Source organism: Bordetella sp. (genome assembly GCF_057362025.1).
Genome location: NZ_JBMQQZ010000093.1, coordinates 1 through 50,714, shown reverse-complemented (window position 1 = coordinate 50,714; position 50,714 = coordinate 1). Strand labels below are relative to the sequence as shown.

The 50,714-nt window shown below is 66.8% G+C and carries 46 protein-coding genes and 3 tRNA genes; 24 read left to right on the top strand and 25 right to left on the bottom strand.

The genetic code is table 11. From position 1 onward, the window contains the following. The 3 genes from ACO1P8_RS20815 to tkt form a co-directional block, all read right to left on the bottom strand. Positions 1–1,115: phosphoglycerate kinase (locus tag ACO1P8_RS20815; RefSeq protein ID WP_486297767.1), on the bottom strand; the 1,115-nt coding region annotated here is incomplete at its 3' end. 110 nt (positions 1,116–1,225) lie between these two features. After that, entirely contained in the window at positions 1,226–2,236 is a 1,011-nt protein-coding gene (gap, locus tag ACO1P8_RS20810; protein ID WP_094840283.1) for a type I glyceraldehyde-3-phosphate dehydrogenase, read from the bottom strand. A 14-nt stretch (positions 2,237–2,250) separates the two neighbouring features. Then, the gene (gene tkt / locus ACO1P8_RS20805; protein ID WP_486297766.1) at positions 2,251–4,296 is read right to left on the bottom strand and encodes a transketolase; all 2,046 of its coding nucleotides are present in this window, start codon (positions 4,294–4,296) and stop codon (positions 2,251–2,253) included. A gap of 195 nt (positions 4,297–4,491) precedes the next feature. Here tkt and ACO1P8_RS20800 point away from each other — a divergent pair, with 195 nt between their 5' ends. Continuing rightward, the gene (locus ACO1P8_RS20800; RefSeq protein WP_486297765.1) at positions 4,492–5,265 is read left to right on the top strand and encodes a 16S rRNA (uracil(1498)-N(3))-methyltransferase; all 774 of its coding nucleotides are present in this window, start codon (positions 4,492–4,494) and stop codon (positions 5,263–5,265) included. Here the strand turns inward: ACO1P8_RS20800 and ACO1P8_RS20795 are convergent. The 3 genes from ACO1P8_RS20795 to ACO1P8_RS20785 all read right to left on the bottom strand — a co-directional run bounded on the left by ACO1P8_RS20795 (position 5,247) and on the right by ACO1P8_RS20785 (position 9,614). Then, entirely contained in the window at positions 5,247–5,711 is a 465-nt protein-coding gene (locus tag ACO1P8_RS20795; RefSeq protein WP_486297764.1) for a barstar family protein, read from the bottom strand. The genes ACO1P8_RS20800 and ACO1P8_RS20795 overlap by 19 nt on opposite strands. 370 nt (positions 5,712–6,081) lie before the next feature. Further along, positions 6,082–8,370, bottom strand: coding sequence for an NADP-dependent malic enzyme (locus ACO1P8_RS20790; protein WP_486297763.1), 2,289 nt, complete (start codon positions 8,368–8,370; stop codon positions 6,082–6,084). A 299-nt stretch (positions 8,371–8,669) separates the two neighbouring features. Next, a complete protein-coding gene (locus tag ACO1P8_RS20785) occupies positions 8,670–9,614 on the bottom strand; it encodes an FAD-binding protein (protein WP_486297762.1) in 945 nt (314 codons plus the stop codon). A 44-nt stretch (positions 9,615–9,658) separates the two neighbouring features. Between ACO1P8_RS20785 and ACO1P8_RS20780 the strand changes: the two genes are divergently transcribed. After that, positions 9,659–10,822, top strand: a complete 1,164-nt coding sequence (locus ACO1P8_RS20780) for a pyridoxal phosphate-dependent aminotransferase (RefSeq protein ID WP_486297761.1) — start codon at positions 9,659–9,661, stop codon at positions 10,820–10,822. 7 nt (positions 10,823–10,829) lie between these two features. On the opposite strand, the gene ACO1P8_RS20775 is transcribed toward ACO1P8_RS20780, so the two are convergent. After that, positions 10,830–11,687, bottom strand: a complete 858-nt coding sequence (locus ACO1P8_RS20775; protein ID WP_486297760.1) for a transglycosylase SLT domain-containing protein — start codon at positions 11,685–11,687, stop codon at positions 10,830–10,832. 144 nt (positions 11,688–11,831) lie between these two features. On the opposite strand from ACO1P8_RS20775, the gene ubiD reads away from it, so the two are divergent. Then, positions 11,832–13,376: a 4-hydroxy-3-polyprenylbenzoate decarboxylase gene (gene ubiD, locus ACO1P8_RS20770; RefSeq protein ID WP_486297759.1), complete on the top strand. Its 1,545-nt coding sequence runs from the start codon at positions 11,832–11,834 to the stop codon at positions 13,374–13,376. Here ubiD and ACO1P8_RS20765 read toward each other — a convergent pair. The 4 genes from ACO1P8_RS20765 to ACO1P8_RS20750 all read right to left on the bottom strand — a co-directional run bounded on the left by ACO1P8_RS20765 (position 13,333) and on the right by ACO1P8_RS20750 (position 15,435). Beyond that, on the bottom strand, positions 13,333–13,731 hold the full coding sequence (locus ACO1P8_RS20765) for a hypothetical protein (protein WP_486297758.1): 399 nt from the start codon (positions 13,729–13,731) through the stop codon (positions 13,333–13,335). The two genes, ubiD and ACO1P8_RS20765, sit on opposite strands and share 44 nt — an antisense overlap. Further along, positions 13,728–14,183 (bottom strand): phage holin family protein, encoded by a 456-nt coding sequence (locus ACO1P8_RS20760; RefSeq protein WP_486297757.1) that lies wholly within the window; start codon positions 14,181–14,183, stop codon positions 13,728–13,730. The genes ACO1P8_RS20765 and ACO1P8_RS20760 overlap by 4 nt, the downstream gene beginning before the upstream one ends. Positions 14,184–14,285: 102 nt before the next feature. Further along, positions 14,286–14,600 carry an ElaB/YgaM/YqjD family protein gene (locus ACO1P8_RS20755; RefSeq protein ID WP_094840273.1) on the bottom strand — a complete coding sequence of 105 codons (315 nt, stop codon included), beginning with the start codon at positions 14,598–14,600 and terminating at the stop codon, positions 14,286–14,288. Between the two features lie 145 nt (positions 14,601–14,745). Then, positions 14,746–15,435, bottom strand: coding sequence for a hypothetical protein (locus tag ACO1P8_RS20750; protein WP_486297771.1), 690 nt, complete (start codon positions 15,433–15,435; stop codon positions 14,746–14,748). 441 nt (positions 15,436–15,876) lie between these two features. On the opposite strand from ACO1P8_RS20750, the gene cysG reads away from it, so the two are divergent. Then, positions 15,877–17,292, top strand: a complete 1,416-nt coding sequence (cysG, locus tag ACO1P8_RS20745; RefSeq protein ID WP_486297756.1) for a siroheme synthase CysG — start codon at positions 15,877–15,879, stop codon at positions 17,290–17,292. Between the two features lie 45 nt (positions 17,293–17,337). On the opposite strand, the gene upp is transcribed toward cysG, so the two are convergent. Together upp and dacB are read right to left on the bottom strand one after the other, a co-directional pair. Next, positions 17,338–17,976, bottom strand: a complete 639-nt coding sequence (gene upp / locus ACO1P8_RS20740) for a uracil phosphoribosyltransferase (protein ID WP_094840271.1) — start codon at positions 17,974–17,976, stop codon at positions 17,338–17,340. A 42-nt stretch (positions 17,977–18,018) separates the two neighbouring features. After that, the gene (gene dacB, locus ACO1P8_RS20735) at positions 18,019–19,425 is read right to left on the bottom strand and encodes a D-alanyl-D-alanine carboxypeptidase/D-alanyl-D-alanine endopeptidase (protein ID WP_486297770.1); all 1,407 of its coding nucleotides are present in this window, start codon (positions 19,423–19,425) and stop codon (positions 18,019–18,021) included. A gap of 193 nt (positions 19,426–19,618) precedes the next feature. Here dacB and queA point away from each other — a divergent pair, with 193 nt between their 5' ends. The 5 genes from queA to secF all read left to right on the top strand — a co-directional run bounded on the left by queA (position 19,619) and on the right by secF (position 25,407). Further along, positions 19,619–20,677, top strand: coding sequence for a tRNA preQ1(34) S-adenosylmethionine ribosyltransferase-isomerase QueA (gene queA / locus ACO1P8_RS20730; RefSeq protein WP_486297755.1), 1,059 nt, complete (start codon positions 19,619–19,621; stop codon positions 20,675–20,677). Further along, complete coding sequence (tgt, locus tag ACO1P8_RS20725) at positions 20,674–21,810, top strand: tRNA guanosine(34) transglycosylase Tgt (protein ID WP_486297754.1); 1,137 nt, start codon at positions 20,674–20,676, stop codon at positions 21,808–21,810. Before queA ends, tgt begins: the two co-directional genes overlap by 4 nt. Before the next feature lie 198 nt (positions 21,811–22,008). Further along, positions 22,009–22,350 carry a preprotein translocase subunit YajC gene (yajC, locus tag ACO1P8_RS20720; protein WP_486297753.1) on the top strand — a complete coding sequence of 114 codons (342 nt, stop codon included), beginning with the start codon at positions 22,009–22,011 and terminating at the stop codon, positions 22,348–22,350. A gap of 104 nt (positions 22,351–22,454) precedes the next feature. After that, positions 22,455–24,350: a protein translocase subunit SecD gene (gene secD / locus ACO1P8_RS20715; protein ID WP_486297752.1), complete on the top strand. Its 1,896-nt coding sequence runs from the start codon at positions 22,455–22,457 to the stop codon at positions 24,348–24,350. 127 nt (positions 24,351–24,477) lie between these two features. Continuing rightward, complete coding sequence (secF, locus tag ACO1P8_RS20710) at positions 24,478–25,407, top strand: protein translocase subunit SecF (RefSeq protein ID WP_486297751.1); 930 nt, start codon at positions 24,478–24,480, stop codon at positions 25,405–25,407. A 108-nt stretch (positions 25,408–25,515) separates the two neighbouring features. On the opposite strand, the gene bcaP is transcribed toward secF, so the two are convergent. Both bcaP and ACO1P8_RS20700 read right to left on the bottom strand, forming a co-directional pair. Then, positions 25,516–26,958 (bottom strand): branched-chain amino acid transporter BcaP, encoded by a 1,443-nt coding sequence (bcaP, locus tag ACO1P8_RS20705; protein WP_486297750.1) that lies wholly within the window; start codon positions 26,956–26,958, stop codon positions 25,516–25,518. 293 nt (positions 26,959–27,251) lie between these two features. After that, positions 27,252–27,980, bottom strand: a complete 729-nt coding sequence (locus ACO1P8_RS20700) for a haloacid dehalogenase type II (RefSeq protein WP_486297749.1) — start codon at positions 27,978–27,980, stop codon at positions 27,252–27,254. 113 nt (positions 27,981–28,093) lie between these two features. Here ACO1P8_RS20700 and ACO1P8_RS20695 point away from each other — a divergent pair, with 113 nt between their 5' ends. Further along, complete coding sequence (locus ACO1P8_RS20695; protein WP_486297748.1) at positions 28,094–28,570, top strand: OsmC family protein; 477 nt, start codon at positions 28,094–28,096, stop codon at positions 28,568–28,570. Between the two features lie 76 nt (positions 28,571–28,646). Here ACO1P8_RS20695 and ACO1P8_RS20690 read toward each other — a convergent pair whose 3' ends face one another. Both ACO1P8_RS20690 and ACO1P8_RS20685 read right to left on the bottom strand, forming a co-directional pair. Further along, complete coding sequence (locus ACO1P8_RS20690; RefSeq protein ID WP_486297747.1) at positions 28,647–29,030, bottom strand: RNA-binding S4 domain-containing protein; 384 nt, start codon at positions 29,028–29,030, stop codon at positions 28,647–28,649. Between the two features lie 77 nt (positions 29,031–29,107). After that, positions 29,108–29,995 (bottom strand): SMP-30/gluconolactonase/LRE family protein, encoded by an 888-nt coding sequence (locus ACO1P8_RS20685; RefSeq protein ID WP_486297746.1) that lies wholly within the window; start codon positions 29,993–29,995, stop codon positions 29,108–29,110. A 182-nt stretch (positions 29,996–30,177) separates the two neighbouring features. Here ACO1P8_RS20685 and ACO1P8_RS20680 point away from each other — a divergent pair, with 182 nt between their 5' ends. Together ACO1P8_RS20680 and ACO1P8_RS20675 are read left to right on the top strand one after the other, a co-directional pair. Continuing rightward, positions 30,178–30,972 (top strand): transporter substrate-binding domain-containing protein, encoded by a 795-nt coding sequence (locus ACO1P8_RS20680; protein ID WP_486297745.1) that lies wholly within the window; start codon positions 30,178–30,180, stop codon positions 30,970–30,972. Between the two features lie 22 nt (positions 30,973–30,994). Beyond that, complete coding sequence (locus tag ACO1P8_RS20675; protein ID WP_486297744.1) at positions 30,995–31,852, top strand: FRG domain-containing protein; 858 nt, start codon at positions 30,995–30,997, stop codon at positions 31,850–31,852. 4 nt (positions 31,853–31,856) lie between these two features. On the opposite strand, the gene ACO1P8_RS20670 is transcribed toward ACO1P8_RS20675, so the two are convergent. After that, positions 31,857–32,579, bottom strand: a complete 723-nt coding sequence (locus ACO1P8_RS20670) for a phosphatase PAP2 family protein (RefSeq protein WP_486297743.1) — start codon at positions 32,577–32,579, stop codon at positions 31,857–31,859. Positions 32,580–32,746: 167 nt separating this feature from the next. On the opposite strand from ACO1P8_RS20670, the gene miaB reads away from it, so the two are divergent. The 5 genes from miaB (at position 32,747) to lnt (ending at position 38,390) form a co-directional block, all read left to right on the top strand. After that, positions 32,747–34,159: a tRNA (N6-isopentenyl adenosine(37)-C2)-methylthiotransferase MiaB gene (gene miaB / locus ACO1P8_RS20665; protein ID WP_486297742.1), complete on the top strand. Its 1,413-nt coding sequence runs from the start codon at positions 32,747–32,749 to the stop codon at positions 34,157–34,159. After that, the gene (locus tag ACO1P8_RS20660) at positions 34,156–35,184 is read left to right on the top strand and encodes a PhoH family protein (RefSeq protein ID WP_486297741.1); all 1,029 of its coding nucleotides are present in this window, start codon (positions 34,156–34,158) and stop codon (positions 35,182–35,184) included. The genes miaB and ACO1P8_RS20660 overlap by 4 nt, the downstream gene beginning before the upstream one ends. A gap of 130 nt (positions 35,185–35,314) precedes the next feature. Then, positions 35,315–35,776, top strand: a complete 462-nt coding sequence (gene ybeY / locus ACO1P8_RS20655; RefSeq protein WP_486297769.1) for an rRNA maturation RNase YbeY — start codon at positions 35,315–35,317, stop codon at positions 35,774–35,776. 95 nt (positions 35,777–35,871) lie between these two features. Further along, positions 35,872–36,765 carry an HlyC/CorC family transporter gene (locus ACO1P8_RS20650; protein WP_486297740.1) on the top strand — a complete coding sequence of 298 codons (894 nt, stop codon included), beginning with the start codon at positions 35,872–35,874 and terminating at the stop codon, positions 36,763–36,765. Then, the gene (lnt, locus tag ACO1P8_RS20645; protein ID WP_486297739.1) at positions 36,762–38,390 is read left to right on the top strand and encodes an apolipoprotein N-acyltransferase; all 1,629 of its coding nucleotides are present in this window, start codon (positions 36,762–36,764) and stop codon (positions 38,388–38,390) included. Before ACO1P8_RS20650 ends, lnt begins: the two co-directional genes overlap by 4 nt. A 21-nt stretch (positions 38,391–38,411) precedes the next feature. On the opposite strand, the gene ACO1P8_RS20640 is transcribed toward lnt, so the two are convergent. Next, positions 38,412–39,419, bottom strand: coding sequence for an aldo/keto reductase (locus tag ACO1P8_RS20640; protein WP_486297768.1), 1,008 nt, complete (start codon positions 39,417–39,419; stop codon positions 38,412–38,414). A 307-nt stretch (positions 39,420–39,726) separates the two neighbouring features. Here ACO1P8_RS20640 and ACO1P8_RS20635 point away from each other — a divergent pair. The 3 genes from ACO1P8_RS20635 to ACO1P8_RS20625 all read left to right on the top strand — a co-directional run bounded on the left by ACO1P8_RS20635 (position 39,727) and on the right by ACO1P8_RS20625 (position 40,051). Next, a tRNA-Ala gene (locus ACO1P8_RS20635) sits at positions 39,727–39,802 on the top strand. A gap of 32 nt (positions 39,803–39,834) precedes the next feature. Next, positions 39,835–39,910, top strand: a tRNA-Glu gene (locus ACO1P8_RS20630). A gap of 64 nt (positions 39,911–39,974) precedes the next feature. Continuing rightward, positions 39,975–40,051: transfer RNA gene (locus ACO1P8_RS20625), tRNA-Asp, on the top strand. 367 nt (positions 40,052–40,418) lie between these two features. Here ACO1P8_RS20625 and ACO1P8_RS20620 read toward each other — a convergent pair. From ACO1P8_RS20620 to ACO1P8_RS20605, 4 genes are all read right to left on the bottom strand, one after another. After that, on the bottom strand, positions 40,419–40,721 hold the full coding sequence (locus tag ACO1P8_RS20620; protein ID WP_094840251.1) for a YciI family protein: 303 nt from the start codon (positions 40,719–40,721) through the stop codon (positions 40,419–40,421). Positions 40,722–40,878: 157 nt separating this feature from the next. Next, complete coding sequence (locus ACO1P8_RS20615) at positions 40,879–42,159, bottom strand: Rid family hydrolase (protein ID WP_486297738.1); 1,281 nt, start codon at positions 42,157–42,159, stop codon at positions 40,879–40,881. A 12-nt stretch (positions 42,160–42,171) separates the two neighbouring features. Further along, positions 42,172–43,197, bottom strand: a complete 1,026-nt coding sequence (locus ACO1P8_RS20610) for a Bug family tripartite tricarboxylate transporter substrate binding protein (RefSeq protein WP_486297737.1) — start codon at positions 43,195–43,197, stop codon at positions 42,172–42,174. Between the two features lie 171 nt (positions 43,198–43,368). Then, the gene (locus ACO1P8_RS20605; RefSeq protein WP_486297736.1) at positions 43,369–44,292 is read right to left on the bottom strand and encodes a LysR substrate-binding domain-containing protein; all 924 of its coding nucleotides are present in this window, start codon (positions 44,290–44,292) and stop codon (positions 43,369–43,371) included. A gap of 378 nt (positions 44,293–44,670) precedes the next feature. Between ACO1P8_RS20605 and bioB the strand changes: the two genes are divergently transcribed. The 4 genes from bioB to bioD all read left to right on the top strand — a co-directional run bounded on the left by bioB (position 44,671) and on the right by bioD (position 49,138). Then, positions 44,671–45,687, top strand: a complete 1,017-nt coding sequence (gene bioB / locus ACO1P8_RS20600; RefSeq protein WP_486297735.1) for a biotin synthase BioB — start codon at positions 44,671–44,673, stop codon at positions 45,685–45,687. Next, a complete protein-coding gene (gene bioA, locus ACO1P8_RS20595; RefSeq protein ID WP_486297734.1) occupies positions 45,675–47,054 on the top strand; it encodes an adenosylmethionine--8-amino-7-oxononanoate transaminase in 1,380 nt (459 codons plus the stop codon). Before bioB ends, bioA begins: the two co-directional genes overlap by 13 nt. Further along, entirely contained in the window at positions 47,051–48,319 is a 1,269-nt protein-coding gene (gene bioF / locus ACO1P8_RS20590) for an 8-amino-7-oxononanoate synthase (protein WP_486297733.1), read from the top strand. Before bioA ends, bioF begins: the two co-directional genes overlap by 4 nt. A 63-nt stretch (positions 48,320–48,382) precedes the next feature. Then, a complete protein-coding gene (gene bioD / locus ACO1P8_RS20585) occupies positions 48,383–49,138 on the top strand; it encodes a dethiobiotin synthase (protein WP_486297732.1) in 756 nt (251 codons plus the stop codon). A 26-nt stretch (positions 49,139–49,164) separates the two neighbouring features. On the opposite strand, the gene ACO1P8_RS20580 is transcribed toward bioD, so the two are convergent. After that, positions 49,165–49,692, bottom strand: a complete 528-nt coding sequence (locus ACO1P8_RS20580; RefSeq protein ID WP_486297731.1) for a thioredoxin family protein — start codon at positions 49,690–49,692, stop codon at positions 49,165–49,167. 95 nt (positions 49,693–49,787) lie between these two features. After that, positions 49,788–50,474: a cytochrome c biogenesis CcdA family protein gene (locus tag ACO1P8_RS20575; protein WP_486297730.1), complete on the bottom strand. Its 687-nt coding sequence runs from the start codon at positions 50,472–50,474 to the stop codon at positions 49,788–49,790. Positions 50,475–50,714 lie beyond the last annotated feature (240 nt).

The following is a 50,714-nucleotide window of genomic DNA, read 5'->3' as shown; positions in this document are numbered from 1 at the left end:
GTGGAGATATACCCCACCTTGTCGGTAATGCCGAACTTGGCGATGGCCGCCAGCGTATCGCCACCGCCGGCGATGGAAAAGCCGGAGGATTCGGCGATCGCCCGGGCAATCACTTCCGTCCCGTGCGAGAACTGCTCGAACTCGAACACGCCCACCGGGCCGTTCCACACGATGGTCCCGGCTTTCCTCAGGATGTCCGCCAGCGCCTGCGCCGTCTGCGGTCCGATATCCAGCACCATGTCGTCCGCCCCGATATCATCGGCCGACTTCACCGTGGCCGGCGCATCGGCCCCGAAGGACGGCGCGCACACCACATCCGTCGGGATCGGGACATCCGCGCCACGCTTGCGCATGATGTCCATCACCGCCACCGCCTCGCCTTTCTGGTCCGCCTCGGCCAGCGATTTGCCGATGGACTTGCCGGCCGCCAGCATGAAGGTATTGGCGATGCCGCCACCGACCACCAACTGGTCGACCTTGCCGGCGAGCGACTGCAGGATACTGAGCTTCGTGGACACCTTCGACCCTCCCACGATGGCCACCAGCGGCCGCTTGGGTTCGTGCAGCGCGCGGCCCAACGCATCCAGTTCGGCTTCCAGCAGCGGGCCCGCGCAGGCCACCGGCGCGAAGCGCGCAATGCCGTGGGTGGTTGCTTCGGCGCGATGCGCGGTACCGAAAGCATCGTTCACATAGACATCGCACAACGCCGCCATCTTGCGCGCCAGCCCTTCGTCGTTCTTCTTTTCGCCCGGGTTCACCCGGCAGTTCTCCAGCAGCACCACCTGCCCCGGCGCGACCTGCACGCCGTCCACCCAATCGCGCAGCAGGGGCACCTGCATGCCCAGCAGCTCCGACAGGCGGCGCCCCACCGGCGCCAGACTATCGGCATCCGTCAGCTGGCCTTCTTTCGGACGGCCCAGGTGGGACGTCACCATCACCGCCGCGCCGGCATCCAGCGCCATCCGGATGCCGGGGACCGACGCGCGGATACGGGTGTCTTCCGAGATATTGCCGGCATCGTCGAACGGCACGTTGAGATCGGCGCGGATGAACACGCGCTTGCCTTGCAGGGCGCCGGACTTCGCCAGCGCGGACAGCGTATTTACCTTGGACATAGTTGTCTGCTCCCCTGAGCACGGGCCGGCCAGGCCCGCGCAGCCGTACGGAAAACAAAGGGGACGACACGCGTCCCCTTTGTTCATGGTCTATCCATGCGCGATGCGCGTTACTTGGCGTTCATCAGCGCGACGGTGGTGTCCAGCATGCGGTTGCTGAAGCCCCACTCGTTGTCATACCAGGACGACACCTTCACCAGCGTACCGGATACCTTGGTCAGCGTGGCGTCGAAGGTGCTGGATGCCGAATTATGGTTGTAGTCGACGGAGACCAGCGGTTCGGTGTTGTAGTCCAGGATACCCTTGAGCGCGCCCTGCGAGGCCGCCTTCAGGATGCCGTTTACTTCCTCGACCGAGGTTTCGCGCTTGGCGATGAAAGAGAGATCGACGATGGACACGTTGATGGTCGGCACGCGGATGGCGTAGCCGTCCAGCTTGCCGTTCAGCTCGGGCAGCACCAGGCCCACCGCCGCGGCCGCGCCGGTCTTGGTGGGGATCATGCTCATGGTGGCCGAACGGGCACGGCGCAGATCCTCGTGATAGACGTCGGTCAACACCTGGTCGTTCGTGTACGAGTGGATCGTGGTCATCAGGCCCGATACCACGCCCAGTTCGTCGTGCAGCGGCTTGACCAGCGGCGCCAGGCAGTTGGTCGTGCAGGAAGCGTTGGAGATGACGGTGTGCTCGGCCTTCAGCGTCTGGTGATTCACACCATAGACCACGGTCGCGTCCACGTCCTTGCCGCCCGGCGCGGAGATCACCACCTTCTTGGCGCCGCCCTTCAGATGGGCGCTGGCTTTTTCCTTGCTGGTGAAAAAGCCGGTGCATTCCAGCACCACGTCCACCTTCAGCTCGCCCCAGGGCAGTTCCGCCGGGTTGCGATTGGCCAGCACGCGGATCTTGTCGCCATTGACGACCATGTAGTCGCCATCCACTTCGACCGTGCCGGGGAAGCGGCCATGGACGGTGTCGTAGCGCGTCAGGTGCGCGTTGGTCTTGGGATCGCCCAGGTCGTTGATGGCGACGATCTCGATCGCGTGCTTCTTGCCGCCTTCATAATGCGCGCGCAGCACGTTGCGTCCGATGCGGCCGTAGCCGTTGATGGCAACACGTATGGTCATGACTCGCTCCTCGTTTACAAAACCTGTTTGACGGCCTCGGCGACCTTTTCGGCGGTCAGGCCGAAGAAGGGGAACAGGGCGCCGGCCGGCGCCGATTCGCCGTAGCGATCGATACCGACCACCGCGCCCTCCAGCCCTACGTATTTGTGCCACAGGCCGGTAGTGCCGGCTTCGACGGCGACGCGCGGCAAGCCCTTGGGCAGCACGCCGGCGCGCCATTGGGCATCCTGCCGGTCGAACACGTCCGTACTGGGCATCGATACCACGCGCACGGCCACGCCATCCTTGGCCAGCAATTCCTGTGCGGCCAGCGCCAACGCGACTTCGGAACCGGTCGCGATGATTACCGCGCGCGCATCCGGGGCATCGCGCAACACGTATCCGCCGCGCGCGATCGCGGCCAGGGTCTGCTCGTCGCGGGGGACGAAAGGCAGATTCTGGCGCGACAGCAACAGCGCGGTCGGCCCGCCGTCATGCACCGCCATGCCGATGCTGGCCGGACGCTTGACGGCTTCTATCCAGGCAACGGCGGTTTCGGCCGTATCGCACGGACGCCACACCGACAGATTGGGGATCAGGCGCAGGCTGTTGGCATGCTCGATGGACTGATGCGTCGGACCGTCTTCGCCCAGGCCGATGGAATCGTGGGTAAAAACATGGACGACACGCTGCTTCATCAGCGCGGCCATGCGCAGGCCGTTGCGCGAGTAATCCGAAAATGTCAGGAAAGTGCCGCCGAAAGGCAGGTAGCCGCCATGCAGGGCGATGCCGTTCATGATGGCGGCCATGCCGAATTCGCGTACGCCGTAGTTGATGTGGCGGCCGAACTGGATGGCCTTGTCGCCGGCGCGAACCGGCGCCACGCCCTTCCAGTCGGTGTAGTTGGAACCGGTCAGGTCGGCCGAGCCGCCCAGCAGTTCCGGCAGCGCCTGCGCCAGCGCGCCGATCGCATACTGCGACGCCTTGCGCGTGGCGACGGTTTCCGCTTTGTCGACGGTGGCGGCGATGAATGCGCGCGCCTTGTCGGCGAAATCGGCCGGCAGCTCGCCGCGCATGCGGCGCGTGAACTCCGCCGCTTCGATGGGAAACTGCCGCGCATAGGCGTCGAAACGGCCCTGCCATTCGTTCTGCGCGACGGAACCGGCGCGGCGCGCGTCCCAGCCTTCGTAGATGTCAGCCGGAATGACGAAGGGCTCGGATTGCCAGTTCAGGGCGGCGCGGGTGGCGGCGATCTCGTCCTTGCCCAGCGGCGCGCCGTGGACTTTGTCCGTACCCGCCACATTGGGCGCGCCCTTGCCGATGACGGTACGGCAGGCGATCAGCGTGGGGCCGCCATGGCTGGCAGCATTGGCGCGGGCCTGGCGCAAGGCGCCATCGACCGCGTCGACATCATGGCCGTCGACGCTGCGGATCACATTCCAGCCGTAGGCTTCGAAACGCTTGGCGGTGTCGTCACCGAACCAGGCTTCGACCTTGCCATCGATGGAAATGCCGTTGTCGTCATACAGCACGATCAGCTTGGACAGGCGCAGCGTGCCCGCCAGCGAGCACACCTCGTGCGAGATGCCTTCCATCAGGCAGCCGTCGCCCACGAAGGCGTAGGTGTGGTGATCGACCACGGCATGGCCGGGGCGGTTGAACTCGGCCGCGAGCAGGGCTTCGGCCAGCGCCATGCCCACCGCGTTGCCCAGCCCCTGGCCCAGCGGCCCGGTGGTGGTCTCGACGCCGGCGGTGATGCCGACTTCCGGGTGGCCAGGCGTGCGCGAGTGCAATTGGCGGAATTGCTTGAGTTCTTCGATCGGCAGGTCGTAGCCGGTCAGGTGCAGCAAGGCATACAACAGCATCGACCCGTGCCCGTTGGACAGCACGAAACGGTCGCGGCCGGGCCAGGCCGGGTCGGCGGGATTGTGGCGCAAATGACGGGTCCACAGGGCCTGGGCGATCTCCGCCATCCCCATGGGAGCACCCGGATGCCCGGAATTCGCCTGCTGTACGGCGTCCATCGCCAAAGCGCGGACAGCATCCGCCAAAGAAGGTTGTCGGGCGGTCGGATTGCTCATGCTGGAAGGGCTCGTCTCCCGGCGAAGGTACAAAAAAGGGCCGGGTATAGGGTTTGAAGAGCTCACGATTTTAGCACCGGGCCGGGAGCCGCCCGCCGGGGCGGCCTCCCCCGGTCGGCGTAATGCCGCCTCGCCCGGGCGGTGGACACCGCCCGGGCGGTAAGATTCCGCCACGCACGCCACGACGACATCCTCATGCCCGGTCCCCGCTTCCACTGCCCCTTCGCGCTCTCCGCGCACGCGCGCATCGAATTGCCCGACGCCATCGCCCACCACGCCGCGCGGGTGCTGCGGCTGCGCGACGGCGACACGGTGGTGCTGTTCGATGGCAACGGCGGCGAATACCCGGCCACCCTGCGCATCGCCGGCCGGACCGTCCACGCCGAACTGGGTGCCCACGATGCGCGCGAGGCGGAACTGGCCGGCGGAATCACGCTGGTCCAGGGGCTGCCGTCGGGCGACAAAATGGATTGGATCGTCGAAAAGGCCGTGGAGCTGGGCGTAAGGCAACTGGTGCCCATCGCCGCCCAGCGCAGCGTCCTGCAGTTGAACGGCGAGCGCCAGGACAAGCGCCTGGCGCATTGGCGCCGCATTGCCGCGTCCGCCAGCGAACAATGCGGGCGCAACCGGCTGATGCACATCGAACCCGTGATGCCATTGGCGCGCTGGCTGGAAACGCCGCCCACCGGACTGCGCCTGCTATGCCACCCGGAAGGCGGCGCGTCATTGAAGACGATACTGGACGAGGCGCGGCACACCCGTTCGATCGCACTGCTGGTGGGCCCGGAGGGAGGCTGGTCGGATGCGGAGCGCGCGGCGGCCGGCGCAGCTGGTGTGCTTACGGCCAGCTTCGGCCCCCGCGTACTGCGCACCGAAACCGCCGGACTGGCCCTGGTGGCCGCGACGACCGCGCTACTGGCCTGGGACGAAACCGGGCCGGCCGGCCCGCTTCAATCGGCCTCGCCGTAGCGCGCCGCGGCCACGCCGGGCTCTGCCGCGGGGTGGGCACCGGCATGCTCGACGATGTAGGCGAACAGCCGGCCGTTTTCGCGCGCGTACTCGGTAACGTCCTGGCAGATCGAGATGATGCGCGCGGCATCTTCCTCCAGCGCGGGATCGCCGGAGTGCAGTTTGTACAGCCACAGCACGACACCGACCTTCTGATCCAGCACGGTGTCGGAAAGGCAGTCGGAAAGTTCGTCGAAGCTGCGGAAATGCATGGGGAAGTCCACCGCCTTGGCGATGGCGCGGAAGACGGCCGAGCGGTTGCGCGCCCGATCGCAGTCCGCGACGTACAAGGCCGCGCGCAGTTCACCAGCGGCCTCGACCACTGATTGCTTGTCCAGCGCAGCGGCATCGAGCTCGCCGCCACGCTGCAACTGTCGCTGCAATGCGGGCTGACCGGTTCTGGCCATGCTCGGACCTCCTGCAAAAAAATCCACCGCGACCACCCGCGGAATACGCTGCATCGTATCGGCATAAGCCGGTTCGATCAATCGCATCGCGCCATGTTTTTGCGCCGCCTCGATACACGCGCGATCCACGGTCGACGCCTGGGCGCCGGAAAGCGCCGGGCAAGTCTCGCCCGCCAAGCGGTGCGCGCGCCCCCTTGAAGGGGGCGAAGCCGGTTCCGCGGCGTCCCGGGCCGGGCAGCACCCGCTTCCTGCGATCGAGAATATAAAGGCCGATGGAGAGAGGCCCGTTTCCGGCGCTCGAAAGACTAGGGCCGGAAGAAGGCGCCTGTCGGCCTGCCTTCTTCCGGCCCTGTCGCGGGCGCGGAATCGCCTAGCGGCGGTTGTTGGCGTCCACCACGGCGAGCGCCGTCATGTTCACGATGCGGCGCACCGTGGAACTGGAGGTAAGGATGTGCACCGGTGCGTTGGCCCCCAGCAGGAAGGGCCCGACGGCCACGTTGCCTCCCGCCGCGGTCTTCAGCAGGTTGTACGCGATGTTGCCGGAATCGACGTTGGGGCACACCAGCAGGTTGGCGGTGCCCTTCAGCGTGGAGGACGGCAGGATGCGCAGGCGAAGTTCTTCGTCCAGCGCGCAATCGCCATGCATTTCACCGTCGATTTCGATCTCCGGCGCGCGCTCCCGCACCAGTTGCAAGGCCGCGCGCATCTTCGCGCCGGACGAGGAACTGCCCGAACCGAAGTTCGAACGCGACAGCAGCGCGACCTTCGGCGCCACGTTCAGGCGATTCATTTCCTGCGCGGCGGCGATGGTGAATTCGGCGATCTGCTCGGCGCTGGGTTCCTCGTTGATATGCGTGTCGACCAGCACGACGGTGCGCTCGGCCAACAGCAGGATGCTCATGGCCGCGTACACATTGCAGCCGGGCCGCTTGCCGATCACTTCGTCGATGAAGCGCAGGTGGTCCGCATACGAGCCGACCGTGCCGCAGATCATGCCGTCGGCGTCGCCGAGGTGCACCATCATTGCGCCGATGAGGGTCAGGCGGCGGCGCATTTCGACGCGCGCCATTTCCTTGGTGATGCCGCGGCGACACATCAATTCCCAATACGTGGTCCAGTAGCGATGGAAGCGCTCGTCGTATTCGGGATTGGTGACTTCAACGTCCTCGCCCAGGCGGATGCGCAGGCCCAGGCGTTCGATGCGCGCGGCCAGCACGGCGGGACGGCCCACCAGGATGGGCTTGGCCAGGCCTTCGTCCACCACGACCTGTACGGCGCGCAGCACGCGTTCGTCTTCCCCTTCGGTGTAGACGACGCGCGCCTTGCCGCCCTCGCGCACCAGGCGCTTGGAGGCCGCGAACAGCGGCTTCATGAAAGCGCCGGAGTGGTACACAAACTGCTGCAACTGCTCGATATAGTTGTCCATATCGGCCAGCGGACGCGTCGCGACGCCCTCTTCCATCGCGGCCTTGGCCACGGCGGGCGCGATGCGCACGATCAGACGCGGATCGAAGGGCTTGGGAATGAAGTACTCGGGACCGAAACAGAGGTCGAAGGTACCGTAGGCCGCGGCCACGACCTCGCTCTGTTCTTCCTGCGCCAGCTTGGCGATGGCGTACACGGCCGCCTTTTCCATGCCGCGGGTAATGGTCGTCGCACCGACATCCAGCGCCCCCCGGAAAATATACGGGAAGCACAGGACGTTGTTGACCTGGTTCGGGTAGTCGGAACGGCCAGTCGCCATCACGGCGTCATCGCGCACGCTCTTGACGACTTCGGGCAGCACTTCCGGCGTGGGATTGGCCAGCGCCAGGATCAGCGGGCGGGCGGCCATCGCGGCGACCATATCGGGCTTGAGCACATTGCCGGCGGACAGGCCCAGGAATACATCCGCGCCCTCGATCACTTCGCCCAGCTTGCGCAGCTCCGTCTTGCGCGCGAACCGCGCCTTGTCCGGATCCATCAGCGCGGTACGGCCTTCGTACACCACGCCTTCGATGTCGGTGACCCAGATGTTCTCGATGGGCAGTCCAAGGTCCACCATCAGTTCCAGGCAAGCCAGCGCCGCGGCGCCCGCGCCCGAGGTGACCACCTTGACCTTGGCGATGTCCTTGCCCACGACCTTCAGGCCGTTGATGAAGGCCGCGCAAACGGTGATGGCGGTGCCGTGCTGGTCGTCATGGAAGACCGGAATCTTCATGCGTTCGCGCAGCTTGCGCTCGACGACAAAGCATTCCGGCGCCTTGATGTCTTCCAGGTTGATGCCGCCGAACGTCGGCTCCAGGCCGGCGATGATTTCCACCAGTTTGTCGGGATCGGTCTCGTTGATCTCGATGTCGAAGACATCCAGACCGGCGAATTTCTTGAACAGCACCGCCTTGCCTTCCATCACGGGCTTGGATGCCAGTGCCCCGATGTTGCCCAGGCCCAGCACAGCCGTACCGTTGGAGATCACACCGACCAGATTGCCCCGGCTGGTGTAGCGGTAGGCGTTCACCGGATCGGTGACGATTTCTTCGCAGGCGGCCGCGACGCCGGGCGTATAGGCCAAAGCCAGATCGCGTTGGTTGGTCAGTTGCTTGGTCGGCGTGACCGAGATCTTGCCGGGGCGGTCTTGCTCGTGATATTCGAGCGCGGCCTTGCGCAGATTGGCGTCCATGATCGCTTGATACGTGTGAAGAAAGTTGAAAACCGAAAACGCAGGATTCTAGTCCTTTGACAGGCTAGCCGCCGGAGACGATGCCGGAAATGGCCACCGCCCATGCTTTCGCGCGCCCTCGCCGCAGGAAGAGATGACGGCGCCAATGCTGGCTTGGCCATCATCCCTTACATCTGGAAAGTCTTTAATCTTACTCCGGCAACGAAATCCGGCCGAAATGCGGCGCCGCCGCGCGACGAATCGCAGGCGCGGCACGCGCCGCCGGGACGATACGGTTGCGGCGCAAAAGCCACACGGATTCATGCGAGTTCGGGGAAGACGCCGGCCGGATCGAAATGCGATTTGACGCGCCTGTCCAGCGCACGCGCCTGGGCCGGCGGCAGGCAGGCATCGGCCCGGGCGGCCGCGCCGGCTTGCTCCGCGACCGCGGATCCGATCGGTGCCGGCTCCAGTACCAGGCTTTCCAGCCATGCCAGCGTGCCCGCATGGCCATGCAGCATCCGGGCCAGGTTCAGCGTGGCGGGCGCCTGGGGCAATAGCGCATCGAGCCTGTAGTGCGCAGGCCAGGCAGGCTGTTCCCGGCACCACTGGGCTTCGGCGGCACCCGCCATACGGAACAGCGCCGGCACCAATTGCTGCAATGCGGCGCTGCGCAAGGGCAGGCCATCGTCCGCGCCGAAGGGTCCCAGCGTGTCGGCCACCCCGTCGGCCAGCAGCACATCGGCCGCGTGCACGCCGGACAGATCGCCCCGGCCCGAAGGCCAGGACGCCGCATCGCGGTCGGCGAACCACGCCGCCAAGGTGCAGCCGGGCGCGGCGCCGGCAAACTGGCGCAAGCCGGCTTGCGCCAGCTCGCCCAGCGTCACGCCGGGGCCCGCGCGCCAGCGCGGTACCGGGCCCGGTTCGCGCACGAGGCGGTCCAGCCGCGCGGGATCCACCCACAACACCGGCCGCCCTTCCGTGGATACCGTCGATCCGGCCAGCGCCAGTTGGATGCCATGCTCGGCGCACAGCGCCCTGGCCTGCCGCACATCCGCCGTCGCCAGAGGCGTCCAGGCGGCTTGGGGCACCGCATCGCCGGCCGCCGGCGATACCGCCCTGCCGGAGGGATCCGCGGCGGGAGCGCCGGCATGCATCGACTTCAGCTCCCCGCCGCAGACACGGCGCAGGCTATGGCAGAAAACCTGCCACGGCGTGCGCGGGGCCGCCCGCCCCAGGAGAAATGCGCGTCGCGATGGCTGCATGACTACAATCCCTTTTCTTCATATCCGCCGATAGCACCCAGCGTATGTTCTCCCTCGCCGACCGTACTCATGAATTCCTGACTTTTCACGCGGTGGAGGTGTTCAAGCAAGCCCAGGCGCTACAGGCGTCCGGACGCGACATTATCAGCCTGGGCATCGGCGAACCGGACTTTACCGCGCCCCCACAGGTGGTGGAAGCGCTGGAACGCGCGGCGCGCGCCGGACTGAGCGGCTACAGCCCGCCGGCCGGGCTGACCGCCTTGCGCGAGGCGATCGCCGGCTTCTACACCCGCTTCGGCGCGCACGTGGACCCTGCCCGCGTCATCGTGACGTCCGGCGCCTCGGGCGCGCTGTCCCTGGCCTGCGCGGCCCTGGTCAATCCCGGCGACGAAGTTCTGATGCCCGACCCATCCTATCCCGCCAACAGCAACTTCGTGCTGGCGGCCGGCGGACGGCCGCGGCTGATCCCCAGCACGCCGGCCAAGCGCTTCCAGCTGTCCGCGGCCGATCTGCGCGAACATTGGACGTCGCGCACCCGCGGCGCCATCATCGCATCGCCCAGCAACCCCACCGGCACGTCCATCGCGCAAGCCGAACTGGCCGAACTGCTGGGCGAAACCGCGGCGCGTGGCGGCTTTACCCTGATGGACGAAATCTACCTGGGCCTGTCCTACGACGGCGAGCCGCGTTCGGCGCTGGCGCTGGACGACGAGGTCGTGGTCATCAACAGCTTTTCCAAGTACTTCAATATGACGGGCTGGCGGCTGGGCTGGCTGATCGTGCCGCAGGCGATGGTGGCGACCGTGGAAAAAATGGCCGCGAGCCTGGCGATCTGCGCGCCCACGCCGGCCCAGCATGCGGCCCTGGCCTGCTTCACGCCCGACACGCTGGCGCTGTATGAAGACCGGCGGCTGGCGTTCCGCCAGCGTCGCGATTTCCTGCTGAGCGCCTTCCAGGAACTGGGTATCGACGTGCCGGTCAAGCCGGACGGCGCCTTCTATATCTATGCCGATATCTCGCGCTGGGGCATGGACAGCGACCGCTTCGCCACCCGCCTGCTGCACGAAGCCGGCGTCGCGGCCGTGCCGGGGCTGGATTTTGGCCCGGCCCACGCCAGCCGCGGCATGCGCTTCGCATATACCACCGGCATGGACCAGTTGCGCGCCGCCGCCGGCCGCATCGGCGGCTTCCTGGCGGGGCTGCGCTGAAGGCAGGCTATTCGCGTGCCAGCGGAATACCGGACGCCAGGGCCAGCCGGCGCCGCTCGGCCTGGACCTTGTCGCCGTAGCCGCCATCGTTCGGGCCGCTGGCGCCGACATAGCAGGCCAGTCCGGCCGCGACGGAGCCGCGACGCTTGATGCAATCCTTAAGGATGCCGGCGCCGACGCGGATATTGGCGACCGGATCCAGTGCGCCCTTCTTGCCGTAGGCATCGAATTTGGACTGGTGGACGCTGGTCATCACCTGCATCAGGCCTTGGGCCCCCACGCTGCTTTCGGCAAAGGGGTTGTAGCGGGATTCCACGGCAATGACCGCCAGCAGCAACAAGGGATCCACCTTCAGCTCGCGCCCGACCTTGTACGCCGTATTGACCAGCACGGCGGTCGCATCGGATGCCACTTTGTACTTGCGCGAGATATAGTTGCGCAGCGCTTCGGTTTGCGCGCTGCTCACGATATCTCCCCGCGGCGCGGATTTGGTCACGGGATGCGGCAACGGGGTAAGAAAGGCGGTGGCGTTACTGCCCGCTTCGGGTACGGCAAGCGCAACCACGCCGGGCGCATCGGATGGCTTGTCCGTGTCGAGATCGAGGTCGGCAGCGGTATCGGCGTCCGCCAGCGCGCTGTCGGAGCCCGTGGGCGGGACCGTCGCGGGCGCGAGCGCCGTCAACAAAGCCTTGTGAACCTGCAGCGCCTGGTCGCGCAGACCAGGCAGAGCCAAACCCATGCTAACGGTGACGATGACGGCGATGCCGAGGTAGACGGCACAGATTCGCAGCCATTCGCCGATATAGCGGTGAACGCCTTGTGCCAATTGCCTGAACGGATAACTGGCCACTGACGCATAAGGCATTGGAGACCTCCTGCGTTTTATAGGGAAGGGGATGTTAACCTCTTATCGGCTGCCCATATGTAACAAATCCCGCAAGTAACATGCAACGTTAAGCAAGTTTGCCTAACTTCTGCGAATTCACATCCGCTCTCCCGTAGGCCTCCCGTGAAATACCGAGATTTAAGAGATTTCATCGCCCAACTCGAAGCGCGCGGCGAGCTCAAGCGCATCGCCGCTCCTGTCTCCACCCACCTGGAAATGACGGAGATCGCCGATCGCGTACTGCGCGCCGGCGGGCCGGCACTGCTGTTCGAGAACGCCCGCCACCAGGATGCGCCCGCCACGATGCCGGTGCTGGCGAATCTGTTCGGGACGCCGCGCCGCGTCGCCTGGGGCATGGGCGCCGACGATGTGCAGGCCCTGCGCGAAACCGGCGAGTTGCTGGCGTCCCTGCGCGAGCCCGAAGCCCCCAAGGGCCTGCGCGATGCCTTTGCCAAAGTGGCGATGCTGAAAGCCGCCCTGTGGGACATGAGCCCGAAGAACGTCCGCGGCCCCGCGTGCCAGGAGATCGTCCTGGAGGGCGACGATGTCGATCTCTCCCGCGTGCCCCTGCAAACCTGCTGGCCCGGCGACGTCGCGCCGCTGTTGACCTGGGGACTGGTCATCACCAAGGGGCCGCGCGCGCGCCGCCAGAACCTGGGCATCTACCGGCAACAGCCGATCGCCCGCAACAAGCTGATCATGCGCTGGCTGTCGCATCGCGGCGGCGCGCTGGATTTCCGCGAACATGCCCAGGCCCATCCCGGCCAGCCTTTTCCGATCGCCGTGGCGCTAGGCGCGGATCCCGCGACCATCCTGGGCGCCGTCACCCCGGTCCCGGACACCCTGTCCGAATACCAGTTCGCGGGCCTGCTGCGCGGGTCGCGCACGGAAGTGGCCAAGGCGCTGGGCAGCGATCTGTCGGTCCCCGCCTACGCGGAAATCGTCCTGGAGGGGCACCTGTTGCCCAGCACGGATCCACGGGCGCGGGCACCGTCGGTGCCCGTCGGCGCCGCGCCGCCGGCGGATACCGGCTACGAAATGGCGCTGGAGGGCCCCTACGGCGATCACACCGGCTATTACAACGAACGCGATTGGTTTCCGGTGTTCACGGTGGACCGCATCACCATGCGGCGCGATCCCATTTACCACTCCACCTACACCGGCAAGCCGCCGGACGAGCCGGCAGTCCTGGTAGTGGCGTTGAACGAAGTCTTCGTGCCCCTGCTGCGCCGCCAGTTGCCCGAGATCGTCGACTTCTACCTTCCACCCGAAGGCTGCAGCTACCGCCTGGCCGTGGTATCCATCCGCAAGCAATACGCCGGCCACGCCAAGCGCGTCATGTTCGGCCTGTGGAGCGTGCTGCGCCAGTTCATGTACACCAAGTTCATCGTGGTCGTGGATGAGGACGTCGACCCGCGCGACTGGAAAGAGGTCGTCTGGGCGATGACGACCCGCATGGACCCGGTGCGCGATACCACGCTGGTGGAACGCACTCCGATCGATTACCTGGATTTCGCCTCGCCGGTTTCCGGGCTGGGCGGCAAGATGGGCCTGGACGCCACCAACAAATGGCCGGGCGAGACCGACCGCGAATGGGGCCGGCCCATACTCATGGACGAAGCCGTCAAACGGAAGGTGGACGCGATGTGGGGGGAACTGGGCTTGTAGGGCCGTCGCCGTGCCCTTGCGCCTGTCGCGCCTGCCAGCCACGATAGACCTGCCACCCGACCGCCGCGGCGCCGACCAGCTTCAATAGCCGGGACCGCTTGCCGCGCAGGAAGATCGCCGACAGCGACGACATGATGACCGGATAGCGGCGCACCAGGGAAAAAGCCTGCAGCGCGAGCCCCGGCATATTGCTGACGCCCAGGCGCGGCATCAGCGCCTTCACCAGATGCGAGGGCGACAGGGAGTCGGTCAGTCCGACAACGTTGTGCAGCAGCGCTTCGCGCTCCACGGCCGCGCGGGCGCGCAGCAGTTCGATGCGGACCTGGCGATCGACCTCGGGGGACAATTTATTCATGGCGCGGGCTCCCGGCGGCGGGCGGCGCGGGCCTCGCGTGCCGCTTCGGCGCGCCGCTCCGCTTCTTCTTCCTCTTGCGCCTTGATGCGCAGATGGTCCAGCAATTGGGCGTCGCGCGCCAGTTCCTCCAGCGTGGCCGCGAAGGGCGCCGGGCCCGTCGTCAAGGTGCGGCGCACGATGAAGAGAAGGATCACGCCCAGCACGGCATAGACAGCCGCCAGCGCCCCCAGCGCCATGTAGCGCTCATCGGTGGGCCAGAAATACACGGCCACCAGGATCGAGAACACCAGCACGGCCAGGGTCAGGAACAGCAGGGCCGCGAAGGAACAGCCCAGCAGCTTCAGCAGCCGGCCTTTCTCCGCGGACGCTTCCAGCGCCAGCAGCTCGAAACGCGTGCGCCCCAATTCAACCAGGCTGGAGGCGACACCGAGCAGGGATTTGCGTAAAGGCATATGAGTATTCCATTGCGCTCCGCGCCACCCGCGACGCATGAAAGCGGTGCAGCCGGGCGCGGGGCGCGGCGGTTCACAGGCGCTGCCGGACGCCCCGTCGCCTTAGCGGCGGCTGATCAGCAGACCGAGGAGCAAGCCGGTCAGGCCGGCAATGCCGATAGCCTGCCAGGGATTGTCATGGACGTAGTCGTCCGTCGCCCGGGCCGCCTTGCGGCCACGCTCGACCACTGCGTCCTGCACCTCGTAGAGCGTTTCGCGGGTGCGCTTGAGCGAGGTCATGGCACGGTCGCGCAGTTCGGCGGCCTTGTCGCCGGTACTCGCGGCGGCTTCGCGCAGCAGGCTTTCCGCATCGTTCAGGCTGCTCTTGACGCTGTCGATCAGGTTCTCTTTAGCGTTTTCGGAAGATGTCGCGTTCATGTTCGTTCCTTTTCTTGTGTTGCATGTCCTGGACGGAAACAATGATACCAGCGGGGCTTTGCCTCAAGCCCCCTATTGCTACCGACTGCTACGTCCGCTGCGGCATGCCGCGGACCGTAAGAGCATGCCACGATGCAACGCGGCTTTATTTGATCTGGGTTATTTCGACGGCGGATTTAATGCCCTGCTGGTCGATGTCCTGCTTCATCACCAGGTTGACGGCGGGGCAATACCAATCGGTGACGGTGGTATTCAACGCCGGGATGGGGATGGTCAAACCCTTGAAGGTCGCCATGGTCGGATCGGTATCGCGCCGATAGGAAATCGGCCAGCAGGATTGCTTGCCGAGCGCCGTGTCCATCGTGCGTCGCGTGCCGACCGTCTTCTGGCCGATGCGTACCGTGGTACTGGGCGTCCCTCCCACAGGGGCCTCTTTGCCGATATTCAGGCGGAAGTTCGCGCCCGGCAGTTTCTGGCCCGGCCCGCTGATTTTGCCGTCGTAGGCGAACAGGCCCAGCATGCGCAGGTCGAACTGCCCTTCGGACACGGGTTTTTCACCTGCGCTTTCGTAGCGCACGAAACTGGCCTGGCCGTTGTGCACGGTCATCAGATAGTCCAGCCTGGACTTGCCCGGCGGCAGGCCGGCATAGGAGAACGTAGCCACGCCGGTGACCCGGGCGCGGCAGTTCTCACCATTGCTTTTGGTTACGTCAGCAAACGCCAGGTCGGCGCCCAGTTGCAAGTTGCCGGAGCCCGTCAACTGCACCTGGCCGCCGTTGCGGATGAATTGGGCATCGCAGACGCCGGCTTGCGCGTTGCCCGCGGCCAGCAGCATGGCGACGACGGCCAGGGCGCCATACGCCGGAACAGCCGCCGCGCGCGGCGGCTTCCGCAGCGTAGAACGCCCCGGCGACGGGGGGCAGGCCGGCGCGGCGTCATGAGGAGAATGCGGATACACGATTGGAGACCTCATCGAAACGGCCGCCCATGGGAACGGGCGGGTGCATCGATACTACACCGCGCCATGCGGGCCGCGCGCCAAGCTGTTCGCCCCGCACGCCCCTGCCCCGGCCGCCTCCGGCGCGTGCCGGGCCCGCACGCGGACGGCGCGCCGCATATGCCACCCAGACATAAAACCCTACGCAAATATTTCTTTTGTTTATATGAACATACCCACATCTTCGTTCCACGCGAGATGCCGGCTTTCTAGAATGGAGGCCCTGCCCATGCCGCATCGCGGAAATGGGCTCGTGCCGCTCCCTCCTCCTCACCCGCCATGAAGCTATTTCCCCTGTTTGCCGACCTGAACCAGCGCCTGGTGCTGGTGGTAGGCGGCGGCGCCGTCGCCGCGCGCAAGGCCCAAGCGTTGCTGGAGGCCGGCGCGTTCGTACGCGTGGGCGCGCCGGAATTGAATGCCGAGCTGTCCGCCATGGTCCGGGACGGCAAAGTGGCCCACCTGGCAGGACGCTTCCACGATGGCTGGCTGGACGACGCCTGGCTGGTGGTCGCGGCCACCGATGACGCACAGGTCAATGCGCAGGTGGCCGCGGCGGCCGGGGCGCGCCGCATCCTGGCCAATGTGGTGGACGATTCCGCCCTGTCTTCCTTCCAGGTGCCGTCCATCGTCGACCGCTCGCCGCTCATCGTGGCGATTTCCTCTTCCGGCGTGGCGCCGGTACTGGCCAGGCGGCTGCGGGAACGCATCGAATCGATGTTCGATCACGCGCTGGGTCCGCTGGCCGAGCTGGCGGCGCGCTACCGCGCCCGCATCCGGGAACGGCTGCCGGACCTGGGCGCCCGGCGACGCTTCTACGACCGCCTGCTGGACGGACCCGTTGCCGCGCTGCTGCGGCAGGCACGGCCGGAGCAGGCCGCGCAGGCCCTGGAAACCGCCCTGGCGCAGCCCCAGCAAACACCGGCCGGCAGTGTGATGCTGGTGGGCGCCGGCCCCGGCGACCCCGGCCTGCTGACGCTCAAGGCGTTGCGGGCCTTGAACGAAGCCGACGTCATCCTGTACGACCGCCTGGTCGGCGACGGGATCCTCTCGCTGGCGCGGCGCGACGCCGAACGCATCGACGTGGGCAAGCGCCCGGGCGAAGATCACGCCGCCACGCAGGCACGCATCCACGCCTTGATGGTCGAGCAGGCGCGGCACGGACGGCGCGTGGTGCGGCTCAAGGGCGGCGATGCGTTCATTTTCGGGCGGGGCGGCGAGGAGCTGCAGCACCTGCGCACCCACGGCGTGCCCTACGAAGTGGTGCCCGGGGTAACGGCGGCGCTGGCCTGCGCGGCGCATGCAGGCATTCCGCTGACGCACCGGGAACATGCCCAGTCCCTGCATCTGATCACCGCACATTGCCGCGACGATGCCGCCACTCCGGATTGGGCGGCGCTGGCCGCCGGTAACCAGACCCTGGCGTTCTATATGGGCGTCGGCCAACTGGAGCCGCTGTCGCGGGGGCTGCGGGAACATGGCCGGCCGGCCGATACGCCCTTCGCCCTGGTGGAAAACGGCAGCCGGCCCGAACAACGGGTACTGACCGGACGGCTGGAAGACCTGGCAGATCTGGCGCGGACGCATGCCATCCACGCGCCCGCCCTGCTGATCGTCGGCAGCGTGGCCGCGCTGGCCAACGAGCTGCACTGGTTCGGGGAACATATCGACGGCATGGCCGCCGCGACGGCCGGGTGAAGGCGAGCCAAGCGGGAACCGCCTTGCCCCCCGGCGGTCAAGCGCCTATTCGGCGGTCTGGCGGGTGCCGAAAATGCGGTCGCCGGCGTCACCCAGGCCGGGGATGATATAGCCGTCCTGGTTCAGGCCCTGGTCGATCGACGCCGTATAGACCTGGACGTCGGGGTGCTCCCGGTCGAGCCGCGCGATACCTTCGGGCGCCGCCACCAGCACCAGCGCACGGATGTCGCGACAACCGGCGCGCTTGAGCATATCGATGGTCGCGCACATCGAGCCGCCGGTCGCGAGCATCGGGTCCACGATCAGCGCGACGCGCTGGTCCAGCTCGGCGACCAGGCGCTCCAGATAGGTATGGGCCTGCAGGGTTTCCTCGTTGCGCGCCAGCCCCACCACGCTGACCTTGGCGCCGGGCACCAGCGTCAGCACCCCGTCGAGCATGCCGATGCCGGCCCGCAGGATGGGCACCACCGTAATCTTCTTGCCGGCCAGCTTTTCCACATCCACGGTGCCGCTCCAGCCCTGTATCTGGCACGGTTCGAGGGGCAGGTCCTTGCATGCCTCGTAGGTAAGCAAGGCGGCGACTTCCTGGGACAGCTCGCGGAAACTTTTGGTGCTCAGGTCCGCGCGGCGCATGATGCCCAGCTTGTGGCGGATCAGCGGATGGCGTATTTCGTGCACGGGCATTGGGGTTCTCCGATATCGATGGATCGAATCGTAGCCGGGCGCTCAGCGATCGGCCAGCCACTTGATGAGCGCATCGTCGAAGGGGCGCACGGCATCGGCGCGCTCGTCGTTGACGATACTGACGACGACATAGCGTTTGCCGCTGTTGCCCAGCACGTAGCCCGCTATCGCCCGCACATTGGCCAGTGAGCCGGTTTTCAGGTGGGCCATTCCGCGCGTATCCTTGCCGCGCAGACGACGGCGCACCGTCCCGTCGACGCCGGCGATCGCCAGCGAAGACATGAATTCCGGCATATAGGGCGAATTCCATGCCACGGTCAGCAGCGAGGCCAGGCTATCCGCGGACACGCGGCCGATACGGGACAGGCCCGATCCATTGTCAATGACCAGCTCCGGCATGGAGAGCCCCTGGCTGTCCAGCACACGGCGCACGACCGCCGCGCCGGTGGCCGGCGTGGCGGGACGACGTCCCTCTTCCGCGCCCATGGTCAACAGCATGAGGCGCGCCATGACATTATTGCTGCGCTTATTGATCGCACGGATGATGTCGGACAGCGGCGGCGAGTCATGGGCAACCAGGGGCACCGCATCCGGCGGAACCATGCCGGCGCGCACCTGGCCGGTAAAGGTGCCGCCCAGTTCGCGCCACAGCAAGCGGAAAACCGCGGTCGCGTAGTCCGGCTGGGACAGCGCCAGGCGGTACAGGCTGAATTCTCCGCAGGAACCGGCGACCTTGCCGGCCAGCCGCAGCGTGATGCCCGCCTGCGTAATGACGGGCTCGGTGGCGACTTCCGGGGCGCCGGGACAAACCGCATCGCTCCATTCGACCTGCCCCTCGACGGTGACGCCCGGCACCGGCGGATCGATCACGGGCCGCCAGCGCCGCGCGACAGGATCAGGCAGGAACACCAGGCGTACCGCCCCGAAGCCCACCATGAGCGCGTCGGGACTGGCGTTATAGGGACGGTCGGGCGCGCCGTCGAAGGCGCCGGGGTCGGTGGCGACCGTCCCGAATATGGTGCGGTCGATTACCAGATCGCCGATTTGCCGGACTCCGTGCAGGCGCAGATCGCGCAGCAGGCTCCACAAATCCTGCATCAGGAACAAGGGGTCGCCGCTGGCACGCAGGTACAGCGGACCGGCCAGTACGCCATTGGCCCCCAGGCGGGCACCCGGATCCGATAGCAGTTCCGTGCGCCAGACGTAATCGGGACCGAGACTGGACAGCGCCGACCAGGTGGTGACCAGCTTCATCACGGAGGCGGGATTGCGCGGCTGCTTGGCGTTGATGGAAAGCAGCCGCTGCCCACCCAATTCCTGCACCACCAGCGACAGCGACCCGCCGGGCAGCTTGCTGGCGCGCCAGGCCGACGCCAGTTCATGCGGCAACGCATTGGCCGAGGCGGGCGCCAGGCCCTGGGCACGCGCCCCGTCCGGCGCCACCCCCATCATCGATATGGCCAGCAAGCCGGCCGCCGCCCGCCCCGCCAACCCCGCCATCCGCCTGAACCACTGCTCGATCATTCCCCGCCCGCTTCCGTCGCCGCAACGCCAAAAGCGCCAAGGATACCTTGCATGAACGGCGCCGTGCGGCCGGCCTACTACAATCGCCGGTTGGCTTGTCACGATTTCCACATCCAGCGTGTCCCCGTCCATTCCACCTTCCCATCGCCTGTCCGACTTCGACTACGAGCTGCCGCCGGAGCTCATCGCCCAGCATCCCAGCGCCGAGCGCGGCGGCAGCCGCCTGCTGCACCTGGATGCGCAAGGGGGCCTGCACGATCGGCATTTCGCCGACATCGCGGCCCTGCTGCGGCCGGGCGATCTGCTGGTATTCAACGACACGCGCGTGATCAAGGCGCGGCTGACCGGCCACAAGGCCAGCGGCGGCAGGATCGAAGTCCTGGTCGAACGCATCACCGGCCCGCGCCGCGCACTGGCCCACGTGCGCGCCAGCAAATCGCCGGGACCGGGTACGGTCCTGCGCCTGGCGGATGCTTTCGACGCCGTGGTGCACGGCCGCGCGGGCGAACTCTTCGACCTGGAGTTTCCCGCCGATGTGCTGGCGCTGCTGGATGCCCACGGCGCCACGCCGCTACCTCCCTACATCACGCACGCGGCCGACGCCCAGGACGAAACGCGCTACCAGACGGTCTACGCGCGCGAACCCGGCGCCGTGGCGGCCCCCACCGCCGGGCTGCACTTCGACCAGGCCATGCTGGACCGCCTGCAGGCGCTGGGCGTGACGCGGGCATTCGTTACCCTGCACGTCGGCGCCGGCACTTTCCAGCCCGTACGCGTGGAAAACATCGCCGACCACGTCATGCATGCCGAGTGGTACACCGTCCCCCAGGCCACCGCGGATGCCGTCGCCGCCGCCCGGGCGGCGGGCGGGCGCGTCGTCGCGGTGGGGACGACCAGCGCGCGCGCACTGGAATCGGCCGCCGCCCGTCACCTGCCGCTGCAGGCCACGCAGGGCGATACCCGGCTGTTCATCACGCCGGGATATCGCTTCAAGGCGCTGGACGCCCTGATCACCAATTTCCACCTGCCGCAGTCCACGCTATTGATGATGGTGTCGGCGCTGGCGGGCATGGAGCCCATTCGTCGCGCCTATGCCCATGCCGTGGCGCAACGCTACCGTTTTTTCAGCTACGGCGACGCCATGTTCATCGAAGCGGCCTCGGCCCAGACATCATGACCGGACTCGATTTTCAACTGCTTGCCACCGATGGCGCCGCGCGGCGCGGCCGCATGACGCTGAACCACGGCGTCGTGGAAACCCCGATTTTCATGCCCGTTGGCACCTACGGCAGCGTCAAGGCCATGCTGCCGCACGAGCTGGCGGACATCGGCGCGCAGATCGTGCTGGGCAATACCTTCCACCTATGGCTGCGACCAGGCACCGAAGTCATGGAAAAGCATGGCGGCCTGCACGGTTTCATGGGCTGGAACAAGCCCATCCTGACCGATTCCGGGGGCTTCCAGGTGTTCAGCCTGCAAGGCATGCGCAAGATCACCGAGGAAGGCGTCCGCTTCGCCTCGCCCATCGACGGCGCGCGCCTGTTCCTGACGCCAGAGGAATCCATGCGCATCCAGCGCGCGCTGAATTCCGACGTCGTCATGGTGTTCGACGAATGCACGCCCTATGAAATCGACGGCCGCGCGGCCACGGAAGAGGAAGCCGCGCGCTCGATGCGGATGTCGCTGCGCTGGGCGCGGCGATCGCGCGACGCCTTCGACCAGCTGGCCAACCCGAATGCGCTGTTCGGCATCGTCCAGGGGGGCATGTACGAGCGGCTGCGCGACGAATCGCTGGCCGGCCTGCTGGACATCGGTTTCCATGGCTATGCGATCGGCGGCCTGTCCGTGGGTGAGCCCAAAGCGGACATGATGCGCATCCTGGCGCACGTGGCGCCGCGCCTGCCCGCTGGGGCTCCGCGCTACCTGATGGGGGTGGGAACGCCGGAAGACCTGGTGGCCGGCGTCGCGCAGGGCGTCGACATGTTCGACTGCGTCATGCCCACCCGCAACGCCCGCAACGGCTGGCTATTCACGCGCTACGGCGACGTCAAGATCCGCAATGCCCGCTACCGGGACGACACCCGGCCGCTGGACCCGACCTGCGGCTGCCATACCTGCGGGAATTTCAGCCGGGCCTATCTGCATCATCTGCAGCGTGCCAACGAAATCACCGGGGCACGGCTGAACACCCTGCACAACCTGCATTTCTACCTGACCCTGATGAGCGAGATGCGCGAGGCGATCGCGGCCGGCCGCTTCGAGGCCTGGCGGACGCAATTCGCCGCCGATCGGGCGCGCGGCGTGGATTAGCGGCATGTCCGGCCGCCGCCGGGCGCGCCGCGCCCGCCCGGCGGCCGGCGGCGCCCCCTGGAGGACGAGGCTTTCCCCCGCGGTCAGCTCCGATACAATAGCGGGCTGTCCTGCATGCGCAGACTCGCGAAAAAACGCAAAATCAGACCAAAAACCCGATAACCGGATCCGCGCGGCGGATCCCTTCAGGAGAACCCGATGACCTTTTCCGACACCCTAGGCGTTGTCGTTGCCCAAGCAGCCGCCACCGAAAGCGCGCTGATGAACATCCTGCCCATCGTCTTGATGTTCGTCATCCTGTATTTCCTGATGATCCGGCCCCAGATGAAGCGCCAGAAAGAGCACCGGAACCTGCTTGCCGCGCTCAGCAAGGGCGACGAAGTCGTCACCGCCGGCGGCGTGCTGGGCAAGGTCACCCGTGTCACGGATACCTATATCACCGTGGAAATCGCCGAAACCGGCGACAAGCCGGTGGAAGTGGTCGTCCAGAAATCCGCCGTCTCCACCGTGCTGCCCAAGGGAACCATCAAGGCGCTGTAAGCGTCCGAGTGAGGCCCGGGCGATGCACATGCCGCCCGGGCAATCCCGCAGTGCCCCCGGCCTTTTGCCTCAACCGTCATTCGTCAAAAAGTCAGTAGCCGGCCATGAACCGCTATCCCCTCTGGAAATACCTTACGGTCCTGATCGCGGTCGTCATCGGCCTGCTGTACACGCTGCCCAATTTCTACGGCGAATCCCCCGCGGTGCAGATTTCCAGCGCGAAAGCGACGGTCAAGGTCGATAACGCCCTGCTCGGCACGGTCGAACAGATCCTGGACCAGGCAAAAATCCCCACCGTCGGCGCTTTCTACGAGCAAAACGGCCCGCTGGGCACCATCCGAGCGCGCTTCTCGTCCACTGACCGGCAACTGCAGGCGCGCGACCTGCTCGACAAGACCCTGAATACCGTTCCCGGCGACCCGCATTACACGGTGGCGCTGAACCTGCTGCCCGCCTCGCCTGCATGGATGCGCGCCCTGGGCTGGTTCGAGCCCAAGCCGATGTACCTGGGCCTGGACCTGCGCGGCGGGGTGTATTTCCTGCTGCAGATCGACATGCAGGGCGCGCTGAGCGCCCGCTATGACTCCCTGGCGGCCGATGTCCGCAGCGTGCTGCGCGACCAGGACGTGGCCGGCGCCAGCGTGGACCGCACGGGCCAGGCCATCACCGCCACCTTCGCCAACGCCGACAGCCGCGACAAGGCCGTTTCGATCCTGCGTACGCGCATGCCGGACCTGCAGTTCGTCGACCAGAACGACGGCGCCAAGCCGCAACTGGTCGGCACGCTCAGCCCGGCCTCGATTACCCGGGTGCAGGAAAACGCGCTGAAGCAGAACATCAACACCCTGCACAACCGCATCAACGAACTGGGCGTGGCCGAGCCCGTCATCCAACAGCAGGGCAACGACCGCATCGTCGTGCAGCTGCCCGGCGTGCAGGACGTGGCCAAGGCCAAGGAACTGCTGGGCCGCACCGCCACCCTGGAAATCCGCATGGTGGACGATTCGCCGGCAGCGCAGTCCGCGCTGGCCGCCAATACCGTCCCCTTCGGCCTCGAACGCTACACCGACCGCGACGGCCGCCCCATCCTGGTCCGCCGCCAGGTCATACTGACCGGCGAAAACCTTCAGGACGCCCAGCCGGGCCGCGACCCGCAGACGCAGCAGCCGGCCGTCCATCTGACGCTGGACGCCAAGGGCGCGCGCATCTTCCGCGACGTCACGCGCGATAACGTGGGCAAGCGCATGGCCATCCTGCTGTTCGAAAACGGCAAGGGCGAAGTGGTCACCGCGCCGGTCATCCGCGGCGAAATCCCCGGCGGCCAGGTGCAGATTTCCGGCAGCATGACCGCCGAGGAAGCCGCCGATACGTCGCTGCTGCTGCGCGCCGGCGCGCTGGCCGCCCCGATGTCCATCATCGAAGAACGCACGATCGGCCCCAGCCTGGGAGCGGACAACATCGCCAAGGGATTCGCGTCCACGCTGTACGGCTTCCTGGCGATCGCCGTTTTCATCATCCTGTACTACCGCCTGTTCGGCGTCTTCTCCACCATCGGCCTGGCGGTAAACGTACTGCTGCTGCTCGCGGTACTGTCCATGCTGCAGGCCACGCTTACCCTGCCCGGCATCGCCGCCATCGCGCTCACACTGGGGATGGCGATCGACTCGAACGTGCTGATCAACGAACGGATACGCGAAGAACTGCGCAACGGAGCGTCGCCGCAGCAGGCCATCCACCAGGGCTTCGAGCGCGCGTGGGGCACTATCCTGGACTCGAACCTGACGACGCTGATCGTCGGCCTGGCACTGCTGGCCTTCGGCTCCGGCCCCATCCGCGGGTTCGCGGTGGTGCACTGCCTGGGCATCCTGACCTCGATGTTCTCGTCGGTCGTGGGCGTGCGTGCGCTGGCCAACCTGTGGTACGGCCGCCGCAAGAAGCTGGCCAGCGTTTCGATCGGCCAGGTATGGAAACCTTCCGGCGATACCAAAGCAAAGGCCTGAAGACCCGATACCCAAGGCCGCGGCCCCAGGGGCACGCGGCCGGCACGTACCGGATATCGCGACCCAACACGACTAGGACAGGCCTCGGCGCGTAGCGCCTCGGGGCCAACCCAAAGCAAGGCGAAACATGGAATTCTTCCGCATTCACCGCACCATCCCGTTCATGCGGCATGCGCTGGTGCTCAACATCATCAGCGCGGTGACCTTCCTGGCCGCGGTTTTCTTCATCCTGACGCGCGGCTTTCACCTGTCGATCGAATTCACCGGCGGCACGGTGATGGAAGTCAACTACGCGCAGACCGCGCAGCTGGACTCGGTGCGGGGCGCGGTAAGCAAGCTCGGCTACTCGGATTTCCAGGTGCAGAATTTCGGCACCTCGCGCGATGTGCTGATCCGCCTGCCGCTGCAGGCGGGCCAGAGCTCATCCGCACAAAGCGACGCGGTGCTGAAGGAACTGAAGGCGGCCGATCCGTCGGTGGAACTGCGCCGCGTGGAATACGTAGGACCTCAGGTGGGCCAGGAGCTGGTGCACAACGGCTTGATGGCGCTGCTGTTCGTGGTGCTGGGCATTGTCGTCTACCTGGCCATCCGCTTCGAATGGAAGTTCGCGCTGGCCGGCGTCATCGCCAACCTGCATGACGTGGTCATCATCCTGGGCTTCTTCGCCTTCTTCCAGTGGGAATTCTCGCTGTCGGTGCTGGCCGGCGTGCTGGCGGTGCTGGGGTATTCGGTGAACGAATCCGTGGTCATCATGGACCGGATCCGCGAAAACTTCCGCAAGCAGCGCAAGACTCCCGTGCCGGAGGTCATCAACAGCGCGATCACGCAAACGATTTCGCGCACCATCATCACGCACGGATCCACGCAGATGATGGTGCTGTCCATGCTGTTCTTCGGCGGCCCCACCCTGCACTACTTCGCGATGGCGCTGACCATCGGCATCTGGTTCGGTATCTATTCGTCGGTTTTCGTGGCCGCCGCGCTGGCCATGTGGTTTGGCGTCAAGCGCGAAGACCTGGTCAAGCCCGCGAAGAAAGATGGACCTGAAGTCGCCTGAGCACGATTAGCGGACCATCCTTAACGGACGATCCGCGAGCGCCCTGCCCGGCGCTTGCCACGGCCTCGATGGCGGACCCGGATGGGTCCGCCATTGTTCTTTTGCAGGTCAACGCCGTTCGCGCCCCACCGCCAGGGCGGGGGGCTCGGACACCGGCTCCGGCCGGTTCAGCAGGGAATGATGCCGGGCATAGACGAAATAGACCACCAGCCCGACGGCAAGCCAGACACCGAAAGCCAGCCACGTAAGCGGCTGCAGGTAGGTCATGAGCGTCACGCACGCCACCACGGCCAGGGCCGGCACGACGGGCACGCCGGGACAGCGGAAGCCTCGACGCAATTCCGGACGCGTCTTGCGCAGGACGATGACGGCAATCGAGATCAGGCTGAACGCGGCGAGCGTGCCGATATTGATCAACTCGGCAAGGGTGCTCAGGCGCACGAACCCGGCCACGATGCCGAAAAGTATGCCCACAACCCAGGTCGCCAAAAAGGGCGTGCCGTATTTTGGATGAACCGTCGAAAGGCGGCGCGGCAGCAGACCGTCGCGTGACATCGCGTAAAGGATGCGCGTCTGTCCATACGTCATGACCAGGATCACCGTCGTCATGCCCAGGATCGCGCCCACGTCCACGAAGCCGGCGATCCAGGTTTCCTTCGCGTAGTTCAGCGCCACCGCTATCGGATCGTTGACGCCCAGGAAGCGCTGATAGGGCACGATGCCGGTCATGATGGCGGCCACCGCCACATACAGCACGGTGCACACGACCAGCGAACCGATGATGCCGATCGGCAGATTCCGCTCGGGCCGCGCCACTTCTTCCGCCGCGGAAGTCACCGCATCGAAGCCGATGAACGCGAAGAAGACCAGGGCCGCGGCGCTGAATATCCCCGTATACCCGAAGGGGGCGAAGGGATGCCAGTTCGCCGGCTGAACGTGGTGCACGCCCACGACAATGAACAGCAGCACCACGGCAACCTTGATGACCACCATGGCATTGTTGACGCGCGTCGACTCCTTGACACCGATCGAAAGCATGGCCGTCAGCGCCAGCATGATCAGCATCGCGGGCAGATCCATCCAGGTATGGACACCGGGCAGCGCGCCCGGCGCGGCGGTAAGCGCCACGGGAAGCTCAAGGCCGAAGCCCCTTAGCAGCGATTGGAAGTAGCCGGACCATCCGGCGGAAACGGCCGAGGTGGCGAGGCCGTACTCCAGTATCAGGTCCCAGCCGATCATCCAGGCGACGAATTCGCCCAGCGTCGCGTAGCTATAGGCATAGATGGACCCCGTGACGGGTACCGTCGAGGCGAACTCCGCGTAGCTGAATGCCGCGCATCCGCATGCCAGCGCCGCGACGATGAACGAAATGGTCAGCGCGGGCCCGGCCGTGACCGCGCCCGTTCCGGTCAAAACGAATATGCCCGTCCCGATGATCGCGCCGATTCCCATCAAGACCAGATCGAACGGACCCAGCACCTTCTTGAGGTTTCCGGACACACGACTCGACGCGATCATGGCGTCTATGTTTTTTGTTCGAAAGATATTCACCGCATGCCTCCAGGAGAATGCTGCCCGCGCCCCCAGGCTTGGGTGGGCGGGCAGAATATCACCGGGGGAGTGCGGTCAGGGCCAATTGGCGGTCATGCAGGCGCCGGAAAACTTCTTCTGAATCAACGGTCTTTACACGGTCGCATAGGCGATCGACGAACCGGCCGCGCGGTGCATCGCCGTGGAACGCGGCGATCCGCGCTGCGAAAACGACACGGCCGGGGCCGCGATGCAGCGGGACGGTTGCGCCGCCGCTGCATCGGTCGCCTGCGTCGCGACGCGGGGCCGGTCCGTCACTCGGGACAATCCAACCGGGAGGCCAGATGCCCCATGTCGTCGGCGATCCAGTCCCAGTCCTGCTCGGCGCGCAGATTGGTTTTCTGCGCCGGACCGTATTCCGTCGGCCGCAGGATAAAGGCGGTCCTGAAGCCGCACTTGCGGGCCGCGGCCAGATCGGAATTGTGGGCGGCCACCATGCAGATTTCCTCCGGCCGCAGGTCCAGCACTTCCGCGGTCCTCAGGTAGGCCTCCGGCGAGGTCTTGTATGCCTTGACGACTTCCGCGCCCAGGATGGCATCCCAGGGCAGCCCGGCATGCTTGGCCATGTCCGTCATCAACCGGATATTGCCGTTGGACATCGGCGCGATGATGAAGCGCTGCTTCAGCCGGCGCAGGCCCGCCACGGAGTCGGGCCACGGTTGCAGGCGATGCCAGATCAGATTCAGGTCGTTGAGCGTTTCCTCGGACAAGGCGGCGACATCGATCCGGTAGTCCGCCAGCAGCTTTTCCAGGTTCTCGCGGTGCAGGACATCCAGCTTGACGAAGGGGCGCCGCCCGGAACGGACTTCTTCCAATGCCGGCTGGTACTTCTTGCGCCACGCGTTCGCCACATCATGGGGATCGTCCGCAATCCCGTGCTTTTCCAGGAAAGGACGCAATTCCCGCGCGACGCTGGTACGCCAATCCACCACCGTTCCGAACACATCGAACAGCAACGCCTTGATCATCGTGTGATCCGCCATGGTCTCCACCCGTTTGTCGAAAAAAAGGCCGATGGTGGAGTCTACCTCCGGTGATATTCTCGGGGCTTAATCGTCGCTGAACCTGAAGGCCCGCGGGGCCGTGGATATACGCAATGGCGCATGGCGAACACAAATACCACATCGAAGTCCGGTGGACCGGCAATCGCGGCAGCGGTACGTCCGGCTACGGCGCCTATGGACGGGATCATGTGATCCGGGCGGATGGCAAGCCGGACATACCGGGTTCGTCCGATCCCGCGTTCCGGGGCGATGCCGCCCGCTGGAATCCGGAAGACCTGCTGGTCGCGTCGGCATCGGCATGCCACAAGCTGTGGTACCTGCACCTGTGCGCGGATGCCGGCATCGTGGTGGTCGATTATGCCGACGCCGCCGAAGGCACCATGAAGGAAAGCGACGGCACGGGGCGCTTCACGGGCATCGTATTGCGTCCGCGTGTGGCCATCCGGCAGGGATGCGATCCCGCCGAAGCGCAACGGCTGCATCACGTCGCGCATGCCAAGTGCTATATCGCCAACTCGGTCGACTTTCCCATCGCCTGCGAACCCACCATCGTGGTCGCCGACAGCTGAGCGACGCCCCGGTCGGCGGTCCCGCCGGGAGATCGGGCCCCGTCGCCGCGGACACGGGCCGGGCGGCCCGCCGGCGCTATTTGCCGCGCAATTGGTCGATCAGGCGGCGGTCGCGCTTCGTCGGACGCCCCTGGGCAATATCCAAAGCCGGTTCGGGCGCCAGCCGGCGCATTTCGGCGGCGCGTTCGCGCGCGGCGATGCTGTCCGGTGTCTCGTCGTACATCAGGCGCGCCGCCGTGGCGGGGCCGCGTATGTTGCTGACCGCCCGCACGAGCACGCGGATGGGCGGATCGCTCTTGCGTACGGTGATGAAATCGCCCTCGCCGACCTCGCGGGCCGGCTTGGCGGGCTGGTCATTGACCAGCACCCGCCCCTTGCCGATCTCTTCCACGGCAAGGCTGCGCGTCTTGTAGAAGCGCGCCGCCCAGAGCCATTTGTCCAGCCGTATTTTGTTCGTCATGGCGATCCTCCTGAGTCAGCCGCGGCCCGGTCGCTTTTTCGTCCGGACTTTCCCGGGCACCACACCCGCGCGCCGCCTCATCGCGGCGACGATGGGGCCACGGGATTGCGGACCCGGTACAGGCTGCCCTCGCTGTCATTGACCGTACCGTAGACCCAGGCCTGGTCCGGCGAAATCGCCAGGTTGGAATGGTGGGTACCGGGCAGGGGCTGGGTGGCCAGCAGGCGGCCGTCCGGACCGAAGACGGCAAAGCCGTCGCCATTGTAGAGGCTGACGAACAGGCGGCCGGCCGGATCGGTGCGCACCCCATCCGGCGTGTGGCGGCCCGCCCCCGGCAGGCGCTCGTCCAGTACCAGGAAGTCGCCGCCATCGCGCAAGCTGCCATCCGGCGCCACCTTGAATCGCAGGATCTTGTCGGTGGTGCTCTCGCCCAGGTAGAGCGTGCCGCCATCGGGCGACAGGGCGACGCCGTTGGCGTTCTGGATGTGGTCGGCGACTCTGTCGGCGCGTTGCAGGCCCGCCGGCACGTGATACAGCCTGCCCGGGATGCCGCCGTCGCCGCCGGAAGCGGTGAAATAAGCGCCGCCATGGCCGTCCGCGGCCAGATCATTGGGTCGGACGAAAGGCTCGCCGCGCGCGCCGTGGCCAAGGGTGCGCAGCAACCGCCCATCCAGGGACCGCTGTTCCACCGTGCCCGCGTCGTAGCAGGCGACAAGCAGCGTGCCGTCGGCCAGCGGCAGCAACCCGTTCGGGCCGCAGCCGGCCGCGTGCCATGCCACCTCGGGGCCGGCCTGCGCCAACCGCAATACGTCGCCGGCGCCATAATCGACGAAGTAAAGACTATCGCCGACGAAAACCGTACCCTCAGGGAATTGCAGGCCCGGCGCAAAACGGGTGGCATCGCCCGCGGACGCCGCGCAGGCGGGTCCGCACAGGGCAAGGAGGAGAACCAATAGGTACCGCATGGAATGCTCCTGGGGATCGGAAGCGCGGCCGGGCGGGGCGATACGCATGGCGACGCAGCCGGCGCGCCGGCTGCGATAACCCGTCCTGGCTGGCAAGCCGTGCAAACCCGCACTGAAGGGAAATCGCCGCAACGTTTAAAGTTGACGCACACGACAACCTTTCCTCCGATGGAATTCCCGCCATGAAGTTCCTTGCCGCCCTTGTCCTGCTGTCCATCCAGGCGTTCGCGTTTGCCCAGGCACCCGCGGCCGCCCCCTCCGCCGCCTCCGACCCGGCACTGGCGCGCATCGAGAAAAGCGGGGTGCTGCGCGTCTGCACGCCCGGCGACTACAAGCCTTTCAGCTTCCAGCACGCGCCGGGACAGTTCGAAGGCATCGATATCGACCTGATGCAGACCCTGGCGACGGCCCTCAAAGCAAAGCCGGAATACATCAAGACGAGCTGGTCGAACCTGCTGCCGGATTTCGTCGCCGGCAAATGCGATATCGCGGTGGGCGGGATTTCGGTATCGCTGGAGCGTCAGAAGCAGGCGTACTTCAGCATTCCCTATATGATCAACGGCAAAACGCCGCTGACGCGCTGCGAGAACATCTCCCGCTTCCAGACCATCGAAGCCATCGACCAGCCCTCGGTACGCGTCATCGCCAACCCCGGCGGCAGCAACGAACGCTTCGCGAAGACACGGCTGAGCCACGCGAAACTGACCATGCACGCAGATAACCTGACGATCTTCGACGAGCTGATCAAGGGCCAGGCCGATGTCTTCGTCACCGAGGCCGCCGAAGCCATTGTCCAAAGCAAGGCCCACCCGGAACTGTGCGCGGTCAACCCCGACAAGCCGCTGCAGTATGCGGAGATGGCTTATCTGCTGCCACAGGGCGACGAGGTGTTCAAGCACTTCGTGGACCAGTGGCTGCATCTGGCCCAGGCCAGCGGCGAATACGCGCAGATCAGCGCCAAGTGGCTGGGCAAATAAGGCGGCATGAAGGAAAGCAGCATTGGAGACGATCACCCAGTACAAGCTATGGTCGTTCACCGGCGCCTCGCCCAGGGCGACGGTGGTCCAGCGCCAGGACTATCGCAAGGCCGCCGCCTTCGAGGTCGCTTCGTATGCCGACCTGGCGACGCGGGTGGCGGAGCTGCAATTCCACAATCGCAACCATATCCTCCTGTTCCGCGGACAAACCGGCGACCATCGCAACCGTTCCGGCTATACCTCGCTGAAACCCAGCCTGCTGCGCGGAACGGGCCACGCGAATCCCAGCCTGGACGAGCTGCGCAAGCGATTCGCGCGCCTGACCGCCGCCGAAAGAATCCTGGCCGAGGAATACCTGGCGGCCGGTTTGCTGGGCATGGAACGCATCGGCCGGCATGGCACCGTGCGCTGGGCCATCCTCCAGCATTACGAGGTATGCGCCACGCCCCTGCTGGACGTGACCCATTCCCTGCGCATCGCCGCATCGTTCGCCAGCCATGGCGCGGAAGACGAAGCCTATGTCTTCGTGCTGGGCGTACCGTACCTGAGCGGCGGGATCACCGTCAGCGCGGAAGCGGGGCTGCAGACGATACGACTGTCCAGCGTATGTCCACCCTCCGCGGCGCGGCCGCATCTGCAGGAAGGCTATCTGCTGGGGGAATATCCGGAGATCGCCGGCATCGGCCAGAAGGCGCTCTATCTGCACCATGAAATGGATTTCGGGCGGCGCCTGATCGCCAAGTTCCGCTTCGATCCGCGCACCTTCTGGAAAGGCCACAGCTTCCCCATCGTGGGCAGGCACGAGCTGTATCCGTCCGACGACCCGCTGCTGGACCTGACCCGGCGCGTCAGGAAAAAGCTGGAACAGGGCGGCGGCTGAAGGCTCAGCGCTTCGCGTCGCGGGCGAACCACCGCCAGGGCGCACGCATCGGCCAGCGATAGGCCGGGTCCAGGAACCACCGCTTGAGCCCATGCACCGCCGTCATGGCGATCAATGCGGACGCCGCCACGTCCGAGGCGAAATGGTCCAGGTTGACCAGACGGCTGACGGCAGCCAGCACGGCCAGGGTATAGACCACCCAGCGCCAGCGCGGCGCCACCACCGCGATCGCCGAGGCCAGCACGAAAGCGGTCAATGCGTGGCTGGACGGAAAGGAATTGAACGGCTTGCCCTGGAAGGGATGTCCCAGCCCGTAGATTCCCTGCTCGAAAAACAGTTCCGGACGCGCGCGTGCCACCCCCTGCTTGAGCAGGCCCGTAACGATCCCGCCGGCGATCCACGCGGCCATCAGCAGCAGGGCGCCCCGCACCACGCGTTCGTAGCCGCCGATCCAGGCGCCGTCGCGGCCGCGGCGCAAGGCGGCCAGCGCGGCGATATAGACGATCAGGACCACCCAGGCGTAGTTGCCGCTGTCGCCGGCTTCGCCTATCCATTCGAAGACATGATCCACGCCAGGGGAAACGTTGGCGTGCAACCATTGGGCCAGGGGCAAGTCCACGAATAACGCCGACAGGCCGAGCAGCGGCAGCGCGAAGATCCCGGCCGCCACCCGGCGCGCGCGGCGGTCGGCGGGCGCGTCGTCGCGCACGCCTGAATTCTGGAACATGGTTTGTCCTCTGTAAGTGCGCGGCTGCCGCCCCGTGCGGACCGGCCGCGTTTCCGGCCCGATGGCCCGCCGGACCGAGACGATACCAAGACAGGATGGCATCCGGGGTAAAATTCTGTTTTTCCTCCGCCACGCCCCCGGGATCTACACCCGTCACGGCCTCCGACATGCAAGAAACCATACTCGCGCGCGACGATGCGCCCGCCGACGCGTCCGCGCCCGGCTCCCCCCGCAAACTGTTCATCCGCACCTTCGGTTGCCAGATGAACGAGTACGACTCCGACAAGATGGCCGACGTGCTGCGCGAATCGCAGGGCGTGGAGTTGACCGACAAGCCGGAAGACGCGGACATCATTCTCTTCAATACCTGTTCCGTGCGCGAGAAAGCGCAGGAGAAAGTCTTCTCCGACCTGGGACGCGTGCAGCAACTGAAGAAAACCAGGCCGGGACTGGTCATCGGCGTGGGCGGTTGCGTGGCCAGCCAGGAAGGCGAGGCCATCGTCAAGCGCGCGCCCTATGTGGACGTGGTATTCGGACCGCAGACCCTGCACCGCCTGCCGGAACTGATCCGCCAGCGCCAGTCCGAGGGCCGCGCCCAGGTCGATATCAGCTTCCCCAGCATCGAAAAGTTCGACGCCCTGCCGCCGCCGCGCGTCGAGGGCGCGACGGCCTTCGTGTCCATCATGGAAGGCTGCAGCAAATATTGCAGCTTCTGCGTGGTGCCCTACACCCGCGGCGACGAAGTGTCCCGGCCTTTCGATGACATCCTCATGGAAGTCGCCGACCTGGCCGACCAGGGCGTGAAGGAAGTCACGCTGCTCGGGCAGAACGTCAATGCCTATCGCGGCCGCCTGGGCGACGGCGACGAAATCGCCGATTTCGCCATGCTGCTGGAATACGTGCACGACATTCCCGGCATCGAGCGCATCCGGTACACCACCTCGCATCCGAAGGAAATGACGCCGCGCCTGATCCAGGCCTACGCGCGCCTGCCCCAGCTCGTGTCTTTCCTGCACCTGCCGGTGCAGGCCGGCAGCGACCGCGTGCTGGCGGCGATGAAGCGCGGCTATACGACCCTGGAGTTCAAGTCCATCGTCCGTCGCCTGCGCGAAGCCCGCCCCGGCCTGACGCTGTCGTCCGACTTCATCGTCGGTTTTCCGGGCGAGACGGAAGAAGATTTCGAAAAAACCATGAAACTGATCGACGACGTCGGCTTCGACACGTCTTTCTCGTTCGTGTATTCGCGCCGGCCGGGCACGCCGGCGGCCGACCTCGCCGACGACACGCCGCAGACGCTCAAGCTGCAGCGCCTGCAACGGCTGCAGGCCCGCATCGCCGAGCAGGCGGCGGCCATCAGCGCGGCCATGGTGGGTACCACGCAGCGCGTGCTGGTCGAAGGCCCCTCGCGGCGCGACCCGAACGAACTGATGGGCCGCACCGAGAACAACCGCATCGTCAATTTCGCGGCACCGCCGCGGCTGGTCGGCCATATGATCGACGTCGTCATCACCGAGGCCTATCCGAATTCCCTGCGCGCACGGGTCGCCCTGGCGGAATCCCCTGCGCCGGAGGCGGCATGACGGGCGCACGCGCGCGGACATCGCGCAAGCCGGCCGGCGTCACGGTGCAGATCGGCGGCGACAACGCCCAGTTGGCGAACCTGTGCGGCCCGCTGGATGAAAACCTGCGCCAGCTCGCCGACGGGCTGGGGGTCAAGCTATCGCGCCGCGGTAGCCGCATCACACTGGAGGGCGAACAGGCCGAACTGGCCGCCCAGGCGCTGCGCCGCTTCGATGAACAGGCCGCGCGCAAGCCGCTGTCGGTGGACGACATCCAGCTGGGACTGGTCGAAATCGGCGTCGGACGCGAGAGCGGCGCACATGGCGGCAAGCCGGCGCTCAAATCCCCCGCCCTGCCGGCGATGGACGACTACGGCGAAGGTATCTTCCTGCGCACGCGCCGTTCGGACCTGCGCCCGCGCACCCCGCGCCAGCGCGATTACCTGGAAAACATCCTCAAGCACGACATCACGTTCGGCATCGGTCCGGCCGGCACGGGCAAGACATGGCTGGCCGTCGCCTGCGCCATCGACGCGATGGAACGCGACACGGTACAGCGCCTGGTGCTGACGCGGCCCGCCGTGGAAGCCGGCGAACGCCTCGGCTTCCTTCCAGGCGACCTGGCGCAGAAGGTCGACCCCTATCTGCGCCCGCTGTACGACGCGCTATATGACCTGATGGGCTTCGAACGGGTGCAGCGCCTCTTCGAGAAGCAGACCATCGAGATCGCGCCGCTGGCCTATATGCGGGGCCGCACGCTGAACCACGCCTTCGTCATCCTGGACGAAGCGCAGAACACCACGCCGGAACAGATGAAGATGTTCCTGACCCGGATCGGCTTCGGCAGCAAGGCAGTCATCACGGGCGATCCTTCGCAGGTGGACCTGCCGCGCGGCCAGCAAAGCGGCCTGGCGCATGCGGTGGGCGTGCTGCAGGACGTGCAGGGCATCGCGACGACGCGCTTCACCAGCCGCGATGTGGTGCGCCACCCGCTGGTCGCCCGTATCGTCGACGCCTACGAACAAGCGGCGGCCGATGAAGACTGACGCATCGGCCGCGCGCACGCGCGGCCCGGGGTCCGGCGACGCCGCGCGACGGACCATCCAGGCGGGACGCGCCGGCCGGAGGCCGCCGCACGCCGTTGCCAAGGCAGGGCGGCCGCCCGCGGCCGTCTCGCTGTCGCTGTCCGTCCAGTACGCCGTCGAGGCGCCGGCCTTGCCTCGCTGGCGGTTGCGGCGCTGGATCGCCCGGGCGCTGGAGGGCGCGCGCGATGACGGGCTGGTGGCATTCCAGGGGATGGAGATCAGCCTGCGTATCGTCGGCCTGGCCGAAGGCCGCCGCCTTAACCGGGATTTCCGTGGCCGGGATTACGCCACCAATGTGCTGACTTTCGAATACGGCGTCGGTCCCGACGATGTCGCCCGGGGCGACATCGTCCTGTGCCTGCCCGTGCTGCGCCGCGAGTCGCGCGAACAGCGCAAGACGCCCCTGTCGCATGCCGCCCATCTGACCGTCCACGGCACCCTGCACGCCCTCGGCTACGACCATATCCGCGAGCGCGATGCCCGCCGCATGGAAGGGCTGGAGACGCGCGTACTGGCTGGCATGGGCATCGCCGACCCCTACTCGCCGCGTTGAAGCGCGCCGGCGTGGGGGTAATCCCGCCCGCGGCGTTACAAAAGCGCCGCACAACATCGGTTATGCTGGTTTTTTTGTAACTTGTCCTCTGGACGATGCCCGACCCTTACCCTGCGAACGACGCGGATCACCCGCGTCAGGCCAAGCCCGCCAACAAATCCCTGCTAGACCGCCTGCTGTCCCTGGTTCGACGCGAACCCGAGGACCGGGAAGGCATCAAGGCCATACTCGAGGCCGCCCACGAACGCCAGCTGCTGGACAGCGAGTCCTACGCCATGATCAAGGGCGCGCTTGCCGTCTCGGAGCGTACCGTCGGCGACATCATGGTGCCGCGGCCCCGCATGGACCTGCTGGATATCTCCCAGCCGCTGCCCTACCTGCTGTCGGTCATCATCGACACGGCGCATTCGCGCTTTCCGGTATTCGAAGGCGATCGCGACAACATCGTCGGCATCCTGCTCGCCAAGGACCTGCTGCGCTGCATGCTGGAGCCGGACATCGAATTGCGCTCGCTGGTCCGGCCGGCGGTATTCGTCCCGGAATCCAAGCGGCTGAACGTGCTGCTGCGGGATTTCCGCGAGAGCCGCAACCATCTGGCCATCGTGATCGATGAATACGGGGGCATCGCCGGGCTGGTCAGCATGGAAGACGTGCTGGAGGAAATCGTCGGCGACATCGAAGACGAATTCGACGAGGACGACGAAGCCACCATCTTCCCCGAAGGCGAGAACCAGTGGCGCGTCCAGGCCGCCACCGATATCGACAAATTCAACGACGCCTTCGACCTGGCCTTGCCGCACGACGAATACGACAGTATCGGCGGCTGGCTGGGCGGCGAACTCGGACGCATCCCGCGCCGCGGCGACGTCGCGGAACGGCACGGCCTGCGCTTCGAGGTCGTACGCGCCGACGCCAGGCGCGCCTTGTGGCTGCGCGTCAAGCGATTGCCTTCCACCGCCCCGACGACGCCTTCCTCCGACGCAGAATGACGACTTCGACGACGCGCCGCCACCCACGGGTGCTGGGTATGGCCTGCGTGGCCGCGGCCGGCGCCATCCAGGCCCTGACGTTTGCCCCCGACCCCCTGCCCGACGGCGCGCTGGCGCTGGTACAGGTCCTGATGCTGGCCATCCTGGCGCGCCGCCAGCTGGCCGCGCCGACATTGCGCCAGGCCTTGCGGGACGGCTGGATCTTTCACTTCGCCTGTTATGCACTGGGCCTCTACTGGCTATACGTCAGCATGCACGACTACGGCGGGCTGTCGTCGCCGCTGGCAGCGGCCGGCGTGCTGGCGCTGTCGGGATTCATCGCGCTGTTTCCCGCCGCGGGGGGCGTCCTGGCACGCTGGCTGGCCCCGCTCGCGGCCAACGCCACGCCGGCGCGCCGGCTGCGCGCCGCCCTGGCCTTCGCCTGCGGGTTCACGGCGCTGGAATGGGTGCGCGGCACTTTGTGGACGGGCTTCCCGTGGCTGAATATCGGCTACGCGCACGTCGATAGCCCCTACGCCGGCTGGGCGCCGGTCGTGGGCGTCTACGGCATCGCCTGGCTGGCGGCCTTCGCGGCTGCCGCATTGGCCGCGCTGTGGCGGCCGGCCGACGTGCCGCGCGATCCGCGCGACGGCGTGGCCGCCGCGCTGGCCATCGTCGCCGCCCTGGCCGGCTGGGGCCTGTCGCGGGTCGAATGGTCCCGGCCGCACGGCTCGCCGCTGCAGGTACGGCTGGTCCAGGGCAATATCGAACAGTCGCAGAAGTTCGATGCCGGACTGATGGAAAAAGGCCTGCTGCAGCATATGAACCAGGCGTCGATGCCGCCCCCGGCCGGCACTCCGGCGCCGCAGGTCATCATCCTGCCCGAAACCGTCCTGCCGGTCTTCCAGGACCAGCTCGACCCGCGCGCCTGGGACCTGTGGCGCCGTATCGCCGAGGAACGCAAGGCCACCATCGTCATGGGCGTGCCGCTGCATCGCGTAGTCGACGGCCGCGACCGCTACACGAACAGCGCGGTGGCCTTCGACGGCAACACATCCGTGGAAGCGCTGCGCACCGGCGAGCTGGCCATGCGCTACGACAAGCAGCATCTGGTGCCCTGGGGCGAATTCGTGCCGCCGGGCTTTCATTGGTTCGTGCGCATGCTCGATATCCCGCTGGGCGATTTCGACCGGGGCGACGTCCGCCAGCCGCCCTTCGATATCGACGGGCAACAACTGGCCCTGAACATCTGCTACGAGGATCTTTTCGGCGAAGAACTGCTGCCGGCCATACGGCATGGCGCCAACGGCGAGCCGGGCGCGTCCATCCTGGTGAATATCAGCAACCTGGGATGGTTCGGCGATACCTGGGCATTGCGGCAGCACCTGCAGATCGGCCGCATGCGCACCCTGGAAACGGCGCGGCCGATGCTGGCGGCCACCAACACCGGACTGACCGTATCGATCGACCCTCACGGCCATGTGCTGGCACAGGCGCCCGCCATGCAGATGACGGCCCTGCGGACGACCGTGCAGGGCATGACCGGCTTCACGCCTTATGTCCGCACCGGCAATACCACCATGATCGGGCTGGTGGCGGCGGGACTATTGATTCTTCTGGCCACGCGGCGGCGCGTCGCGGCGTAGCGGCCATCGGTCGGCCGGGGCTTATTTCTCGCGCAGCGGCAAGTCGGCGCCCGCCTGCCGCCGCGGCGATGAAGGCCCGGTCCCGACGCCGCTGGTTTCGATGAAGGCGGCGATCTCCGCCATGTCGTCGTCGTCCAGCTCCAGGGTCGCGGCACCGACCCAGCCGTCGACCTGTCCTGCCGACCGCGCGCCCACGATGGCGCCGGTGACGCCGGGCCAGGCCAGCGTCCACGCGATGGCCGTGGCGGCAACGGTACTGCCGTGCCGCGCCGCCACACGCCGCAGGACGTCTGCCAGTTCCAGATTGCGGCGCAGGTTTTCGCCCGTGAACTCCGGGTTGCGCGAACGCCAGTCGTCGGCGGGCAGCGCGGCGGCGCGGTCCTCGCTGAAGCCGCCACTGAGCAATCCGGACTGCATCGGGCTATAGACGATGACACCCGTCCCGTGGTCCGCGCACCACGGCAGCAAATCGGCGGCCGCATCGCGGCGGATGGCCGAAAAAGGGGGCTGCAAGGTATCCACGTGGCCCAGGCGCTCGGCATCCTCCAGTTGGGCCGCATTGTGATTGGACAGGCCCACGGCACGCACCTTGCCCTCTGCCTTCAGGTCCAGCAGCGTCTGCCAGTATTCAGCCACCGTCGCGCCGTCGTTGGCCGGCCAATGCATCTGGTACAGGTCGATGCGCTCCACGCCCAGGCGCCTGAGGGAGGCTTCCAGCTCGGTCCGCAGGCTGCGCGCCGCCCCGACGCGACGGGGTGACGCGGTGGGGTGATCCTTGTCCCACACCAGTCCGCATTTGGTGAACACGTAAGGACGCTGGCTGGGCGCCATACCCTTGAGCGCCTTGCCGACCAGTTCCTCGGAGTGGCCCAGGCCGTACACGGCGGCCGTGTCGATCCAGTTGATGCCGCGCGCCACCGCGTGGCGCAGGGCGGCGATGGAGTCGGCGTCGTCCTGCGCGCCCCATCCCGCCGCCCAGCCCGGGCCGCCGATCGCCCAGGCGCCGAAACCCACGCGCGTAATGTCCATGTCGGTGCGGCCCAGCCGTCGAACCGGGAAAGAAGTGGGACTCATGCGGTGCCTCCTTGTCAGATTCCCGCCATCCTGACGGGCGGTATTCGGCGCCTCGCCGCGTCGGCATATGCCATGCCCACGGGAGTCATGCGCCCAACTTGCACGCCCAAAAAAAGTCGTGCATAATCTCGTTTCTTCGCCAACGGCACAGACAAAAAGCCGGCAAGAACAGTCGCAGCGAACAGTCATGCTGTAACCCCAAGCGCTGATTTTGCAGGATTTTTGCCTCGTATTTCGTCGGAAGTTTCGGCCAGAAGTACACGGGGGTATAGCTCAGCTGGGAGAGCGCTTGCATGGCATGCAAGAGGTCAGCGGTTCGATCCCGCTTACCTCCACCAGTCGAAAGCGAAGTTGCTGTAGTCAGTTCAAGGTCCCCTTCGTCTAGAGGCCTAGGACATCACCCTTTCACGGTGAGTACAGGGGTTCGAATCCCCTAGGGGACGCCAGTTTAAATGCTGGCAAGGTTGTAGGTTCAGCGTCGTTCGCGATACTGTGCGAATACACCGCTGCGGAGCGGTAGTTCAGTTGGTTAGAATACCGGCCTGTCACGCCGGGGGTCGCGGGTTCGAGCCCCGTCCGCTCCGCCAGAATTCCAGAACGTTGTTGACAACAACGGTCATGCTGAAAGCCCTGAGAAATCAGGGCTTTTTGCTTTTCTGCCTGCCAACATGGACGCATCTTTGGATGCCTAAAACGGGCAGGATAGTCCCAGGCCCACCAAATTCCCGCCGATCAGTGCAGGGGATTGTGCCCAGCCAGCCGAGGGGCGACACCAAACACCAAGTCATCGTTGCACTCGACGTTGATTACGCGACTTATCTCAAACGAGTAAGCGTGCCCCGCGACGTAGCCGATGCGTGATAGCTCGATACGCGGTATCTCGGCCAGATCGACAACGCCCTGGGGCGGCAACGCGGCGGGCCGACGGCCGGTGAACGTCGGCCCGACCCGACATCAGGCAGCTGGAAAGCCCACCTTCTGCGGCCACAGATTGGCGAAGGCGTGGATCGCCGTGGAGCCGTACACGCCGTGCCGCGTGAACGGCTCGTCTTTCAACCATTCCTCCGCCGCCTGCCGGGAGGGGAAATCGATGACCAGCAGGCTGCCGATCATGGTTTGGCCGTCGTCCGCCAACAATGGGCCGGCGAAGGCCATGTGGTCCGCCTTGGTGGCCAGATACGCGCGGTGTTCGGGACGTACCCGGGTACGGATGTCCGCGACGCCGGGCTTGTCGAGCAGGTGTATGGCATACAGCACGATGGAGTCTCCAGGAATTTGCGATGCGGCCGGAAGAAGGCTGCCACGCGGCGCCCGTCCGTCCGGAATGCATCATAGGGCACTGGACGGCAATCGCGTGGCACCTGCAAGATACCCGCAAGATAACCTGCATGAGGCCTGCAAGAGGCCGGCGCCATCAGGGCACATACCCCCACAAGTCCATGATGACCGCCGCGCCGGGCAGGAATAGGCGGTCGGCCACCTGCATGGCGCTGAACGGCAGGCCGGCGCGCCGCAGGGACGGGTCCCAGGCCATGTAGCTTCGGCGGAAGTCCTTCAGGTCGGTATGGAAATGCAGGGCCCGGACGACGCGGCCCAGGTCGGTGCCGGCGGCGGCGAAGATGACCTGGGCCTTTTCCAGGATATCGGCCGCCTGCGCTTGGACCGGGTCGCCATAGTAAGGCGCGCCGGGTTGCAGGCGCGCCCCTGGGCAAAGGCCACCGTCCTCGACAGCCATCAGGCCGGCGACGAACAGCACGCCATCGAACACGCGGGCCGGCAGCATGTCCGGCGCGATCAGGGAAACATCGCAGTCGATATCGCGGACGCGGCCGGCCGCGGAGGCATGCGCGGCCACCAGATTGATCTCGATCGTCGCATCGCGGGTACCGAAGGCCGGATGACGCACCGGCACGACGGTGGTGGGCGGCACGCGTCCGCCGAAGGCACGGGACCAGGATTGCCAGAAGGCGGCCAGGTCCTCGTCATGGCTGAGATAGACCTGGGCCTTGAGCACGAGGTCCAGCCGGCTGCCCGATGCCTCCAGCGCCGGCACCAGGCGCTTGCCCACCAGGTAGTCGGTTTCCAGCTTGATCCTCGTGCCGTTCCACATCTGGCCGTCCGGCACCCGGGCTTCCGCCGCGATGTTCCCGCTGCCGTCGCGGGCCAGTTGGCCCGCGACGAAAATCATGTCGCCCATGCGCAGGCATGGCGCGTAGCCGGAGGTCCGCGGCACGTTCAGTTGACCGGTGCCGGCGACTTGCGCGGCGTAGCCGCTGGCGGCCGTGGCCGCCATGACCTGCACGTCCATGGACACGTCCAGGTTCAGCAAGCCATCGACGATGACCGAGGTGCTGGGCGCGACCTGCCCCGCCAAGGCCTGCTTGCGCGCGACGTGATAGGGATCGACATAGCCTGCATCGGGATAGTACTGATCCAGGCGCGCCACGCGGTCCATGCCGCTTCCCGCCTCCTGCAGGTGCAGGCGCATGGCGTCGAAGATGGCCTGCGCTTCGCGCTGTGCCTGGGGCGGCCGGCCCAGCGGATGGTCGGTGCGCAGGACGCCGGGGTCGGCGAGGCCATTGGGAAGGACGGCGCGCAGGCCGGTGCCGAAGACCCAATTGCCGGCGCGCACGAACGGCACGTGAATGATGTCGCCGTTGCCGTAGCGGCGGACGCCGTAGCGTTGGAACGTCATGCTGTCTCCGTATCAATCTATCTTCAGGCCGGCATCCTTGATCGCCTTGGCGGCGCGCTGCTTCTCTTGCTGAAAAAATGCCTGGAATTCGGCGGGTGTATCCGTGACGATTTCGACCGACGCATTATCCATGTAGGTTTTGACGGCGTCCGACGCCATCGCTTTCTTCAGTTCGCGATTCAGGCGATCGATGATGGCCGGGGACGTTCCCTTCGGCGCCACCAGTCCGGACCATACATAAGCGGAAAACCCCGGGAAACCCGATTCCGCCAGGGTGGGCACGTCCGGCAGCAAGGGCGAACGCCGGTCGCCCGTGACCGCCAACGGAATCAGGCGCTTTTCGCGGATGTGCGGCATCATCGCGGCCAGGCCCGGCATGGCGACCGGGACCTGGCCGGCCACCACGTCGGTCACGGCCTGCGCGCTGCCGCGATAGGGAATGTGCATCATCTGCAGCCCCGCCGCCGACAGGAACATGGCGGTGAACAAATGCTGGGCGCTGCCGTTGCCGGACGACGCATAGTCGATCTTGCCGGGGCGCGCCTTCACGTAATCGATAAATTCCGCGATGCTGCGCACAGGCATCTTGGGGTTTACCACCAGTACGCTGGGCTCGCGGCCGAACAGCGATATGGGGGCGAAATCGGCGACTGGGTCGAAGGTCAAACGGCTGTACAGGGTTGCGCTGATCGCCTGCGGATTGGAGGCCAGCAATAGCGTATAGCCGTCCGGCGCGGCGCGCGCGACATATTCGGCGCCGATCATCGCGCCCTGGCCGGGTTTGTTTTCGATCACGATGGCCTGGCCCATCTGCTGCGCCATCTGCTGGGCGATGACGCGCATGGGCGCATCGGACGAACCGCCCGCCGAATACGGCACGATGATGTGGATCGCGCGAGCGGGATAGTCGTCGGCGGCGCGGGCCGCGGGTATGGCCAAAGCGCCGGCCAGGGCAAGCACCGCCGCGGCGAACGAAGCAAGCCGCACCGGCAGAGGCGCGGGGCGGGACGGCATGCGGCGGGACAACAAAGCTTCCATGACGGACTCCAGCAGAAGGACGGCGATGTACGCATGTTGCGGCCCCACGGCGCCAAGAACAATGAGGCCCGGGAAACTCACTATTCAACGGATTTATCTAATCCGGGCGCGGGGCCCGGGCATCCCCATCGCGGATGAGGACACGGCCCGGCGGGATGCCCTTCGCTCGCGTCAGAGGCGGACGAAGGGCAGGTCGTGCTCCCAATAAGGCCCCTGCGCGAAGGCGGATTCGAGGAAACGCACGAAGGTCTGCACACAGTTGGCCATGGTCGGATTGGGCAGATAGGACGCGTACATGATGCCCTCGGGCAGCACGTAGCCGGGCAGCAGCCGGACCAGCCGGCCGGCGCGGATCTCGTCGGCGGCCGCCATGGTGGTGATGGCCGCCACGCCCAGGCCGGCCAGCGTGGCCTGGAGGACGCCGTCGGCGTTATTGGCCTTGAAATTGCCTTTGACGCGCACGGTTTCTTCCCCCTTGGGATGCCGAAAGGTCCACTCCCCCTGGGCGTTGGAGCAATACAAGATGCAGTTGTGACGCGCAAGATCGGACGGCACGAGAGGCGCGGGATTGCGCTCCAGATACGATGGCGCGGCGCACAGCACGAAGCGCCATGGAACCAGCGGCCGCGCGACCAGGGACAGCAGGCGGGGCTGCTGCGCGGTGCGGATGACCACGTCTTCGCCGCCCGTGATCAGGTCCGCGAACTTGTCGGTCAGGTGCAGTTCGACCGTGATGTCCGGATACCGCGCCAGGAAGCGTGTGATGACGGGGACCAGATGCAGGCGTCCGAACGCGATGGCTGCGCTCACCTTGACATGCCCGCCTGGGGCGCACCGGAATTGCTCCACTTCGCGCACGGCATGCTGCGCGTCGGACATCAGGCGCTTGCAACGCTCGAAGAACAGATTGCCCGCGGCGGTCAGGCCGATCTTGCGCGTACTGCGGTGCATGAGCTTCACACCCAACGCGTGTTCCAGGTCGGCGACGTGCTTGGTGGCGAGCGGGCGCGATATGCCCAGGCGCTCCGCGCCCGACGAAAAGCTGCCCGCCTCCGCGATCGTCACGAAGGTGGTGAATTCATTCAGGTTCAACATCCCGGCCATCCGTTGCGATATCCATGCACAACTGAAAGCAATATGCGCGCCAGTTTTGCGCTTACCTACCGGTGCGCCGGATGCACCGCGGCGGGGCAGGCCAACCGCTGATTTCCCCAGTCGCGCCGGATTCCTCGCGGCGGCGCCAGGAAGCCACGCGCCCGCGGCCCGCTTGCGCTGAAACGTTTTGAAACCAGAAATCGGCCGATCCGCGCCATTCGACGTAGGCCGCAGGATAGACATGGCGCACCCCCAACTTCTGGCAACTTCGTGGGGTTGTTAGCAACATGCGGCTTATGTCATCGAATTCTGGCCATTGCATGGTGATGGACGCGTTCCTACGATCCGGCCGTTTTCAACCCGACCGCCGGAGACCGCATGCCGCAGACCCAGACTCTTCCCTCCCCCGTCGCCGCCGGCGAAGCGCCACGCGAGGGGGCGTCGCCGGCGGCGTGGACCGTCGACGCCATCGCGGCCCTGTACGCGCTGCCCTTCCCCACCCTGATGCGGCGCGCGCAGGCGACGCATGCGGCGCACTTCGACGAGGCGGAAGTCCAGCTATCCAGCCTGCTGTCGATCAAGACCGGCGGCTGTCCGGAGGACTGCGGCTACTGCTCGCAGTCCTCGCGCCATGACAGCGGCCTGGCGCCGCAGCCCTTGATGCCTCTGGAAGAGGTGCTTGCCGCGGCTCGCGCCGCGCAGGCCGCCGGGGCGCGCCGCTTCTGCATGGGCGCCGCATGGCGCTCGCCCAAGCCCAGGCAGGTGGCGGCCGTGGCGCGGATGATCACCGAGGTCAAGGCCCTGGGCCTGGAAACATGCGTGACGCTGGGCATGCTGGACGACGCGCATGCGCGCCAGCTGGCCGACGCCGGGCTCGACTACTACAACCACAACCTGGACACGTCGCCCGAGTTCTACGGCAAGGTCATCACGACCCGCACCTACCAGGACCGGCTCGATACGCTGCGGCGCGTGCGCGAGGCCGGTATCAAGGTGTGCTGCGGGGGTATCGTCGGCATGGGCGAAGACCGCCGCGCCCGCGCGGGGCTGATCGCGCAACTGGCCAATCTGGATCCCTATCCGGAGTCGGTGCCGATCAATAACCTGATGCAGGTGGCAGGTACGCCGCTCTACGGCACCGCACCGCTGGATCCGTTCGAATTCGTGCGCACCGTCGCGGTAGCGCGTATCGCCATGCCGCGCGCGATGGTCCGGCTATCGGCGGGGCGCGAGCATATGGACGATGCGACGCAGGCCCTGTGCTTCCTGGCCGGCGCCAACTCGATCTTCTACGGCGAAGTATTGCTGACGACGGCGAATCCGCGCGCGGACGCGGACCGCAAGCTGCTGGCGCGGCTGGGCATGCGTACCGGAGATGCCGTATGCGCGGCGTGAACCCGCCCGGAAAGGCCGCCGCCGGACCGGTAGGCGACGCCGTGGCGCGCAGCCTGCGCGCCGTCTGGCATCCCTGCACGCAGATGAAGCACCACGAGCGCATCCCCCTGTTGCCGATCGCACGCGCCCAGGGCGCATGGCTGTACGACACCGAAGGCCGCCGCTATCTGGATGGCATCAGTTCATGGTGGGTGAATCTTTTCGGCCACGCGCATCCGGCCATCAATAGCGCGCTGATCGATCAACTGGGCACGCTGGAGCACGCCATGCTGGCCGGCTGCACGCACGAGCCGGCGGTGGAACTGGCCGAACGGCTATCGGCGCGCACGGCGGGCGGGCTGGGACACGCATTCTTCGCGTCCGACGGGGCGTCGGCGGTGGAAATCGCCTTGAAGATGAGCTTCCACTTCTGGCGCAATTGCGGCCGGCCCGCCAAGCGCGAGTTCGTCTGCGTGGAGCAGGGCTATCACGGCGAAACCCTGGGCGCGCTGGGCGTAACCGACGTCGCATTGTTTCGGGACGCATACGGGCCCTTGCTGCGCCAGACGCACCGGGTGGCCTCGCCGGATGCGCGCCTGGCGCTGCCCGGCACGGACGCGGGCGACGCGGCCGCGCTCGCCCTGGAAGACGTCGCCACGCTGTTCGAGGCGCGCGGCGCATCCATCGCCGCCATCATCGTCGAGCCGCTGGTGCAGTGCGCCGCGGGTATGGCGATGCACGACGCCGCTTATCTGCGCGGCTTGCGCGCGCTGTGCGATCGGCACGACGTGCATTTGATCGCCGACGAAATCGCGGTGGGCTTCGGCCGCACCGGCACGTTCTTCGCGCACGAACAGGCCGGAATACGGCCCGACCTGCTGTGCCTGTCCAAAGGAATCAGCGGCGGCTACCTGCCCCTGTCGGTGGTGCTATCGCGCGACGCCATCCATGACGCCTTCTATGACGACGATCTGGCGCGCGGCTTCCTGCATTCCCACTCATACACCGGGAATCCGCTGGCCTGCCGCGCCGCGCTCGCCACGCTGGATCTGTTCGACACGCGCGATGTGCTGAGCGCCAACCAGGCCCGCTTCGATGCCCTGGCGACCGCTTTGGACGGGCTTTCCGCGCATCCGCGCGTACGGCACCTGCGGCGATGCGGCACCATCCTGGCCTTCGATGCCGTTGTCGAGGGCCAGGAGCGGCAAGACTTCGCGCGGCGCTACGCCGCCCATGCATTGGCGGCCGGCGTGCTGCTGCGCCCCATCGGCCGCACGGTCTACCTGATGCCGCCCTACATACTGGACGACGACGAGATCGCCCTGCTGGCAGCGTCCGCCATCGACGCGCTGGAGCGCACACTGAACGATCGTGGAGGACACCCATGACCTCTCCCTTCGAGGCACTGCAAGCGGGCCTGGCGGAGCGCGCATCCCAGGCCCTGACCCGCCGGCGCCGCATCGCGGACAGCCCCTGCGCGCCGCGCATCCGTATCGACGGCCGGGACGTGGTGGCTTTCGCCAGCAACGATTACCTGGGATTGGCGACTCACCCCGCGCTGATCGATGCGATCGCGCAGGGCGCGCGCCGCTACGGCGCGGGCAGCGGCGGATCGCATCTGCTGGGCGGCCATTCCCGCGCGCACGTGCTGCTGGAGGATGTCCTGGCCGAGTACGCGGGCGGTTTCGCGCGCGACCCGCGCGCGCTGTCATTTTCCACCGGCTATATGGCCAACCTGGCCATCCTGACCACGCTGGGCGAACGCGGCGCGACCCTGTATTCGGACGCGTTGAACCACGCCTCGCTGATCGACGGCGCACGCTTGTCGCGTGCCCGGGTGCGCGTCTACCCACACGCGGACGCCGCCGCCCTGGCGGCGATGCTGGAAGAAGATCGCGGCAGCGGCGTGAAGATCATCGTGACGGACGCCGTGTTCAGCATGGACGGCGACATCGCGCCGCTGGCCGACCTGGCCGCGTTGGCGGAACGGCACCAGGCATGGCTGGTGGTGGACGATGCGCACGGCTTCGGCGTCCAGGGCGACGACGGCGCCGGCACCATCGCCGCCCTGGGATTGCGTTCGCCGCTGCTGGTCTATATGGGCACGCTGGGCAAGGCGGCGGGCGTGGCGGGCGCCTTCGTCGTCGCGGAATCCATCGTGATCGAATGGCTGATACAGCGGGCGCGCACCTACATCTTCACCACTGCCGCCGCACCCGCCCTGGCCCATGCGGCGACTGCCAGCGTGGGGCTGATGCGCGGGCCGGAAGGACGGGCGCGCCGGGCACGCCTGCGCGAACACATCGAGACCGTGCGGACAATGGTCGGGCGCATGGCGGCGGGCCATCCCGACCCGTCCTCGGCCGCGTCGTCCGCCGCTGCGCTCCCGCTGTCACCGCTGTCCGGCACGGCCATCCAGCCCATCGTTGTGGGCGAAAACGAGACCGCGCTGTCCGTGGCCGACGCTTTGCTCGGACAGGGCTTCTGGATCCCGGCGGTCAGGCCGCCGACCGTGCCGGCGGGCACCGCGCGGCTGCGGCTCTCGTTATCGGCGGCCCATGAAGCCGGCGACCTCGAGCGCCTGGCGCAGGCCATGGCGTCCGTTTTCCACACGGCGGGCACCCCACGCCACGTTTGTCCCGCGTCACGATGAAACGCATGCGATGACGCCTGTTAACGCGACCGGCCACCCACACCACCTGTATTCCACGCCCCGATGAGACCTCGCCATGCCCGCCCGCCGGACGTCCCGGCGGTTCGCCACTCGTACTTCATTGCCGGCACCGACACCGAGATCGGCAAGACGCTGGCCAGCTGCGGCCTGCTGCGCGCATTCGCCGCACGCGGCCTATCCACGGCCGCCATGAAGCCCATCGCGGCCGGTGCCGCCCCGGATGCCGAGGGCGTCTGGCGCAACGAGGACGCCGAGGCCCTGGCCGCCTGTGCGACCGTGCCGGTGCCGCGCGCGCTATCCACGCCGTTCCTGCTGCGCGAGCCCGCCGCGCCGCATCTGGTCGCCGCGCGCGAAGGCGTCGCACTGGATATCGCCCACATCGTCCGCTGCCACCGCGACATCGCCGCGCAAGCCGACATCACCCTCGTCGAGGGCGTGGGCGGCTTTCGGGTGCCGCTGGACGATGACCTGGACACCGGCCACCTCGCCCAGGCCCTGGACCTGCCCGTCATCCTGGTGGTCGGCATGCGCCTGGGCTGCCTGAGCCATGCCCTGCTGACCGCGGAAGCGATCGCGGCATGCGGCCTGCGCATCGCGGGATGGATCGCCAACACCATCGACCCCGACATGCGCCTGGCGGCCCAAAATGCCGCCACGCTGCGCGAGCGTCTTGCGCGGCGCCACGGTGCCGCGCTGCTGGGCGAGATACCGCGCCTGCGGGACGCGACGGGCGAACACGCGGCCGGATGGCTGGACGTCCGCGCGCTGGTCGCCGCTTGGGAACGCCTGCCGCCATAACGCCGCCCGTCGGCGCGGCGCGTGCATCAACCCGCTTCGGCCAGGGCCTGCTGGATCATGGCTTCCGTCTCTTTGTAGCGGCCTTCGCCGAAATGCGTGTAGACAATCCTGCCCTGCTTGTCGATCAGGTAGAACGCGGGCCAGTAGCGATTGCGATAGGCATCCCAGGTGGCGTACTGGTTGTCCTGGGCCACCGGATACGCGATGCCGAAGCGCTTGATGGCATCCTCGACATTCCGCGTGGAGCGTTCGAAGGGAAACTCGGGCGTATGGACGCCGACCACCACCAGGCCCGAGTCCTTGTACTTCTGGTGCCATGTCTTCACGTAGGGCAGTGTGTGGATGCAATTGATGCAGGTATAGGTCCAGAAATCGACCAGCACGACCTTGCCCCGCAACGAGGCCAAGTCCAGCGGCGGGCTGTTCAGCCACTTTTCGATGCCGGTGAATCCGGGCGCCTGGACCGGCGGTGCGGCCTGCGCCATGGACGGCAGGGGCAGCGCGCAAAGCGCGACGACGGCGGCAGCGGCGAGTTTTTTCAGTGTGGCCAGCATGTTGTCTCCTTCAAGACAGAAAGAAAAACCGGTACCCCGCGGCGCGGCGCATGGATCTTCGGTGAAACCGGAAGTTCCCGACTCCGCACGAGGCATCATTGGAACAAGCCCGTGATCCAGGCATAGGCCAGGACGTCGTATTGGAAATGGATGGCCACCGCCGTCAGAATGAGCAGGACGCCGAAGGCGCGCTGCAGGCCGGCGGCGTGGCGGGCGATACGGCCTACCCGCCCCACGACGAACTTGCCGCCATAGGCGATCGCCAGCATGGGAATTCCCGCGCCCACTGCGTAGAGCAGCAGCAGGAAACTCGAATGGCCGATATCCTGGGCGCGCGCGGCCAACACCAGGATGGACGCCAGCACCGGACCGGCGCAGGGCGTCCACACCGCCCCCAGCGACACGCCCAGCAGAAAGCCGCCGGCGTTACCGCTGCCCGTACCGCCCAGCGCGGCCACGCGCTGCAGCGGGCCGTTGATCCGCGCCATCAGCCAGTCATAAGGGCGCGGCCAGAGGCGGGCCAGCCCGAACAGCGCCAGCAGCACGGTCGACGCCGAACGCACCGCCTCCTGCACGTGGCCGGAAGACTGCGACAACAGCCCCAGCAGGACACCCAGGGAGGCGAACGCCAGGACGAAGCCCGACACGATGAACAGCGGGCGCAGCCGGCCTGAACGCTCCACCGAGGTGCCCAGCACCACCGGCAGCAGCGGCAGTACGCAAGGCGATGCGATGGTCAGCACGCCGGCCAGCAGCGCGAGGGGCGGATCGATCAGGTCCATGTGGGGTCTCCGGTTCCAGAGCCCGCATTGCACCGCGAAAAAGTATCGCCGCGATGCCGGCAACCGGGGATTTTCTTGGGCTTTTGTATCCCCCGCCGGGGCATATACAGTACGACACAAACGGCGCGTCCGCGGACGGTATAAAGCGGGCATCGACGCTGCCGGAACGACCAGATCGCGTACCGGACACAGCGGAACGCCCGTGCCGCTCCCGACCGGAAGCGGCACGGGCCACTCGCC

Coding starts and splice junctions, on each gene's coding strand:
- gap (WP_094840283.1), bottom strand. CDS start 2,236: ATGACCATACGTGTTGCCATCAACGGCTACGGCCGCATCGGACGCAAC.
- tkt (WP_486297766.1), bottom strand. CDS start 4,296: ATGAGCAATCCGACCGCCCGACAACCTTCTTTGGCGGATGCTGTCCGC.
- ACO1P8_RS20800 (WP_486297765.1), top strand. CDS start 4,492: ATGCCCGGTCCCCGCTTCCACTGCCCCTTCGCGCTCTCCGCGCACGCG.
- ACO1P8_RS20795 (WP_486297764.1), bottom strand. CDS start 5,711: ATGGCCAGAACCGGTCAGCCCGCATTGCAGCGACAGTTGCAGCGTGGC.
- ACO1P8_RS20790 (WP_486297763.1), bottom strand. CDS start 8,370: ATGGACGCCAATCTGCGCAAGGCCGCGCTCGAATATCACGAGCAAGAC.
- ACO1P8_RS20785 (WP_486297762.1), bottom strand. CDS start 9,614: ATGCAGCCATCGCGACGCGCATTTCTCCTGGGGCGGGCGGCCCCGCGC.
- ACO1P8_RS20780 (WP_486297761.1), top strand. CDS start 9,659: ATGTTCTCCCTCGCCGACCGTACTCATGAATTCCTGACTTTTCACGCG.
- ACO1P8_RS20775 (WP_486297760.1), bottom strand. CDS start 11,687: ATGCCTTATGCGTCAGTGGCCAGTTATCCGTTCAGGCAATTGGCACAA.
- ACO1P8_RS20765 (WP_486297758.1), bottom strand. CDS start 13,731: ATGAATAAATTGTCCCCCGAGGTCGATCGCCAGGTCCGCATCGAACTG.
- ACO1P8_RS20760 (WP_486297757.1), bottom strand. CDS start 14,183: ATGCCTTTACGCAAATCCCTGCTCGGTGTCGCCTCCAGCCTGGTTGAA.
- ACO1P8_RS20755 (WP_094840273.1), bottom strand. CDS start 14,600: ATGAACGCGACATCTTCCGAAAACGCTAAAGAGAACCTGATCGACAGC.
- ACO1P8_RS20750 (WP_486297771.1), bottom strand. CDS start 15,435: ATGCTGCTGGCCGCGGGCAACGCGCAAGCCGGCGTCTGCGATGCCCAA.
- cysG (WP_486297756.1), top strand. CDS start 15,877: ATGAAGCTATTTCCCCTGTTTGCCGACCTGAACCAGCGCCTGGTGCTG.
- upp (WP_094840271.1), bottom strand. CDS start 17,976: ATGCCCGTGCACGAAATACGCCATCCGCTGATCCGCCACAAGCTGGGC.
- dacB (WP_486297770.1), bottom strand. CDS start 19,425: ATGGGGGTGGCGCCGGACGGGGCGCGTGCCCAGGGCCTGGCGCCCGCC.
- tgt (WP_486297754.1), top strand. CDS start 20,674: ATGACCGGACTCGATTTTCAACTGCTTGCCACCGATGGCGCCGCGCGG.
- yajC (WP_486297753.1), top strand. CDS start 22,009: ATGACCTTTTCCGACACCCTAGGCGTTGTCGTTGCCCAAGCAGCCGCC.
- secD (WP_486297752.1), top strand. CDS start 22,455: ATGAACCGCTATCCCCTCTGGAAATACCTTACGGTCCTGATCGCGGTC.
- secF (WP_486297751.1), top strand. CDS start 24,478: ATGGAATTCTTCCGCATTCACCGCACCATCCCGTTCATGCGGCATGCG.
- ACO1P8_RS20700 (WP_486297749.1), bottom strand. CDS start 27,980: ATGGCGGATCACACGATGATCAAGGCGTTGCTGTTCGATGTGTTCGGA.
- ACO1P8_RS20695 (WP_486297748.1), top strand. CDS start 28,094: ATGGCGCATGGCGAACACAAATACCACATCGAAGTCCGGTGGACCGGC.
- ACO1P8_RS20690 (WP_486297747.1), bottom strand. CDS start 29,030: ATGACGAACAAAATACGGCTGGACAAATGGCTCTGGGCGGCGCGCTTC.
- ACO1P8_RS20685 (WP_486297746.1), bottom strand. CDS start 29,995: ATGCGGTACCTATTGGTTCTCCTCCTTGCCCTGTGCGGACCCGCCTGC.
- ACO1P8_RS20680 (WP_486297745.1), top strand. CDS start 30,178: ATGAAGTTCCTTGCCGCCCTTGTCCTGCTGTCCATCCAGGCGTTCGCG.
- ACO1P8_RS20670 (WP_486297743.1), bottom strand. CDS start 32,579: ATGTTCCAGAATTCAGGCGTGCGCGACGACGCGCCCGCCGACCGCCGC.
- miaB (WP_486297742.1), top strand. CDS start 32,747: ATGCAAGAAACCATACTCGCGCGCGACGATGCGCCCGCCGACGCGTCC.
- ACO1P8_RS20660 (WP_486297741.1), top strand. CDS start 34,156: ATGACGGGCGCACGCGCGCGGACATCGCGCAAGCCGGCCGGCGTCACG.
- ACO1P8_RS20650 (WP_486297740.1), top strand. CDS start 35,872: ATGCCCGACCCTTACCCTGCGAACGACGCGGATCACCCGCGTCAGGCC.
- lnt (WP_486297739.1), top strand. CDS start 36,762: ATGACGACTTCGACGACGCGCCGCCACCCACGGGTGCTGGGTATGGCC.
- ACO1P8_RS20640 (WP_486297768.1), bottom strand. CDS start 39,419: ATGGACATTACGCGCGTGGGTTTCGGCGCCTGGGCGATCGGCGGCCCG.
- ACO1P8_RS20615 (WP_486297738.1), bottom strand. CDS start 42,159: ATGACGTTCCAACGCTACGGCGTCCGCCGCTACGGCAACGGCGACATC.
- ACO1P8_RS20610 (WP_486297737.1), bottom strand. CDS start 43,197: ATGGAAGCTTTGTTGTCCCGCCGCATGCCGTCCCGCCCCGCGCCTCTG.
- ACO1P8_RS20605 (WP_486297736.1), bottom strand. CDS start 44,292: ATGTTGAACCTGAATGAATTCACCACCTTCGTGACGATCGCGGAGGCG.
- bioB (WP_486297735.1), top strand. CDS start 44,671: ATGCCGCAGACCCAGACTCTTCCCTCCCCCGTCGCCGCCGGCGAAGCG.
- bioA (WP_486297734.1), top strand. CDS start 45,675: ATGCGCGGCGTGAACCCGCCCGGAAAGGCCGCCGCCGGACCGGTAGGC.
- bioF (WP_486297733.1), top strand. CDS start 47,051: ATGACCTCTCCCTTCGAGGCACTGCAAGCGGGCCTGGCGGAGCGCGCA.
- bioD (WP_486297732.1), top strand. CDS start 48,383: ATGAGACCTCGCCATGCCCGCCCGCCGGACGTCCCGGCGGTTCGCCAC.
- ACO1P8_RS20580 (WP_486297731.1), bottom strand. CDS start 49,692: ATGCTGGCCACACTGAAAAAACTCGCCGCTGCCGCCGTCGTCGCGCTT.
- ACO1P8_RS20575 (WP_486297730.1), bottom strand. CDS start 50,474: ATGGACCTGATCGATCCGCCCCTCGCGCTGCTGGCCGGCGTGCTGACC.